Below are 57,671 nucleotides of genomic sequence, written 5' to 3'. Positions count from 1 at the left end.
GGGTGGGCAGCTTTCTTCTGGCTGTCCTGCTGTGCTGTACACCAGCGCGCACTGCATGGTGCGAGGAGCGCAGCTCGTCGCCTGCCATGGAGGCGGAGGCGGCGCTCGAGTCTGCGTGGGAGCTGAGCCCGACGTTCGACATGGCGTACAACCTCGGGAACACGAAGTACCAGATGAAGAAGCATCGGGAAGCAGCGCAGCACCTGTCGTATGCGCTGAGGAACTGGCCGCTGATCAAGGCGGCAGCGAGGCTGAAGCCGATAGCGGAGCAGCGGCTCGCGGAGCAGCGGCTCGCGGAGTCGCGGCCGCTGGTGGGGGCGGTGACCGTAGCGGTCAGCGCGGCGGGAGCCGAGGTGCTGGTGGACGGCAAGGCCATGGGCAAGGCGTCGCTGGAGGGGGAGGTGTTTGTCGAGCCGGGCGAGCATCAGGTAGAGGCGCGGCTGCAAGGGCACGCGCCGGCGAGCCAGACGGTGCGGGTGGAGAAGGCAGGGACGGCGAAGGTGGAGCTGGCGATGGCGCTGCTGCAGAGCGAGGCGACGGAGGCAGCGCGGGGAGCGAGCGCGGAGGCGGGGGACGGCGCGCCGGGGGCGCGGGCCGGCGCGCTTGCGGCGGAGCAGCCGCCAGCGGGGCCGGTGCAGCCGGCAGCGCTGCCGGAGGAGAGGAGCTGGATGCCGGTGATCGCGCTGGGCGCGGCGAGCGTGGTGGGGCTCGGCGTGGGGATCGGGATGACGGTCGCGGGGAGCAATGTGCTCGACGACGTCCATGCGCAGAGGCAGGCGATCAGGAACTCTGGAGGGCAGTGCACGAAGCCGTCGGCAGCATTCGTCGACGACTGTGCAGAGCTGAGCGGTACCGGAGAGCGAGTGGATATGCTCGGTCATGTGGCTGGCGCCGCGTACGTTGCATCGGGCGTGCTTGCCGCCGCGGCGCTGACCTATGCGTTGTGGCCGCGTGATGAAGCCGGTGCTGCGGGACAGCCGCGCGTGGTTGCCACCGCGCATCCCTTGGGCGCTGGCGTTGTCGTGGTCGGTACGTGGTGAAGGGCTCGGGAGAGGACGCGATGAAGACGAGAGGAAGACGCTGGATCGCGGCGAATGCCGTGCTTGTCCTGGCCGCGAGCAGCTGTGACGTCGTCTGGAACGATGTGTCAGGGGATTGTGAGCTGATGCTCACGTGCGGGCACTTCTTGCCGACGACCACGGGCGGCGGTGGAACGCCGAGCCCCACGTGCGAGGCGGATCCGACCGAGGACGCAAGCACGGTGAGTAATGAGTGCGCGGTGTTCGCGAGCGCGAGCGCGAAGCCGGGGGGAGACGGGACGAAGGACAAGCCGTACGCGTCGCTCGGGGAAGCGATCGCGAACGCGAACGGCAAGCGGGTGCTGGCGTGCGCGAGCGGGGCGTTCACGGAGAGCGTGACGATCGGGGCTGGGCTGGAGGTGATCGGGGGCTTCGACTGCGACGCCGAGTGGACGTGGAGCGAGGAGGCGCGGAGCGCGATCGAGGGACCGGCGGGCGTGGTCGCGCTGACGCTCGCGGATGGCGCGAGCGGGGCGAAGGTGCGGAGCTTCTCGGTCCGTGCGGCGAGCGCGACGGAGCCGGGGGGATCGTCGATCGGCGTGGCGGTGGCGGACGTCGAGGCGGAGCTGGAGCAGGTCGATGTGACCGCGGGCGATGGTATGGATGGCACGAACGGCGAGACGCCGACGGAGGCGCCGCAGACAGGAGCGGCCGCAGGAGCCGCATCGAATGCGTGCGAGGTGGCCGTCTACGGCGGCGAGCCCGGCGTGACGATGTGCCAAGACGGCGAGACAGGGGGCGGCGTTGGAGGGCTAGGCGGGAGCCCAGGGCAAGACGACGGCAACGGGCAGAGCGGGGCGGATGGCGTGCCGTTGCTGGACCCGAATCCCGACGAGTACGGCCTCGGCGGCGTGGGTCAAACGAATGCGGCAGGCAACTGCCGGCAGGGAGAGCCCGGCGCCCCCGGCGCCTCCGGCGGAGCGGGCGCCGCCGGAAGCGGTGCCACGCTGACGCTGACCGGCATCGTCGGCGGCGACGGCGGCAGCGGCACAACCGGGAAGCGAGGTCAAGGGGGTGGTGGCGGCGGGGGCGCGAAAGCAGGGCTGTTCTGCGGGCCCGTAGCGAACCCGATCGACGGTCCCGGCGCGAGCGGGGGCGGGGGCGGCGCCGGCGGTTGCGGAGGCAAGGGAGGCGGCGGCGGGAAGGCCGGCGGGTCGAGCATCGGGATCGTGAGCCTGGGGACGAAGCTTGTACTGACGGAGGTGACCATCGCGGTGGGTAAGGCGGGCAAGGGGGGAGATGGCGCAGGCGGGCGAGGCGGCGGTCTTGGAGGTAGCGGCGGGACCGGTGGCACACCTTCACCCCTGGGTGGCTCGGCTGGTTGCGATGGCGGTCGAGGCGGCCAAGGCGGAATGGGCGGTCCCGGCGGCGGCGGCCGAGGCGGCCACGCGGTGGGGATCGCCTACGCGGTGACGCCGAGCGCGGCGGTCGCGTTGAAGGACTTCACCGAGGGGGCAGCGGGAGATGGCGGCCGCACGGCTCCAGGCGGGAACGCGGGCACATCGGGGGCGACTGGAGAATGCTGGGACTTCACGGCCAATGCGAGCTGCGGGCAGTGAGGTGAGAAAACGATGCTGTTGCGTGGCAATTCGGCAGCGCTCAGCGGAATGCAATAGGCAGGAAGACGAGCGTTGCGCGCCGTGAGCCGCTGAGCTGAAGGAGCCGACAAGAAATGAGTGGACGCACCCCGAGCTGGGGTGGTAGGGACCGTTTTGTCGCGGAGACGCGGCACGGTGGGCTGCCCGGCGCTTGCAACCTCGCCACCCAAGAGTGGAATGCCCAAGGCGCGGGCGGACGGACCGGAGATCTGCTGAACCCTTCCGCATCGGGCCGCGAGAGCGGATGTTATCCGACGGTCGCAGAAGGCAGCCCGGCAGCAGATCGCTTTTGCTCTTCGCGAGAGTTGCCCGTCGTGGCTGTGGCAGGTCAGGCGCGCCGCGGCGCTGCGTCGAGAGCCGTGGGCGGCGACGGGACCCCTCCCGTCCCGCGCGAAGCGCGGGGCGTGGGAGGGGCGGACCGCGCGCAGGCCCGAAGGGCCGAGCACGGGCCGGGGGTGGGCAGCTTTCTTCTGGCTGTCTTGCTGTGCTGTACGCCAGCGCGCACTGCATGGTGCGAGGAGCGCGGCCCATCGCCCGCCATGGAGGCGGGGGCGGCGCTCGAGTCTGCGTGGGAGCTGAGCCCGACGTTCGATGTGGCGTACAACCTCGGGAACACGAAATAGGAACACGAAGTATTCGCTGAAGACGCACCCCGGGAGTTTCCGTGAGCCACCGCCGAGGTCCCGGAGCGCCGTCGAGAGGGACGTGCCGCTGCCGCAAAAGGCGGTGTCGGCGATCACAAGAGGCGCGATCGGAGGGCAGAGGGTTCCCCGAGGCGGACGTGCACCGCGGCGAGCGGCGTCTGGTAGAACCTCGTCCCCGATGAGCGCTGCGGAAAGTGAGGGTGACACACGATTCTGTGGCAATTCGGCAGCGCTGATCGTAAGGGAGCGAAAGTTATAGGTATTCAGGAAGAAGACCCTTGGCGAGCCTCTCCGGTACTGGCAGAATCGGCGCCGTTCGGTCCCGAGGAGTCCCCCTGCCGATGCGTCGCAAGTCCCGCCGAGACGAGAGTCCTCCCTCCGGTGTGCGCTCCAACCTGAGCGGGCTGGGAGAGTGGGAGCGGAGGATGGTACGGAAGCTCGGCCTCGAGGACATCGACTGGGATCCGGAGCAGTACTGCAAGCACTGCATCGCGAAGCGAGCGGCTCGCGGAGAGGCGGTGGCGGAGGTCGCGCCGTCATCGGACAGCCGTCCGAAGCTGCGGGTGAGCCTCGGCTGGGCGAAGACCCCGGCTGTGGCGCGGAGTCCAAAAGGGTGGAGCAAGCGTCGCGGCAAGCTGACGCTGGTGAAGCTCGTGAGGGCGGCGCGTCGCGAGCGCCAAGATTCCTGAGCGCAACGCTCCGCCTCGGGGGCGCCGGTTCGAGCGAGGCTGCGTTGACGACCTGCGCGCGCTGACGAGGGGCGCGCATCGCTGCGACGTGCGGCATCGCGCGATAGAGAGGATCCGGCGCATCGCGGGCATGGTGCGCCCTGGCTCGGCTCGTCCTTGCGGCGGGCGCGCGAGGTGGATGATGGGATGTCCAGCGCTCGCCATCGAGGCTGGGGCGGATGCCTCCGTGTGTCGGGCGCGGCAGGTACAATGAAGAGCGCCCTGGTGCGTTGCCTTGCCTGGGACTCTTCCTGATCGCCGGTGACCTCGGCGGAGAGGTCATCTTCTGGTTTGCCATCGAGAGGGTGCATGTGATGTCAAGCTCGATATCGAGGGCGATGCTCGTGCCGGTGCGGTGATGGCACCGCGATTGCCGGGATGAAGCGCGGCTGATCCTGTGCCCGCGTCGATCGAGGAGCAGCTTGTCCGAGGGCGGTCTACGGCGACGATCGGCATGGCATCGAGATCCGGGTGAACGACGCCGCGCCGGGGACGACGGCAACACCGCTGGGACCGGAGGCGCAGCCTCGCGCGACCTGCGCGCCTCCCCCTCATCATTGCTCCCGCCCGAGCGCCCGGCTGCCGTGCCGTGCCATCCCGGCCGCGGCGCCACGCCAGCCGCGGCGCCATCCCGGCCGCGGCGCCACGCCGGCCGCGGTGCCACGCCGGCCGCGGTGCCATCCCGGCCGCGGCGCCATGCCGGCCGCGGCGCCACGCCGGCCGCGGCGCCACCGAGGCGTACCATGGCCTACCCGCACACGCCTCGGGCCTGCTACCCTCCGCCCCCGTGGCGATTACGACCGATTTCCTCGTCATCGGCAGTGGTGTTGCTGGCCTCACGTTCGCACTCGAGGCGGCCGAGCACGGCGAGGTGGTGATCATCACCAAGCGGTCGCGCGACGAGTCCAACACGAAGTACGCGCAGGGAGGCATCGCCGCGGTCTTCGCCCCGGACGACTCGTTCGAGGCGCACGTCGCCGACACGCTCGAGGCCGGGGCAGGCCTCTGCCACGACGTGGTCGTCGAGATCTGCGCCCGGGAGGGGCCCGAGCGGGTGCGCGAGCTCATCGCGCGCGGCGCCCAGTTCGATCACGACAACGGCCGGGTGAGCCTCGGGCGTGAGGGCGGGCACTCCGCGCGGCGCATCGTCCACGCCGCCGACGCCACGGGCATGGAGATCGAGCGCGCCCTCCTCGAGCAAGCCCGGAAGAGCCCGAACATCCGCTTCGCCGAGCACCACACCGCCATCGACCTCATCATGCTCTCGCGCTTCGGCGGGCCGGACGTCTGCGCCGGCGCCTACGTGCTCGACGAGACCGGCGCCGCGCTCGACCCCGGCGCGCCGCGCCCGCCCGCGCCCCGCGACCCGGAGCGGCCCGCGACCCGGCACCGCCCGGCGTCGAGGCCGCACATCGTCGAGACCTACCTCGCCCGGGCGACCGTGCTCGCGACCGGCGGCGCGGGCAAGGTCTACCTCTACACGACGAACCCCGACGTCGCGACCGGCGACGGCGTCGCCATGGCCTACCGGGCCGGCGCCGAGATCGCGAACATGGAGTTTTACCAGTTCCACCCGACCTGCCTGTTCCACCCGGAGGCGAAGAGCTTCCTCGTGAGCGAGGCGCTGCGCGGCGAGGGGGCCATCCTGCGGCTGCCCGACGGCACCGCCTTCATGGCCAGCCACGATCCGCGCAAGGACCTCGCGCCGCGCGACATCGTGGCGCGGGCCATCGACTTCGAGATGAAGCGGACCGGCTCGGACTACGTGCTGCTCGACATCACCCACCGGCCGGCGAGCTTCGTCCGCGAGCACTTCCCGACCATCCACGCCCAGTGCCTCCGCTACGGCATCGACATCACCTCGCAGCCGATCCCCGTCGTGCCGGCCGCCCACTACATGTGCGGCGGCATCACCACCGACCTGTACGGCAGGACCACGATCCCCGGGCTCTGGGCGATCGGCGAGTGCACGTGCACCGGCCTCCACGGCGCCAACCGGCTCGCCTCGAACTCCCTGCTCGAGGGGCTCGTCTTCGGCCACCGCGCCGCCGCGCGCCTCTCCGCGCAGATCGGCGACCTGCGGAAGAGCCCGTTCCCCGCCGTGCCCGAGTGGCAGGTCGGCAATGCGGTCGCGAGCGACGAGGAGGTCGTCGTCGCGCACAACTGGGACGAGCTGCGCCGGACCATGTGGAACTACGTCGGCATCGTCCGGTCCGACGCCCGCCTCCGGCGCGCCGCCCGGCGCATCGCCCTCCTCCAGGAGGAGATCCGCGACTACTACTGGAAGCACCTCGTGACGCGGGATCTGCTCGAGCTGCGCAACATCGCCACCGTGGCCGAGCTCATCGTCGGCTGCGCCTCCGCGCGGCACGAGAGCCGGGGGCTGCACTCGACCATCGACTACCCGGAGACGAGCGACCGCTACGGTTCAGATACGGTCGTGAAGCGGGGCGTCCTGCCCTATCTGCGAGGTCGATGAGCGATCCGTCTCGCGGCGCCTCCGAGCGTCCGCCCAGCGATGGAGGGCCCCTCTTCCGGGGAGGGGACGAAGGGGGAGGGCGCGCGGCGCGCCCCATGTCGATCCCGGCGGCCGGCGGCTGGACGGCGGCGGTCTCGTTCCTGTTCCTGTGGCTGCTCGGCGTGACCGCCTCCGCCCGAGCCCACGGGGAGCTCGACACGATCAGCGCCTTCGCGTGCCAGGCGGCGGCGTACCTGCTCGGGCTCTTCGGCGTGCTCCAGGTCCACGCCCCGCGCGCGTCGATCCGCGATCTGCTCGGGGTGCGGAGGACGCACGCGGCGTTCTACCCGCTGGCGATCGCGCTCGGCTTCGCGCTCGAGGGGCCCATCACCGCCCTGTACGGGGCGATCGAGCGGCGCTGGCCGTCCGGGGGCAGCGACGCCGATCTCGTCCGGCTCTTCACCGAGGCGAGCGCGCCCGAGCGGGTCGCGCTCGGCCTGATCTTCATCGCGCTCGGCCCGGCGCTGGAGGAGGTCTTCTTCCGCGGGGCGCTCGCCCGGCCGCTGCTCCGGAGGCACGGCGCCCCGCTCGTGATCGCGGTCACGTCGGTGCTCTTCGCCGTGGCCCACCTCGAGTGGCAGAAGTTCTTGCCGATCGGGCTCTTCGGCGCGGCGCTCGGCGTGCTCCGCGTCGCGAGCGGGTCGCTCGTGCCGCCCATCCTGCTGCACGCGACCTACAACGCCATCCAGTGCTTCTCGCTCATCTCCGCGGCGCGCTCCGGGCCGGAGACCGCGGCGCCCGTCGAGGCAGACGCGGCGCTCTCCGCGGCCGCCCCGACGCCGGCGTGGCTCGTGGCGGTCGGCTCCGGTTGCGCGCTCGGGTTGATCGCGCTCGCCTGCGTCCTCGGCCACCGCGCCGAGGGGGCGGTCCGCGCGAGGGAAAAGGACACTCCATGATGCCGGCTGTCGAGGGCCAGGGCGGCGGCGAGCGCCGATCCGCGCAGATTGCAGCAGGGGACCCCGAGGTTCGATCCATGCACGACGCAGCAGGGGACGGCGAGGGCCGCCCCCCCCACGACGCCGGGGCGAACGGCGAGGGACGCGCCCCCCAGGACGGGCCGGGGCGGGCCCGCGTCAGCCTCTGCCTGCCCGGGGGCGGCCTGACGGGCGCGCTCTACCAGATCGGCGCGCTCGCGGCGCTCGAGGACGGGGTCGACGGGATCGACAACCAGAGCTTCTCGCTCTACCTCGGGCACGGCAGCGGCGCCGCGGTGGCCGCGGCCCTCGCCGGCGGCATCCCCATCGAGCGGCTCTACCGCGCCCTGCTCGACCCGGTCGACAACTTCTTCCCGCTGGAGCGCGGCCACCTGCTCTGCATCGACGTCGGCGAGTGGCGGCGCGCGCTCACCACGAGCGTGGTCGCGCTCCGCCATGCGATCGTCCGGCTCACGACCCGGGGCGACGCGGCCCCGAACGCCCCGACGCAGCAATACGTGCTCGAGCAGCTCGATCGCTTCAACGACTCGCTCCCCGCGGGCCTGTTCAAGCTCGACCGCTACGAGCGGTTCCTCGCCGAGTTCTTCCTGCGGCGCGGCATCCCGAACTCGTTCCGAGCGATGCCGCGGACGCTGCGCATCCCGACGCACGATCTCGACTCGGGCGAGCGCGTGGTGTTCGGCGCCGAGGGGTTCGACGACGTCCCCGTGTCGCTCGCCTGCGCGGCGTCGCTCGCGCTCCCGCTGTTCTTCTCGCCGGTCCGCGTCGACCACCGCCACTACCTCGACGGCGGCCTCGGGCACGTGGCGCACCTCGATCTCGCGCAGGCCGCCGGGGCGGAGCTCACGATCGTCGTGAGCCCGCTCGTGCCGGTCTCCACCGCGCACCGCCCGGTCCCGACCGGGCACGGTGTGCGCGAGAGCGTGCGCGACAAGGGGATGCTCTGGATCTTCAACCAGGCGATGCGGATCGGCGCGCACGCGCGGCTCCACCAGGACGTGGGGCGGACGCTCGCCGAGGGGAAGATGCAGGTCCTCGTGCTCGAGCCCGCGCCGAACGACGCGCTGCTGTTCCTGCACAACCCCGCCAACCTGCGGGCGCGGCGGGCCATCCTGGAGTACGCGTACCGCACGACGCGCGAGCGCATCGCGGTGTGGATGGAGAAGAACCGCGCCGTGGTCGAGGCGATGGGGTGGCACGAGGCCCGCGCCTCGGGCGCGCCGGCCGGGTGAGGGCGCGGCCGGGTGGTGGCCTCGTTTGGGGGGCTCACCGGAGGGGCTGGAGTGCAGGCGAGCCACAAAATAGGCCCGCCGGAACGCAAGCCCCGGAGGTGAGCCCCCCAAACGAGGCCACCACCCGGCCGCGGGGGGGCAGCGCCCGCGGTCAGCCGAGGAGCGACGAGAAGCGGGCGATCGTCAGGTCCTCGGGCGGGACGCCGATGCGGGCCCGGGGGAGCGCGATGCCGTGGAGATAGCGCCAGCCCTCGCCGTCGTGGAGGAAGTCGGAGAGCTCGACGAACGAGCGATCCGCGCCGGCCTCGAAGAGCCGGGCGAGGAACAGGACCGACGCGGTGCCGCCGTTCTCGACGCTGTCGAGGATCTTCAGGCCCCGGTACCGGTGGCGGCGGATCGTCGCCTTGAGCTCGCGGAGGAGCTCGTCCCTGTCGCGCCCCCGGTCCGCGTGGCCCATGTGCAGCGTCCGGAAGAGGTACGCGGCGTCACCGACCGCGAACGCGGCGTACCTGGATCGCATCAACGAGACGGCGTCGGGCGCCTCGCGGTGTCCCAGGTGGCAGGGGGCGCAGCACGCGCGGTACGAGCGCCCCGAGCCGCACGGACAGAGGCGGGCGAGGCTGCCCCTGCCAGGGTGAACGTCTCGGGCCATGGCCGTGGTGTACACGGGTTCGCGCCGCCGCGCAGCGCCCGCGCGGCGGCCCGCGCCGGGGGTGGGGCCCGTGGGGTGCGCCCCTCCGTGGCTTGCGTTCCGGCGAGCCCCTTCGGTGGCTCGCCTGCCCTCCAGCCCCTCCGGGGCGCACCCCACGGGCTTCACCCCCCGGCGCGGGCCGCGGTGTCCAAGCGCCCGGGCGCGAAGCCTCTTGCAGGACGCAGGAGGGGACGGTAAGGCGGGCGGACAGGTATGCCCGCAGCGCGCAAATACGCGGCGGTCCTCCTCCTGGCCCTTGCCCTGGTTCTGGGGGGCTGCAAGCGACGGTACGCCATCGGGGACCAGGTCCTCGTGAGCTGGGAGGGGAACGTCTACCCCGCCGAGGTCATCGAGGTCGCAGGTCCGACGAAGTACAAGGTCCACTACCAGGGGTACGACGACATCTGGGATGAAGTCGTCTCCCGGGAACGGATCCGCGGCTTCGTGGAGGGCAACGTCGTCCACCCGGAGCCGCCGGCGAAGGTTCGGAGCAAGGGGCTGAAGGCGTCGCAGACCAACGTCCACAAGATCGGCGACCGGGTGCGCGTCGAGTGGCACGGGCACATCTACCCGGCGGTCATCACCGGCATCGTCGGGCAGGAGCGCTACCGCATCCACTACGACGGCTACGGACCGGAGTGGGACGAGACGGTCGGGCTGTCCAGGATTCAGGCCAAGTAGTTGAAATTCTCACGAACCGTCATTTTACCCCTGGCGCTGGGCCGGGCATCGAATTAAGAGCCGCGCCGAATTTGTGACCGGGAGAGCGCAAGAGCGCGCCCGCCCGGCGTTGACGCGTGCCGCACGCCCTCCACGGGCACGCCCTCACGGGTACGCGGCGGGGAGCCTTCTGTGATCAGCGATCTGTCCAAGCTGCGCAACATCGGGATCAGCGCCCACATCGATTCGGGCAAGACAACGCTGACCGAGCGCATCCTCTTCTACACCAAGCGAATTCACGCCATCCACGACGTCAAGGGCAAGGACGGCGTCGGCGCGACGATGGACTCGATGGACCTCGAGCGCGAGCGCGGGATCACCATCCAGTCCGCCGCGACGCACTGCTTCTGGAACGGGCACCAGATCAACGTGATCGACACGCCCGGGCACGTCGACTTCACGATCGAGGTCGAGCGCGCGATGCGCGTGCTCGACGGGGCGATCCTGGTCCTGTGCTCGGTCGCGGGCGTGCAGAGCCAGTCGCTCACCGTCGACCGCCAGATGCGCCGCTACGGCGTGCCGCGCATCGCGTTCGTGAACAAGTGCGATCGCGCCGGCGCGAACCCGCTGCGCGTCCGCGCGCAGCTCCGCGAGAAGCTCAACCTGAACCCGGTGCTCCTGCAGCTCCCGATCGGGCTGGAGGACAAGTTCGAGGGGGTCGTCGACCTCGTCACGCTCAAGTCGTTCCGGTTCGAGGGGGCGAACGGCGAGAAGATCATCGTCGGCGAGATCCCGGCCGGGATGGAGGACGAGGTGAAGGTCGCGCGCGAGGAGATGCTCGACGCGCTCTCGATGCACTCCGACGAGCTCACCGAGGCGATCCTCGAGGAGCGCGTCACCGAGGAGCTGCTGTACAGCACGATCCGCGCGGCGACCGTGAAGCTCCAGATCGTCCCCGTGATGATGGGCTCGGCCTACAAGAACAAGGGCGTGCAGCTCCTGCTCGACGCGGTGACCCGCTTCCTCCCGACGCCGGCCGACATCGCGAACAAGGCCGTCGATCTCGAGAAGGACGAGGCCGAGGTCGTCCTGTCGAGCGACCCGGAGGCGCCGCTCGTGATGCTCGCGTTCAAGCTCGAGGACGGCCGCTTCGGTCAGCTCACGTACATCCGCATCTACCAGGGCACCCTGACGCGCGGGAAGGAGATCACGAACACCCGCACGGGCAAGCGGCACAAGGTCGGCCGGCTCGTCCGCATGCACGCGGACGAGATGGAGGACATCGAGGGCGCGAGCGCGGGCGACATCGTCGCGCTCTTCGGCATCGACTGCAACTCGGGCGACACGTTCACGGACGGCGGCCTGAGCGTCGCGATGACGTCGATGCACGTGCCCGAGCCGGTCATCTCGCTGACGGTGACGCCCAAGGACAACAAGTCCCAGGCGAACATGTCGAAGGCGCTGCGCCGCTTCACCAAGGAGGACCCGACCTTCCGCGTCGGGGCGGATCCGGAGAGCGGCGAGACGGTCATCCAGGGGATGGGTGAGCTCCACCTGGACGTCTACATCGAGCGCATGAAGCGCGAGTACTCGGCGGAGGTCATCACGAGCCCGCCGCGGGTCGCGTACCGCGAGACCATCACGCGCCGCGTCGACTTCAACTACACGCACAAGAAGCAGACCGGCGGCTCCGGCCAGTACGGCAAGGTCGGCGGCTTCATCGAGCCGTGGTCGGAGGCGCCGTACCGGTTCGACGATCAGGTCGTCGGCGGGGCCGTCCCGCGCGAGTTCATCCCGGCCGTCGACAAGGGGTTCCAGTCGATGCTCGCCAAGGGGCAGCTCATCGGCGCGCCCGTCACCGGCGTCTCGGTCACCCTGAACGACGGCGCGGCACACTCGGTCGACTCCTCCGACATCGCCTTCCAGGAGGCCGCGCGCGGCGCCTGGCGCGAGGCGTACCCCAAGGCCGGCCCGCAGATCCTGGAGCCGCTGATGAAGGTCGCCGTCGAGGGGCCGAGCGAGTTCCAGGGCGGCGTCGTCGGCATCCTCATGCAGCGGCGCGGCATCATCATCGGTTCAACCGAGGCGGACGGGTTCTGCCGCGTCGAGGCCGAGGTGCCCCTCTCGGAGATGTTCGGCTTCTCGACCGTCCTGCGCTCCGCGACCCAGGGCAAAGCCGAGTTCACCATGGAGTTCTCGCGCTATGCTCCGCTTCCGGCAGCCCTCGGCGAGGAGCTCATCAAGAAGTACCGGGAAGAGCAGGCCAAGAAGGCCAAGTGAGGGGTTCGGCATGTACCGCAAAGAGGTGAACGAGCGGAGCCCGATGCGGGTCTTCGAGGGGTCGATGCATGGCGGGCTGGGCCGCGGCAACGTCGGCGTCGTCGTGGCGCGGCCCGGGGTGGGCAAGACGGCGTTGCTCGTGCAGATCGCGCTCGACGATCTGCTGCGGGATCGCAAGGTCCTGCACATCTCGCACGAGAACGCGGTCGATCACGTCCGCGCGTACTACGACGAGATCTTCCACGACCTCGCGCAGGCGATGCGGCTGGAGGAGCCGGAGGCCGTCCGGCTCGAGGTCGAGCGGCACCGTCAGATCTACTCGCACCTCGGGCACGTGAAGGCGTCGCCCGACGCGCCCGAGAAGGCGGCGCGGCTGTGGGTCGAGAAGATGCTCGAGACCGTGGCGTTCGCGCGGAACGTCGCGCACTTCGAGCCCGACGTGATCATCGTCGACGGCTTCGACGTGGCGCTCGCGTCGGAGGAGGCGATGGAGGCGCTCGGGCGCCTCGCGAAGGAGCGCTCCGCCGAGGTCTGGGTCGCGGCCCAGGTGGACGAGGCGGTCGCTCCGGGCAAGCTGCCGGCGGCGCTGGAGAAGATCGAGCGCCACCTCGGCGTGGTCGTCTACCTGCAGCCGGAGCGCGACGTGGTGCGCCTGCGGCTCCTGAAGGACCACGACAACAAGGATCTCGCCGACCTGCACCTGCGCCTCGATCCTCACTCGATGCGGGTCATCGACGAGGACGTGCGTCCCCCTTCGGAGCGGCCGAAGGACCCGCGGCGCTTCCGCCTGCACTCGGGCGGCGCCAAGGGGGCCGAGGCCGAGTTCGGCGCGTGCGCCGAGCGGTGGGGGCTGCAGGAGATGAACTACAGCTTCGAGGGGCACCGGCTCCTCGAGCGCCAGCGGGGTGTCGTCGTGCTCGGGGACGACGAGCTGCGCAAGGGCGATTTCAGCCTCGTCTACGTGTCGCGCCGCCTCGGCCGCGTGCTGAGCGAGATCCCGCTCGTGCGCAACATCCTCCAGACGATCTGGCACCAGATCAACGCGTCCAGCCAGGTGTTCGTGGTGGGGACGCTCCAGGAGGACGGCACCGTGCGCGGCGGCACCGGCTGGGGCGCCGAGCTCGCGCGCCTCTGGAAGAAGCCGCTGTTCGTCTTCGATCAGGAGAAGCGCGGCTGGTTCCGCTGGAGCGGCTCGGCCTGGGAGATCGCCCGGATGCCGTGCATCACCAGCGAGAACTTCGCCGGCATCGGCACGCAGGACCTCAACGACAGCGGCCGCGAGGCGATCCGCGATCTCTTCGCGCGGAGCTTCGGCGAGCCCGGCTGAGCGAGCCCCGCGGCGCGCTCCCCCTCCTTCCCGGGCTGTCTCCCCCCTTTCCCAGGCTGTCTTTCCTGAGCGCGAGGCGCCTCCGCTGCGGGGCGCCACGGCGCGCTGCTGCGCGTCCGCGTGCTGCTGCCGAGCGCTGCTCCGCCCCTGAGCGCAGCAGCGCCCGCGCCGCGCGCGGGCGCGCCGTGGCGGGCGGCTCAGGACGCGTGCTTCTGGATGAGCTGAGCGAGGCGGGGGACGGCGTCCTCGACGTTCTTCTTCGCCGAGCCGCGCAGCTTCTCGTAGGTGCCGCGCACCACGCCGCTCGACGACGCCTTCGCCTTCTCGTCGGTCACGCTGAGGAGCGCATCGGCGACCTGCGAGCGGTTCGAGATCAGGTGAGCGCTCGGGTTCCCGCTCCTGGTCGCCTCGCTCCAGATCGGGTCGAGTTTCTGGGCGAACTCGGGCAACAACTTCTCGACCACCTGGGCGATGAAGCCGGGCTTGATCCCCTTGACGGCCGCGTAGCCCGCCTTGACGGCGAGGCCGGAGAGCCCGCTCTTCGACGCCACCTCCTCGTCGACCAGCTTGCAACAGTCGGCGACGACCTGGGGCTTCTTGCTCGCATCGTTCAGCGCTTCGCTGAGACCCATTCTCGATTCCTCCGGGCGCATCGGGGACCGGAGACGGCTCCCCAACCCATGTCAGCGTGACCCCCGAGAGGGAGCCCCGACCACCTCGGGCGGACCAGCGGCCCGCTCCGACCACATCGAAGCGCGGCTCTTACCACAGCGGTCCATGGGCAGGCATCGCAAGCGCCCGCCGAGAATTCTTCGGTCCTGGACGGCGTTCCCGCCCCCTCGGTCCTCCAGGATGGCAATGCGGTGCTGTCGTTTGCTCAGATTTCATCGGAGCGCCCTCGCCGCGACCCGGTGCGCGGCCATCTCAGGCACGCCATACTCAAGTGTAAGACGTGTCACATTTGCCGGGTGACGGGCTCTCGTCGCAGCGCGTGGCGGGGCCTGTGGGGGGGATCATGGACGTTTACTGCGAAGGCTGCGGGATCGTCTCCACAGTTTCAGGTGATGCGTGCGGCGGGGGCGCGGTCGCGCGCTGCGCTTGCGGCGCTGCGCTGCGCGTGCAGGCGACGGGCGCTGCCGCGCCGCCGGCGCGCGTCGAGGAGCGGGCGAGTCGACCACCCCCTCCGCCGCCGGCGCGCGTCGAGGAGCGGGCGAGTCGACCACCCCCTCCGCCGCTCCGGCGATCGAGCCCGCCGCCGGTGCTGCGGGACGACGATGATCCCACGATCATGGATCTCCGGTCGCTGGCGCTGAAGTCGTTCCTCGCGACGCTTCCCGCCGCGAAGACCGCGGGCGTCACGCCGGCGGCCGATCCGGCGGCGCTGGCCGCCGATCCGGCGGTGCTGGTGGCCGATCCGGCGGCGCTGGCCGCCGATCCGGCGGTGCTGGTGGCCGATCCGGCGGTGCTGGTGGCCGATCCGGTGGCGACGGCTCCGCTGCTCGCGATCCAGGCGCCACCGAGCGCGAGCGACGTGCCGCTCGCCCACGACACGCTCGCGCCTGTCGCGACGCCGCGTCGTGGGCGGCCGCGCGCCCGCCTGCGTGCGATCGCCGCCGCCTCCGTGGCCGGCACCGCCGCGATCGCGGTCACGCTCGCGCTGGTCGCCGTCCAGAGGTCGCGCGCGCCCGAGGCCGCCCTGCAGCACGCCGCGCGGCGCGGCGTTTCCCGGGCCGGGGAGGTCGCGCGCGCCGTGAGCGCATCGCGCGAGGGCGCGGCGCCGCGCGAGGCCACCCCGCGCAGGGGCGCAGCGCCGCGCGCGTCCGGGACGTCGGCCAGAGCGGCCGCCGAGAGCCAGGCCCGACCTCGCGAGACCGGCGCGGCGCCGCGTCCGCGTGCTGCGACAGCAGGCGGACGCGCGCTCTCCGCGGGCGGAGAGCGCTCGCGGCCCGCGCGTCCACCGATCCCACCGCCCGAGCAAGCGCAGGCGCCGCGACCCGCGCCGCCGATGTCGCTCGCCGAAGCGATGGCCGCCGCGGTGGCCGACACACCGCCCCCCGACAAGGGCGCGCGGCCGCGGCCGCGAGGCGGCAAGGAGGAGTGACGCGCGAGGCGGCGCGCCTCGACGCCGTGGCTCGCCCGTGCCGCTACTCGACGCAGCAGAGCGTCGACTGGCCCGTCGGATCGAGCGAGCCGCTCAGCGTCGTGCGCGTGGTGCACCTCGAGGGGGTCGGCTCGCCGACGAGGTAAGCCGGCGGCGAGTACGCGTACCCGCAGTACCGCGAGCCCTGGCCGATCGAGGCGTGCCTCGAGCAGGAATAGTCGTTGCCGAGCTGGACCCGCACGTTGTTGCAGTCGCCTCCGCTCGCGGTGCAGGAGCAGGACGAGCACGTGCGGGTGTCGCGGTAGCCCTGGAACCAGTCGCTCTCGCGCCGCGCGTACCCGCTGCACGTGGCGCTGCCCGACACGAGCGCGCACTGCGTGGCCGGCGCCTGCCTCGGCACGCAGGCCTCGCCGGCGCCGCAGCCCTCGCCCACGCTGGTGGCGCGGCAGAACTTCCTGGACTCGGCCCACTCCGCCGGCCCGGGGATCGCCGTGCCGGTCACAGTGCAGGTCTGGATGACGTCGAAGAGGCCCGCGCGCGCGCCGCCCCACTCGACGGCCCCGTTGTTGATCGGCGTCCCGTCGCACTCGAACCCGATCGGCGCCGCGCGCGTGCCGAGCGCCAGGGCGTCGTCGCCCTCGCACTGCGACTGGCTGGCGTAGAGGTAGAGGTCGACCGCGCAGCCGGTGGGGTTCGGCGTACAGCCGCAGCCCTCGCACCCGCTGCCGGAGAGCCCGCGGAAGAGGAGCGTCTCGTCCGCGGTGAAGCCGTCAGGGCACGGCTCGGCCTCCCCCACCACGACGCCGAGCTCGAAGTTCACCGGGGCCCGCACGCAGACAGCGCCTTCCGCACAGTCCGGATCCGCGCAGTCCGTGAAGCCGTCGCAGTCGTCATCGACGCCGTCGAAGCAGCCCTCGACCGGCGCGCAACCGCCGGTCGCGCTCGTGCTGGTGCTGGTGCTGGTGCCCGTGCCCGTGGTGCTGGATGCGTCGGTCGTCGTCCCGCCGTCGGTGCCGCCCGAGCCGCCCGCGCCGCCCGCGCCCTGGAAGTCACGCTCCTGGACGCTGCACGCCGAGAGGCACACGAGCGCCGCGATCGTAAGTCCACGAAAGCCCATCATGCCGGCAGGATAGCCGCTTCTCCGGGGGAGGACGGCGGCATCGAGCCGCATGGCGTGCGAGCAAGAATGCGCCCGGGCAGGGCCTGGGCGCCCCCGGGCGCGGTGGCCTCCGCAGGATCGGCGCCGCCGCCGCCCGCCGGAGCCGTCCGCGCCGGCGTCGCCGCGCGGCGATCCGCTGCCCCCGCCGCGCCGGAGGCGCCGGGCGCGAGCTCCGCGGCCGACGAGGGAGCGCCCGCGGCGACCCCGGCCCGGGAGGCGCGCGGCGGGGCAGATCGTTGGTGCTCCAACCGGTTGCGAGCCCGGATCGCGCGGATCCTCGACGGTACTTTACAGGAATGCTCGGCGGGAGGGCGCGCGGGCTCGCAGGAGGCCGCTCAAAATGCTGCAACGGGCTCCCCGGCGTGGTAACGGCATGCCCATGACAAAACAGCCCGCGTTGATCCTCGTGGTGTCGGCGTCGCTCGTGGCCCTCGCGGCCGGATGCGGCTCCGATCCGCAGCCGCCGGCGCAGACCGCCGGCGACGTGACGCCCCCTCCGGTGGCGCAGCCCGCTGCGCCCGCGCCGAAGCAGGACACCGCGAAGCCGACGAGCGGATCCATCCGCATCGACGACAAGATCCTGAAGGCGTGCGGCGATCTGCCGACGGCCCGGTTCGCGTTCGACTCGACGGCCATCGAGGGCGAGGCGGCGAGCGCGCTCGACGCGCTCGCGCGCTGCTTCGTCTCGGGTCCGCTCAAGGGCAAGGGGCTGAAGCTCATCGGCCACGCCGATCCGCGGGGCGAGACGGAGTACAACCTGGGCCTCGGGCAGAAGCGCGCCGGTAGCGTCGCGGAGTACCTCGCCACGAAGGGCCTCGAGCAGGGGCGCATCGCGACCTCGTCGAAGGGCGAGTTCGAGGCGACCGGCACGGACGAAGAGGGCTGGGCGCGCGACCGGAAGGTGGACATCCTGCTGGCCGAGTGAGCGGCGCGCGGCGTCGCTCGGCGATGTGAAGAGACGGCCACGGCCAGCGCCTCCAGGAAAGGGTGGGGCCGCGGTCGTGAACCGCACTGAAGGGGGCCCGCGCGCGCGGGCCCCTGACCGAAGAGATCGATATGGCCTTCCTGCAGAGCGCCCCCGAGGCGGCGACGGCGGTCCCGATCAAGCTCGATCCCGTCTCCCTGGTCCTCCACGCTTCCGGTCCTGTCTTCGTGGTCGTCTGGTCGCTGGTCTTCGCGGCGGTCCTCGTGTGGGTGATCGCCGTGCTCAAGGTCCTCCAGCTGGCGCGGCTCTCCTCCATGCAGGCGAGGTTCGAGCAGGAGTCGGCGCACGCCCACTCCTCGGATCAGCTGTTCGCGCTCGCCCAGCGGCACGCGGACGCGCCGGGCGCCCGCGTCGTGCTGGAGCTCAGCCGGCGGGTCGGGACCAGCAAGCTCCTCGACTCCATCGCGAAGCGGGCGATCGTGACCGAGACGCAGCGGGCGAGCTCGCTCATGCCGACCCTCTCGTCGATCGCGTCGGCGTCGCCGTTCATCGGCCTGTTCGGCACCGTCTACGGGATCATGGACGCGTTCCTCCGCATCGGTCAGCAGAAGAGCGCGTCGCTGCCCGTCGTCGCCCCGGCGATCGGCGAGGCGCTCATCGCGACCGCGATCGGGCTGTTCGCCGCGATCCCCGCCGTCATCGCCTACAACGCGCTCAACAAGCGCATCGACGACCTGCTCGCGGCGCTCGAGGCCGCGAGCGAGGGCTGGGTGGAGATCGCGTCGCTCTCCTCCCGCGGCATGCAGGAGACGATCCCGCTGGCGCTCCACCAGCGGACCAGCGACCGGCCCACGCCGGTGATGCCGGGCGGCTGAGGGGGCGGGCCGGTCATGGGCATGTCGGTCGGCGGAGGGCGCAGGCGGCGCGGCGGCGGGTTCAGCGACATCAACGTCACCCCGCTCGTGGACGTGATGCTCGTGCTCCTCGTGGTGTTCATGGTCACCGCCCCGCTGCTCACGGCGGGGCTGCGGGTCGAGCTGCCCAACGTCGCCGCGGAGGAGGCGCCGACGAAGGACACGAAGCTCGTCGTGACCGTCACGAAGGAGGAGAAGATCCTCTTCGGTGAGGACGACGCGACGGCCGACATCGAGGGCGTGCTCGCGTCGAACGCGCGCGTGCAGAAGGAGAAGGAGCTCTACATCCGGGCCGACAAGGAGGCCCGCTACGGCGCCGTGGCGCGCGTGGTCGCCGCCGCGCGGGCCGCCGGGGTGGAGGGGCTGAACCTCCTCGTCCAGCCGGAGCTCGAGCAGGAGGGCGAGGCGAAGGGGGCGGAGCCGCCGCGGCCCGGCGGGAAGGCGCCTTGAGCACGGCCGCGGCGCGCGCGCCCGGACCGAGGCAGCCGTCGGCCCAGCGCCGGCCGAGGAGCGACTTCCGCCCCCGGGACATCGCGATCGCCGTGGCGGTGGCGGTCGGCGTGCAGGCGGGCGCCGCCGTCGCCGTGAGCCTGGCGGATCTCTCCGTCCCCGCGGCCGCGCCCGAGATCGACAAGGGGCCGAGCGTCCCGGTGAAGGTCGTCCCGGTGCTCGACATGGAGACGCCGCTGCTCAAGCTGGGCGGCAAGCGGGACAAGATGAAGCTGCCCGACCGGTGGGTGCGCCAGACGCCCAAGCCGCGCGTCGAGCAGAAGGCGTTCGTGTCGCCGAAGGCGAGCAAGACCGTGGAGGACATCCCGCCCCCGGAGGTCAAGGTCGCCGACGCGGGCACCGAGCCGCCGCCGCCCGACGCCGAGATCGCGAAGCAGGTCGACACCGAGCTCGAGCCGACCGTCGACGCGGGTCCGGTCGCCAACGTCGACCAGGAGGGCCACCAGGACGGCGTGGCCGAGGGGACCGAGGCCGATCCCCTCAAGGCGCGCGCGGTGGACCTCTACCTCGCCCGCATCGCGGGCTGGTTCTCGAGCAGGTTCCGCGTGAGCGGCTCGGGGCTCCCGCCCGAGGAGCTCACGAAGCACAAGCCGCGCGCGGTGATCGTGCTGTCCGAAGGGCAGATGGTGAGCTACACGCTGACGCCCAGCGGGAACCCCGTCTTCGACGCCGCCGCGCGCGCGACGCTCGAGAGCGCGAAGGGGCAGTCGCTGCCGCCGCCGCCCGAGAACTATCCCGATCTGGGTCAGAAGCAGGTCAGCGTCACGTTCGTCTGTAGGGAGAACACATGCGACTAGCTCAATCAGCCCTCGGCGCGCTGGCGCTCCTCGCCGCCGCGCTCGCCGCCCCCTCCGCTCCCGCCCAGGCGCCGGCCTCCACGGCGCCGCCCAACCCCGACGAGCTGCTCGGCCACATCACGGTCGTCGCCGGCGCGTCGCGCCCGCTCCCGAAGATCGGCGTCTTGCCGTCGCTCGTGTCCGACTTCGAGGACGTGACGATCCACAGCGTGGTCCGGCGCGATCTCGAGCTCTGCGGCGAGTTCGAGGTGCTGCCCGACAGCGCCGCGCCCGAGGGCCTGTACCTCTCCGACAGCCCGGTGGACGTGAAGGCGTGGTCCGCCAAGGGGGTCGAGGCCGTCGTGAGCGTGCGCGGCAAGAAGATCGGCCCCGACAAGGCCGAGCTCGTCGGCCAGGCGTTCCTGGTGAACCGCGGCCAGGCCCCGGTGTTCGACAAGAAGTTCATCGTGCCCCTGCGCGACGTGCGCTTCGAGTCGCACCGGGTGGCCGATCAGCTCATCGGCGCCCTCACCGGCCAGAACGGCGGTTTCGCCAGCCACATGACGTTCGCCTCGGGCTCGGGCTCGCTGCGCCGCGTCTTCACCATCGACGCGGACGGCCACGACGCGAAGGCCGTCTCTCCGCCCGAGCAGACCGCCATCGCCCCCGCCTTTGGCAAGAACGAGCAGCTCTATTACGCGGCGAGCGTGAAGGGCGACGAGTACAAGATCTTCACGCCGACGGGCGGTCCGCTCTCGCTCCCGGTGAAGGGGTCGGTCTACGGGATCGCGTTCTCGAAGGATCGCTCCCAGGTGGCGCTCAGCATCGGGGTGGGGTCCACGATCAAGCTGTTCTCCGGCCCCGATTTCCAGAGCGTCAAGCCGGCGTCCGACGTGGGGATGGCGCTGCATCCGGTGTTCACGCCGACCGGCAAGCTCGCCTTCTCCGGCGAGGGCCGGTACGGGCAGCGCATCTACGTGGGCGGCAAGCCGATCTCCCCGGAAGGGCTCTTCGCGTCGGCGCCGACCTTCTGCAACCACCCCGACGGCGTGAAGGCGGTCTATGCCGTCGGCGTCGGCAAGAACACCGACCTGGTCGTTTCAGGGGAGACGGGCGGCGGCCTCGCGCGGCTGACCCAGAACCAGGGCAGGAACGGGTACCCCGCCTGCAGCCCGGATGGACGGCTCGTGGCGTTCTTCTCCACGCGCACCTCCGGGGAGGGGCCGGGGCTCTACATCATGCGCGTCGACGGCCAGCGCCCGAAGCGCATCTCCAACCTGCTCGGCGACTCGCTGCGCTGGGATCCTCTGCCGCCCGGCAAGGCCGTCGAGTCGAAGAACTGACGCGAGCGAGGGCGTGTCCAGGCGCCCCCCGGACACGCGGCGCGCCGCGTCGAGCCGGCCGTTCGCGCTGCGGCCGGTCGAGGGATGCCCTCTCGCCGGCAACTTCTTCTGTCCTGGCACGTCCAAGGTGGGCACTTCCTGCGCGCCCCCGTGGGTCGACACGGAGCGCGGAGGTCGCGGGGGGCGCGTGCGCGCGGTTCCCGCTTGTTTGGCCCGTCACCTGGGTCGCGGTTAGCCTCCGGACTGCTCAGGCCTGGGCTGGCGGGCCATTTGCAGCGGGCGGCCCTGACCCGCCAGAGAACCCGAAATATGGAGAGGAGCATGATGTCGAGCCGCGTCTGGACCGCATTCGCGATCGCGGGGGCCCTGTGCGCCGGAGGATGCAGCTCGGCAGCGGCGATCCAGGAGGCGAGGATCAGCGAGCAGGGCGGCTTCCGGAACCCGGAGCACCGGCTCGCCGCGGCGGAGGACGCGGGCTACTGCAGCGCCGAGGTGCTGCGGTGGCACTACGACGAGCCCGCGGCGACGCTCCGGCTCGCGGACGCCCGCCTGATGCTCGACTGCTGCGGGAAGCGCGCGATCCATGTCGAGAGGATCGACAGCCTCTACGAGATCACCGAGCGGGACGAGCCGGACAGCGCCGGGGGGCGCTGCCTCGAGCAGTGCGCCTTCGACCTCTCGGTCGGGGTGCACGACGTCCCCCGGGGCGAGGTCTACGTGAAGCTGCTTCGGGACGTGGTCGATCAGCAGGGCAGCCCGTCCGTGGTCTGGAGCGGCACCCTCGATCTCGGCGAGACCGCGGGCGCGATCGTCCTCGACAGCACACCCGCCGATGCCGGTTGCCAGGCACGAAGCTCGTCACGTCGTCGCAACACGACCGTCGCCGCCAGGTGAGCAGAGAACGACGGGGGCCGGCCGTGCTCCGGATGGCGGCGCCAGGTGGACGGGAGAGGACGGCTGTCCTGGTCTGAGTCCCGGCGCGACGCGGGAGGACGCGGGGAGGCTCCGGGAGGAAGGGCAGGGGAGCAGATGGGCCGACCACGACGTGCAAGGTCGGATAACGGAGCGAATTCTGCCACGATACACCTGGACAGCCAGGAATGGAGAACCTATATCCTCCATGTGCGTGCAGCTGCGCCAGGGTGCGGCGTGCACGTGGCCCATGCTCCAGCGTGGAGTCACCTCGGAGAGTCAACGCTGCGGAGATGTGTCGGGTGCCCCTGTTGAAGCCCCAGTTCACCGTCTTACGCGGACCTTCAGCAGCCGGGCGGCACAGCGAGAAAGAATCAAGGGCCATGAAGTACGTGGGGGTTTGTACGGCGCTTGCAGCCGTGGGGTCGCTGCTCCTGCTGGGGGGTTGCCTGGAGACCGAGCCGGCGCACGCGGGGATCGTGAGCGAGGCTGGCGGATTCGTGGATCCGGAGCGACGGCTCGCCTCCGAGAGGGATGAGAGCTACTGCTCCGCCGAGGTGCTGCGCTGGCGCTACGACGCGTCGAGCAGCGCCCTGACGCTGGCGGACAGCCGGCTCCTGCTCAACTGTTGCGGGCAGCGTGCGATGCACGTGGAGCGGATCGACAGCGTCTACGAGATCACCGAGAGGGACGAGCCCGAGGCGGCCAACCGGAGGTGCGACTCGGTCTGCGCGTTCGATTTCGCGGTGTCGATCCCCGAGGTCTCCCCGGGCAAGGTCTACGTGCGCCTGCTGCGCGACGTGGTCGACGCGCAGGGCAGCGCGAAGCTCGTCTGGCAGGGGGAGATCGACGTGCGGAAGTCGGCCGGCGAGGTGGTGCTGGATCGCGCCCCTGCCCCGGGCGAGGCCTGCGGCGGATCGCCCCAGTAGACGCTGCGGCCGGCGAGGCGCAGAAGCGCGCTGCGGCCGGCCAGGCGCGGGGACATGCCGTGGCCGCCCGTCGCGCGCGCTGCGGCCGGCATGCCCGCGGCTACGTGATGGGCCCGCGGCGTGCTGGGCCACGCGACATGATGGGCCTGCGGTTGCGTGATGGGCCCGCGGCGTGATGGGCCCGCAGACCGCGCAGCGCGCAGCCTTCAATCGATCAGCGTGCGCGCGGGGCGGCCGGGCTCGCACTTCACGAGCGTGGCGGTCAGCTCGAGGGTCTCGGGCAGCGTGCTCTGGACCTGCGCGACGACCTGCTCGACCACGTGCTGCGCCTCGTCCAGGTTCGGCCCCACGATGGAGACGACGAACGTGAGCGGGCCGGTGCGCCCGGCCGCTGCCGGCGTCAGGCTCAGCAGCAGCGTCTGGGTCAGGTCGACGACCTGGAGCGCGGCCTTGCGCAGCGCGAGCATCTCGAGGATCGTCGGCCGCAGGCTCACGAGGCCGTTCTGGCCGCGCAGCTCGAAGCGCGCGATCTGCATCGGCACCTCCGCCCACTCGGCGAAGAAGCCGTCCTCGTCGATGGCCTTCATCAGGTGCTCGCGCACGAGCAGTCCCGTGAGGCCGTCGCGCCGCGCGAGGTAGCGCCTCGCCTTGTCGTGGTGCGGGGAGTCCGGGCCGAACGTCACCGCCATGAGGCGGCACTCGCCGAGCTGCACCTCGCCGCCGTGGAACAGCGAGACCTGGGCCTTGCGCTCGAAGGGGAAATCCGCGTACGTGCCGTTCGTGCTGTTCAGGTCCTCGATGAGCCACGAGCCCGTCTGCCACCGGAGCAGCGCGTGCGAGCCGGAGACGGTCGCCTCGGCCAGGACGAGATCCTGATCGCTGCGGCGCCCGATCGAGAGCACCGGCTTCAGCAAGGGGAACAGGGTGGCGACGCTCTCGGGCGCGTTCGTGGCGTAGGTGATGAGCAGCGACTGCGCGCCGGGGGTGAACTGCGTCTTGATCGCCCGGCCGGGCGCCGGGCCGGGATCGATGCGCTCGCGCGGCAGCTGGATCGGCGCGGTCGTGGTCTGCGTCGGGTTGAAGAACCGCATGTGCCGCGCCTGCGGGCGCATCTGCGGGTCCGGGTTCAGCGCGCGGAAGATCTGCCGGATCTCGTCGTTGGTGAGCGCGGCAGGCACGTCGAAGGTGATCTGCTGCTTCATCGTCTTGAGCCGCGGCTTGTAGCCGGGCTCGGGGACGCGGCAGGTCCACATCTCCCAGAGCGTCAGCGCCGCGGCGTAGACGTCGTCCTCCGGGCTCGCGCCGCCGTTGCGCAGCCGCTCCGGCGACATGTAATGGGGGGTGCCCCCGTCAGGCGGCGCGCCCGGCTTGCGCACGGCCGCGCGCGCGCGCTCCTTCGCGAAGCCGAAGTCGAGGATGACGGCGCGATCCTCGGCGACCATCACGTTGCCGGGCTTCAGGTCGCCGTGCACGAGCCCCTGCTGGTGGATGGCGGCGAGCCCCGCGCAGATGTCGGTCGAGATCTTGCGGAACTCGTCGGCCGTGAACCCGCAGGACGCCTTGCGCTTGTTGCGGATGTGGTTGTGGAGCGTCTGCCCGGGGATGTACTCCATCACGAGGATGGGCCCCCACGGGCTCGGCGCGAGGTCGTGCACGCGGCAGACGTTCGGGTGGCGCGCCTTCTGGGCCAGGATCACCTCCTGCCGCAGCGCCTCGTCATCGCCGGGCATCGCGGAGGCCTCGGGCACCACCTTGAGCGCCACCTGCTGCTGGGTCAGGCGATCGAAGGCCAAGAACACCTCGCCCATGCCGCCTTTGCCGATGCTCTTCAGGACCTCGTACCGGTCGCTGATGACCGTTCCGACGTCGATGGGAGGGAGGGGTTCTTTGGTCACGGCCACGGGCGCACGAAGGGTGAGGAAGAGCTCCGGGCCGGCGCGGCGCTGACGCGCCGACACGCGGCATGGACTGCGCGCAGGGTCGTCCATTCGAGCCCCGGGCGCAACGAGTCGTTGCACGGGGCGCCCGGGCCGGCGCCTCTCGCGCCGGGGGACCGCGGCCCGGCCGGCGGCGCGCGCCGCGCCGGACGCGGCGATCCGCGCGGCGCGTCGCCCCGCCGCCCGCCGTTCAGGGGAACGGCCGCGCCGTGTGGGCGTGGTTGAGCGGGCCGTGGCCGTGGCCCAGCCCGGGCGCGGCGCGCATGGCCTCGCGGAGGTAGCGGCGCGCGCGCGCGATGGCGGGGGTGAGGGCGAGGCCCTGGGCGAGGCCGGCCGCGATCGCCGAGGCCAGCGTGCAGCCTGTGCCGTGGGTGGCGCGCGTCTCGATGCGCGCGTCCTCGAACAGCCGCTCGCCCCCTTGCGCCCCGGGCTCGGGGGCCACGCAGAGGACGTCGACGACGGTCGCGCCGGGGAGGTGGCCTCCCTTCAGCAGCACGGCGCGCGGGCCCATGGAGAGCAGCCGCGCGGCGGCGCGGCGCATGGCGTCCACGCTGTCGATGACCGCGCCGGTCAGCGCCTCGGCCTCGGGGATGTTCGGCGTGAGCAGCGCGGCGCGGGGCAGGAGCCGGTCGCGCAGGGCGCCCTCGGCGTCGGGCTGGAGGAGCCGCGCGCCGCCCTTGGCGACCATCACGGGATCGACCACGAGCGGCGCGCCGCGGCCGAGCCGATCGTAGACGCGCGCGACCTCCTCGATGACCTCGGCCGAGTGCAGCATGCCGGTCTTGATCGCGTCCGCGCCGATGTCGTCCAGCACGAGCTCCATCTGGCGGCGGATGAAGTCGGGCGGCACCGGGAGCACGGCGGCCACGCCGCGCGTGTTCTGGGCCGTGAGCGCGGTGATCGCCGTCGCGCCGTACGCGTCGAGCGCGGTGACCGCCTTGAGGTCCGCCTGGATGCCGGCGCCGCCGCCGGAGTCGGACCCGGCGACGATGAGGACGCGGCCGTTCATGGCGCGCTCCGGCGGCGGGCCGCGGTGAGCGGCCGGCCGTCGCGCGGCGCGGCCGCCGGGGGAGGGATGGGCGAGCTGCGAGGGGGGCACATGGCGAGGGCGCAGGGTGTCCTGAAACGCGACGGATCGCGAGGGGTCGTCGAGCGGGGCGCGAGGCCGCTCATCGACCGGCGGAGGACGCTGGCCGGGCTCGCCTGCTCGCGCGCCGACGCATCCGGGGATGGGCGCGAGATCGCGTCGGCGCCTCGCTTCAGTAATGCTTGTCGAGGATCGCGGGATCCGTCGTGGCCGCGAACACCGTGTCGCAGCGCCGACACCTGTATTTTACCTTCGTCGGCCGGGCCGAGATCCCGAACGCAAGCTGGATGTAGCCCAGGAGGCGGTACTCCGCTTCGGCGCTCACCATGTAGTGATCGCGGCCGTGTCCGCAGGGGCACTGGGGCAGCCCGGATGTGGTGTGGTTGCGATAGGGCATCGAAGGCGCGCTCGTCTGGGCGGTCACGTGGCCAGTGTAGAATGGTCCTGACGCGCGTCGAGGGGGGTGGGGGCGCAAAGCAGCCCGGACTGGGGGCGGGCGGACGGCGCGAGCGCGATGTCCATGACCCATGCGCCGGCGGGCGCTGCGCCAGGCGCCACGCCGCGGAGGCCCAGCTCGCCGCGGAGGCCGGTGGGCCGTCTCGGGGAGCCCGGCCGGGGGCGCCAAGACGCGGCCCTCGGGGGCACCGGGTCGGCGCTTTGCGCCCCGCCGCGGACCGAATAGGACGGACGCCATGGGCCCCGCACTCCTCGCCGAGCGCCTGGTGAAGCACTACGGCGATCTCACGGCCGTGGACGGGCTCGATCTCGCCGTGCGCCCGGGGGAGATCGTCGGCCTGCTCGGGCCGAACGGGGCGGGCAAGACGACGACGCTGCGGATGCTCGCCGGCATCCTGTCGCCGACCGCGGGGCGCGTCCTGGTCGGCGGCGTCGACCTCGCCGCGCGGCCGCTCGAGGCGAAGCAGCGCATCGGCTTCCTCTCCGGCGACACCCAGCTCTACCAGCGGCTCACGCCCCGCGAGGTGCTCCGCTACTTCGGCCGGCTGTACGGCATCGGCGAGGCAGCGCTCTCGCGCCGCATCGACGCCCTCGTGACCGATCTCGAGATGGAGGCGTTCGCCTCGCGGCCGTGCAGCACGCTCTCCGCCGGGCAGAAGCAGCGCGCCAACATCGCGCGCGCGTTCCTCCACGAGCCCGAGGTGCTCATCCTCGACGAGCCCACGACCGCGCTCGACGTCATCAGCGGCCGCTTCATCGTCGCGTCGATCCGGCGCGAGCGCGCCGCGGGCAGGGCCATCCTCTTCTCGACGCACATCATGGGTGAGGCCGAGTACCTCTGCGATCGCATCGCCCTCCTGCACGAGGGCCGCATCGTGGACGCCGGCGCGCTCCCGGAGCTCCTCGAGCGCGCGGGCGCCGCGAACCTGACGGACGCCTTCCTCCACCACGTCGAGCGGGGCCGCCCGCCCACGGCGTCCGAGGGCGCCGGCGCGCCGGCGCGCCGGCGCGAGGCGCCGTGAGGCTCGCCATCGTCTGGACCATCCTCCGCAAGGAGCTCGTCGAGTCGCTCCGGGATCGGCGCACGCTCGTGCGCCTCCTGCTCGTCCCGATCCTCCTCTATCCGCTCTTCGCGCTCGGCGTCAGCCAGCTCGTCGGCTCCGAGGTCGCGGCGCGCGAGGCGCGCTCGTCCAAGATCGCGGTGTGGGGCGAGCTCGCCGAGGGCCTGCGCCGGAGGATCGAGGCGGCGGACAAGATCGAGCTCGCGCCCTGGGTCGGCGCGCCCCCCGACGTGCGGGAGGGCCTCGCCTCGGGGGCGATCGAGCCGCCGGAGGGCCCGGCCACCACGCCGGACGCGGGCGAGGCGCCGCCGCGCGACGGGGGCGCCGACGACCCGCGGCCGCGCTGGACCGAGCCGGACAACCCCGTGCTCGCCGCGGCGCGCGCCGCGGTGAGCGACCGGGGGGTCGATGCGGTCCTCGTCCCGTGGCCCGCGCTGGACGCCACGCTGGAGCGCGGCGGGAAGGGGGCCGTCGCGATCTACTACGACTCGGTCCGCGCCGACTCGGCCCTGGCAGAGGCGCGCCTCGAGAGGGCCCTCGGGCGCGCCCGCGCGGCGATCGTCGCGGAGCGCGAGGCGGAGCGCGGCCTGCCCGAGGGGTTCTCGATCGCGTACGACATCGTGCCGCGCGACGTCGCGGCCGACAGCCGCAAGGTCGGCCAGATCCTCGGCTCGATGATGCCGATGATGCTCATCCTGATGTCGCTCCTCGGCAGCTTCCTGCCCGCGATCGATCTCACGGCGGGCGAGAAGGAGCGCGGCACGATGCAGACGCTCCTCTGCGCGCCCGTGCGATCCATCGAGATCATCTCGGGCAAGTTCCTGGCCGTGTGGATCATCTCCCTGCTCACGGCGCTCGGCAACGTGGTGAGCCTGTCGCTGACGGTGCGCCGGTTGCTGCCCGACGTCGTGGTCGTGGACACGTCCATCTTCGCGCTCACGTTCGTGCTGCTCGTGCCGGTCACCTCCCTGTTCTCGGCGCTGTTCCTCGCGCTCGCCGTCTTCGCGAAGGACTTCAAGGACGGCCAGAACGCGCTCATGCCGGCGTACCTGCCGCTCTCGCTGCTCGCCGGCATCACCGCCCTGCCGATGATCGAGCTCAACCCGTGGACGGCCTACGCCCCGGTCCTCAACATCGCGGTGCTGATCAAGGCCCTCTTCCTCGGGGAGGCGCCGCTCGATCTGCTCTTCGCGGCGATCTTCTCGTCGGCGCTCTACGCCGGCCTCGCGCTCCTCTTCGCCGCGCGCGTGTTCGAGCGCGAGAGCGTGCTGCTCGGGGGCCAGGAGCCGGCGGGCGCGGTGCTGGGCCTCGGGCGCCGGGCCGGCGGGGCGCCGTCCGCCGCCTTCTCGATCGCGGCGTTCGCGGGCGTCCAGGTGCTCTTCTTCTACGGCAGCTTGCTCATCGCCCGCGCCAGCGTGGCGGTCCAGCTCGCGGTCACGCAGCTCGGCTTCTTCCTCCTCCCCACCGTCGCGCTCGTGCTCGGCTTCGGCTACTCGCCGCGGGAGACGCTCGGCCTCCGGCCGGCCTCGGCCCGCGGCCTCGCCGGGGCGCTGCTCCTCGGGGGGTCGGCGTGGGCCGCGATCGGGGGCACCGTCCTCCGGTGGTTCCCGGCGCCGGAGGCGCTCGCGCGAGAGCTGCGCGATCTCGTGCTGCTCGACGGGCAGCCGTACCCGGTGATCTTGCTGCTCATCGCCGTGACGCCGGCCGTCTGCGAGGAGCTCCTGTTCCGCGGCCTCGTCTACGCCGGGCTGCGCCGCGCCGGGCCCGCGGCGGCGATCGTCGCCTCGGCGCTCCTCTTCGGGCTCGCCCACGGGTCGGTGTACCGCCTGCTGCCGACGTTCTGTCTCGGGCTCGCGCTCGGCTACGCGCGCCACCGCACCGGGTCCGTGCTGCCCGGGATGCTCGTTCACGTCCTGAACAACGGGCTCGCGGCGTCGCTGCTCTACTTCAATCCGCCATCCCTGCAGGGCGCCGTCGAGGGGGCGCTGCCGTGGAGCGTGACGGTCGCCGGCGGCCTCGTGTCCCTGGCCGGGCTGCTGCTGCTCCGCCGATCGCCGGCGCCTGAAGGGGGCCACGGCAGCGAGGTGGCCGGCGGCGCCGCCGCGCGCGCGGGAGGCGCCCGAGGCTGAGCCAGAGGCTGGCGTGGTCGTGCAGCCTGTGAGGTGGCGCGCCGAGATGGCCGGTTCGCGCGTCGTGCGCGCGCCCCCGCCCGCCCTCGCCGGGCCTCCGCGCGGTCAGCGCTGGCTTCCCCGGAGCTCGAGCACCCGCACGTCGTACGGCGCGAGCTCCACGGCGTCGACGGGCCTGGCGCCGCCGAGCTCCGTCAGGCGGCCCGAGGCGGCCACGGGCTTCACCGAGAGCGGTTGATCCGCCTGGCTGACCAGGAACACGAAGCGGCGGCCGTCGCGGTGGCGCAGGGTGTCGGCCGCGACCCGCGGATCGGCCACGGTCACCGGGCGCCGCGCGCCGGCGAGCTCGGCGAGCGCCTCGTAGAGCCGGCAGGTGGGCTCCGGGTTGACGCGCGGGGTCTCGGCGGCGAAGTGCTCGACTGGGTAGGTGCAGAGCACGATGCTGCCCTGTCCGACCTCGCGCCGCAGCACCGCCGGCCGGCCGTGCTGGTCGACCGCCACGACCTCCGCCCCCCGCGGCCGCACCGGCAGGTACGCGCGGCTGTGCTCGGTGCCGGCGGCCGCGAACGTCAGCGTGGCGCCCTCCTCGATCGCGCCGAACCGCCGGCGGAACGTGAGCGTCACCTCGTCGTCCTCGATCGGATCGACCAGCCCATAACGCAACTGGTGCTCGACGCCGAACATCTCGTTGAGATGCGCGTACCACGGGCCGCGCTGCGACCCGTGCGTGCCGTGGCAGTACGACGCGTAGACGACCGCGCCCGCGGAGGCCAGCCGCTCCAGCAGGTGCCAGGTCGGCGCGGTGAGCTGCTTGGTCGACGGGAGGAGGTAAAGCCGGCAGTCCTCGGCGATCCCGTCCCGCTCCCGGCTCAGCCCGACGGGCAGGTCCGCCTCCCTGGCCGCGACGTAGGCCTGCCGCAGCACGTTGAACAGGGTGTTGCGATCCGCGGCCTCGGTGAACGGAAACACGCCCTCCAGGTACGCCGGGACGATCAGCGCCGCGTCGGCGGGCTCGCGCTCGCAGCCGAGGACGTCGATGTCGGCGAGCACCCTGGCGAAGCGGGCCATCTCCTCGAGCTGCGGCTTGGGGCGGCCGTCCGTGGTCGTCAGGCCGAAATGGAGCTCGAACGGATGGTGCCGGTACGGGTCCTGATGGATGAGGTCGAAGTCGGTGTTGTTCCAGCCGATCCAGCCCGTGGCGCCGGCCAGCAGCGTGTTGTGCAGGACCTGTCGATAGTAGTGCGCGGCGTTCTCGTCGGACGCGAAGGCCGAGGACACCCCGAACTCCTCCAGCACCACCGGCTTGCCCAGAAAGCCCGTGAGCTCGCAGATGAACGCCGCGCCGTAATGCTGGCGGACCACGTCGTTCTCCATCCGGTAGACGTGCGGGCCGAGGAAATCCACGAGGGCGCCGAGGTCGCGGACCGAGAACCCGTTGTCGTGGCCGGTGACCTCGATGCCCCAGGCGCCGTCGCCGATCGAGATCGGCTGGCTGGCCCCGCCGGCCCGGAGCGCCTGCACGAGCAGGCTCGCCCAGCTCGTGACGCTCTCGCGGAGGGACCGCTCGCGCTCGCCGTAAATCGGCATCTCGTTGGAGATGAGCCAGCCGGTCACCGCCGGGTGACCGGCGAAGCGCCGCGCCATCTGCTCGGCGAACCACGCCTGCCGGGCGACCATCCACACGTCGCCGTACAGGTCGCGCCCGCGCCGCCACGCCGGGTCCCAGTTCTCGCCCGACATGTGGCCGACGAGGAGGGTCGGAATCGTGGTCAGGCCCGCCTCGCTGTGGGCCTCGAGGAAATCCGCGTAATGCGCGGCGCAGCGCTCGTCGATCCGGTCCGGCTCGGGCATGAAGTGAGGCCAGTAGAAGAACGACCGGGTCATGGTGAGCCCGTGCTCCGCGAGCACCCGGAGCTCCTCGCGGACGACGGCCGGGTCGTAGCTCTGCCACATGAGCGGTCCGCCGCGCCTCGACCAGAAATTGGCCCCGAGCCACGCGACAGGGTGGTTGCGGACAGCGACCTTGGCGAAATGGCGTTGCATGCTCCTCCGACGTCCTCCGGCAGGCGTGCGAGGCACGCCCGTCGACCAGATCACTTAATCGGTTCAGCGTCAACGGGCGGCGCGGTGCTGCCCCGCGTCGCGAGCGTCGGCGCGCTGCACTCGGCGTCGGCGATCGGCTCGCCCGCGACGAGGCCGAGGAGCAGCGCGGCGGCGCGGGCGCCGTGCTCGGCGATGTTGCGGCGCACGGCGGTGAGGGCCGGGTGCACGAGCTCGCACAGCGCCGAGTCGTCCCAGGCCACGATCGAGAGGCGCTCGGGCACGGGGACGCGCATCTCCTGGGCGACGGCGAGCGCGGCGACGGCCATCACGTCGTTGTCGAAGACGATGGCGGTGGGCGGGGTCGGCCCGGACAAGAGCCGCCGCGTGGCCTGGGCCCCCGCCTCCCCCGTGTAGTCGGCGTGGATCGTAGGCGCCCGCGTGAGGCGCCGCCTCCGGGCCGCGGCGCTGAAGGCCTTGCTGCGGACCGCCGTGTGCAGGAACGCCGCGGGGCCGGCGACCCGGGCGATGGAGCGGTGGCCGAGCGCGGCGAGGTGATCGACGACCGCCCGCATGGCGCCCGCGTCGTCGCTCCACACGCCGGAGAGGCTCCCCTTGCCCGCCGGCCCGCCGACGACCACCGCGGGGAGCTTGAGCTCCTCGATCAGCTTCACGCGCGGATCTCCCTCGCAGAGGTCGACCAGGATCACGCCGTCGACCCGCCGCTCGGCCCACCACCTCCGGTACGTGTCCATCTCGGCGTCGCGGTCCTCGGTGACCTTGAGCAGCAGCGCCTCGGCGCTCTCGGCCAGCTCCGCCTCGATGCCCGAGATGAGCTGCATGAAGAACGGCTCGATGCCGAGCGTGCGCGCCGGCCGGTCGATCACCAGGCCGATCGCGCCGGCCCGGCCGTCGGAGAGCGCCCGCGCCGCGCTGCTCGGCTGCCAGCCCATCTCCGCCGCGATGGCGAGGATCCGCTCGCGCGTCGGCTCGGACACGCCGGGTCTGCCGTTCAGCGCATAGGACACCGCTCCCTTGGACACCCCCGCACGCCACGCGATGTCCGTGATGGTCGGACGCTTCAAGCAGCACCTCCGCTCCCGGCCGACGGCTCCAGGCTCACCGCGTGGGGGGCCCGCCGTCCGGCCCCGCCTGGATAGCACGCCGGGAGGGCGCCTCTCGCCGCTACGTCACCTCGAGGAGCTCGCGCTCGGTGATGCCGAGGAGGAAGAGGACGGCGTCGAGGCCGCTCGCGGAGAGCGACGTGTCCGCGGCTGCCCGGAGCTTGGGCTTCGCGCGGAACGCGACCCCGAGGCCCGCCCGCTGGAGCATCAAGAGGTCGTTGGCGCCGTCGCCGACGGCGATGGTCTGATCGAGCAACACCCCCTCCGCCTGCGCGATCGTCTCGAGCAGCTCCGCTTTGCGCTGCGCGTTGACGATGGGGCCTGTGACCCGGCCCGTCAGCTTCCCGCCCTCCACCTCCAGCGCGTTCGAGTAGGCGTAATCGATCCCGAGCCTCGCCTTCAGCGCCTCGGCCGCTATCGAGAATCCGCCCGAGATCACCGCGGTCCGGTAGCCGAGCCGCTTCAGCACCCGGATGAGCGTCTCTGCGCCCTCGGTGATGGGGAGCTCGGCGGCGATCTTCCGGAGCACGCCGACGTCGAGCCCGCGGAGCAGCGCGAGCCTCTGGCGGAGCGACTCGTCGTAGTCCATCTCTCCCTGCATCGCCCGCTCGGTGATCCTGGCGACCTGCTCCACGACGCCCTTCGCGCGCGCGAGCTCGTCGATGACCTCGATGCGGATGAGCGTCGAGTCCATGTCCATGACCACGAGCCGCTTGCTGCGGCGGAAGAGCCCCTCGCGCTGCAGCGCGAGGTCGAAGCTGTTCTGCATCGCGAGCGCCAGGAGCGCCCGCTTGAGCGCCTCGGCCCGCTCCTCGCGCTGGAGCAGCACCTGGATCTCGACCGAGGAGAGCCGCTCGACGGACAGGCGGGCGATCTTCTCGATGTTCGCGTCGTGGGCCGCCAGGGTGGAGGCGACGTCGTGCAGCTGCTTCGCGCAGAGCTCGCGGCCGATGGCCGTGACCACGTACCGGCTCCCGAGCCTCCGCGCGGGGGCGCCGCCGTCGAGCGGCGTGAAGTCGAGCGCCACCCCGAGCTCCTTCGCGGCGAACAGGAGCTCCTTGAGCCCGTTGCGCGTCTCCGGGAAGAGCGCGAGCAGCGCGAGGTTCAGGTTGCCGTGCACCACCACCTGCTCGATGTCGAGCAGCGTGGCGCCGATCTCGCTGAGGATCCCGGTGAGCCGAGCGGTGATCCCGGGGTGGTCCCTGCCGGTGACGGTGACGAGGATCGGATCGGAGGAGGCGGCCATCGCGGGCCCCTTATCAGGGCCGCGCCGCAGGGTCGACGCCGATCCGCGCGCGAACACGCCTGTTCGCCCCCCGAGCGAACACGCCAGTTCGCTCCCCGCGCGCTGCCGTCCCCCCCGCGGGCTCGCCGTCGCCGCGCTACCGGTACCGCCCGCGCCCCCGCGCCGCCGCCGCGCGCCCGCTGCCGCTCGCCCCGGCGGTCCCCGCGCGCCCGCCGTTCGCCTTGGCGCCCGCCCCCGCGCCCGCGCGCCCGCCGTTCGCCTTGACGCCCGCGCCGGCGCCGCGCCGGCTCGCCGTCCGCCCGGAGCGCGCCGGCTTCTCCTCCGCCGCCGAGCGCGCCGCGCCGGCGTCCCCGTCGCCCAGCTCGGCCTTGAGCTGGCGGAGCTGATCGCGCAGCCGCGCCGCCTTCTCGAACTCGAGGTTCTCCGCCGCCGCGAACATCTCCTGCCGGATCGCCTCGATCTGGTCGGCCAGATCGACCACGGCGGCCCGAGCCGCCTCGGCCCCGGGCTTCGCCGGGCCCTTCGGCACCGCGTAGTAGTCGCGCGCGCCCGACGTGGGGGACAGGTCGAGGATCGCCTTCTTCACGGTGGCCGGCGTGATGCCGTGCTCCTCGTTGTACGCCTGCTGGATCCCGCGCCGCCGGTTCGTCTCTTCCATCGCGCGCTTCATCGCGTCGGTGATGCGGTCGGCGTACATCACGACCTCGCCGTTCACGTTGCGGGCGGCGCGGCCGATCGTCTGGATCAGCGAGCGCGGGCTCCGGAGGAAACCCTCCTTGTCGGCGTCGAGGATCGCCACCAGCGACACCTCCGGCAGATCGAGCCCCTCGCGCAGCAGGTTGATGCCGACCAGCACGTCGAACTCGCCGCGCCGGAGGTCCCGGAGGATCTCGACGCGCTGGAGCGTGTCGACGTCCGAGTGGAGGTAGCGGACGCGGATGCCGAGCTCCGTGTAGTACTCGGTGAGGTCCTCGGCCATCCGCTTGGTCAGCGTCGTGACGAGCACGCGATCGCCGCGCTCGACCCGCTCCCGGATCCGCGCGAGCAGGTCGTCGACCTGCCCGGCGACCGGCCTGACCTGGATCTGCGGATCGATGAGCCCGGTGGGGCGGATGATCTGCTCGACGACCACGCCGCCCGACCTCTGCAGCTCGTAGTCGCCGGGGGTCGCGCTCACGAAGAGGACCTGGGCGTAGTGCTGCTCGAACTCCTCGAACTTGAGCGGCCGGTTGTCGAGCGCGCTCGGCAGCCGGAAGCCGTACTCGACCAGCGTCTCCTTCCGCGCCCGGTCGCCCCGGTACATCGCCCCGATCTGCGGGATGGTCTGGTGCGACTCGTCGATGATGAGCAGGAAGTCCTTCGGGAAGTAGTCGATGAGCGTGGGCGGGGGCTCGCCGGGCTTCCGCCCCGAGAGGTGGCGCGAGTAGTTCTCGATGCCGTTGCAGAACCCCATCTGCTCCAGCATCTCGAGGTCGTACATCGTGCGCTGCTCGATGCGCTGCTTCTCCAGGAAGCGCACGGCCCGGTCGTAGAAGTCGATGCGCTCGCGCAGCTCCTCGCGGATCGACTGGATCGCGAGCCGGAGCTGCTGCTGCTCGGTCACGTAGTGGGAGCCCGGAAAGACGGCGTAGCGGTCGAGCTGGCCCACGACCTTGCCGCGGACCGGGTCGACCTCCTTGATGGCCTCGATCTCGTCGCCGAAGAACTCGACCCGGATCGCGAGCGACTCCTCGTAGGCAGGGAAGATCTCGACCACGTCCCCGCGCACGCGGAAGGTGCCGCGGTGGAAGTCGACGTCGTTCCTCGTGTACTGGATGTCGACGAGCCGCCGGAGGAGCTCGTCCCGGCGGATCTCGGTGCCGCGCTCGAGCTTGATCAGGAGCCCGTGGTAGCTCTCGGCCGAGCCGATGCCGTAGATGCAGCTCACCGAGGCGACGATGATCACGTCCGGCCGCGACAGCAGCGCGTGCGTCGCCGCGTGGCGCATGCGGTCGATCGCGTCGTTGATGATCGCGTCCTTCTCGATGTACGTGTCGCTCGTCGGGACGTACGCCTCGGGCTGGTAATAATCGTAGTAGCTGACGAAATAGTGGACGGCGTTGTTGGGGAAGAGCTCCCTCATCTCGCCGTAGAGCTGGGCCGCCAGCGTCTTGTTGGGCGCCAGGATCAAGGTCGGCTTTTGCAGCTTCTCGATCACCTTCGCGGCGGTGAACGTCTTGCCGCTGCCCGTCACGCCGAGGAGGACCTGGAAGGTCTCGCCCTGCTCGAAGGCGGAGCAGATCTCCCGCAGCGCGCGAGGCTGGTCACCGCACGGCTTGAATTCGGAGACGAGCTCGAAGTGTGTGGGCATGGAGCAGAGGACCCTAATGCGGCGAGGCGCTCCTCGCAACCCCGCCTCCGCAGCGGCCGGAGGAGATGCGTGGTGGGGTAGGGGGGCAGGGGTGGGGGCGCGCTGGATCGAACCGGCACGCGGGCGCGCGGGTAACCTACCCTGGGGCGCGCGCGCGCGTCGCCGGCACGTGGTCGCCGGGCGCCGGAGGGCCAGGCGCCGGAGGGCGCGGCGCGTGCGTGACGTCGAGCCGCCGGCCAGCCACGGCGGCGCTTGACGGCGGCGAGGCGGTGGCGGATTCTAGGCGACGCCGCGTCGTGGTGACGCACGCCGAGCACGGAGGCCAGATCATGAGCGCGACCACACCGCACATCCATCTTGCCGCCGCCGCCGTCTCCGCCGCGGCTGGCTGAGCTCGTCTCCACGCCCTCGCTCCGGCGCTCCGGCGCGCGTGCCCTGAGCGGCGCGCGCCCGTGCTGCGTCGCCTGCACCGCGCGCGTCCCGCGGGGCTCATGCCCCGGCCGGGCGCGCCCTCCGGCGTGATGTCCTGAGCGGTCGACGAGCTCCGCGCCGCGGCGGCCCCGCGCGTCCTCTGGCCGGCGCGGGCGCGCCCTCGCGCGCCGTCGCGCCCCTGTCCGTCGATCGCCGCGCGCCCGCGCGCGGCCGAACGCCATGGAGCGCTCGTCCCGTCATGCAACCTGATCCTCGTTCTCCTCTTCATCCTCTCTCCCAGCACGAACCGCGGCTCGACCTGATCGGGCTCGGATGGACTCCCTTCTTCGCGGCCCAGCTCGCGCGCCTGGAGGACGCCGTGCAGCCCGCGCGCGTCGTCCTCGCCTCCGCGTCGCTGCACCACGTGCAGACCGCGGACGGCCCCCGCCTCGCGGTCGTCAGCGGCCGCCTCGCGCACGAGACCGCGGACCGCGCGGCGCTCCCCACCGTCGGGGACTGGGTGGGGCTCAGGCCCGGCGACGGCGCCGGGCCCGCGTACATCGTGCACACGTTCGCGCGGAGCACCTGCCTGCGCCGCAAGGCCGCGGGGCCCTCGGTGGAGGCCCAGGTGCTCGCGGCCAACGTCGATACGGTCTTCATCGTCACGTCGCTGAACGCCGACTTCAACGTGCGCCGCCTGGAGCGGTACCTCGAGGCGGTCATCGACAGCGGCGCTCGCCCCGTCCTCGCGCTCAACAAGGCCGATCTCTGCCCCGACCCGGGGCGGTTCATCGACGCGGCGCGGGAGGTCGCGCCCGCCGCGCCGGTCGTGCTGGTGAGCGCCCTGTCCGGCGACGGCCTCGACGCGCTCCGCGCCGAGATCGGGGCGGGGGAGACCGTGGCCCTGGTCGGCTCGTCCGGCGTCGGGAAATCCGCGCTCAGCAATCGCCTGCTCGGCGCGGAGATCCAGCTCGAGGGGGCGATCCGGGCGGCGGACGATCGCGGCCGCCACACGACCGCCCACCGGGAGCTCTTCCCCCTGCCGGGCGGCGGCCTCCTCATCGACACGCCCGGGGTGCGGGAGCTCGGCCTCTGGTCCGAGGACGGGGCGGGCCTCTCCGGCTTCGAGGACGTCGAGGCCCTCGCCGGGGCGTGCCGGTTCCGCGACTGCGCGCACGCGGGCGAGCCCGGGTGCGCGGTGCTCCGCGCCGTCGAGGGCGGCGACCTCGATCCGGCGCGCCTCGGCGCCTACCGCAAGCTCGGGGCGGAGCGCCGCCATATCGCGCTGCAGCACGACGCCCGCGCGCGGAGCGAGGAGAAGCGGCGCTGGAAGCAGATATCGAAGAGCCTGCGCAACAATCCAAAGCGCTAGCGCGCTCCGAGCAAACACCGCACGGCGGGCGCGCGCCGCCCGCGCGCCCGGCCGTCGATTGACGCTATTCGGCCGCATTGATATCGCCGATCCATGGCGCGGATAGCACCCGTCCCCAATATCCCTGCCATTCCCGGCATGAACCCCGGCGTGTTCGTCATGGCAACATCAATCAGGGCGGCGCGACGAACGCGACGGGCGGGGTCGCCGCGCCGAACCCAGGGCGGGGAAACAACCGGGGGCTGTGGGATGGACAGTCGATCTGGCGCAACCACCGGAACGAGAACACCTCGCGCGCGGAGAACGACCCGGCGAACGGGCTGATCGGGGCGACCGTCCCGTCGAGGACTCCCCCTTTCACCGGGACCTGAGCGCGTCGCTCACATGGCGGAGCTATCATGAACGGGACCGCTCGACGGATCGTGAAGGACGCGTTTCGCGCCGCGCTCGGGAGGGTCGCGGCCGCGCGCGGCGGAGATCCGGAGATCGGGGCGGCGGCCTGCGCCGTGCTGGAGCGTCTGGCCGGAAGGGCCACGGCCACGCTCGTCGCCCGGGAGGATACGGGGCGATGGGCGGTGCTCGACGGGGTCATCGAGGCGCTGTGCGCCCGCGGCGCGACCGTCGTGATCTGGCCGATCGGGCGGAGGTGGGGCACCGCCCTGCCGCTCGGCGGCCTCGAGGCGCTGGTCGCTGCGCTCGCGGTCGTGGAGCCGGCGTTCGAGAGCGAGCAAGCGCCGGGCACGAGCGAGGATCTCGCCCACGAGGCGCGGCTGCGGCTCTCGGGGGAGGCGCTCCGGGCGCGGGACATCGTCCTGATCGTGGATGCGGCGGAGGACGCGGTGGGGTTCTCGCCGCGCGCGATCCTGGAGGAGGCGGCCTCCGAGGAGGGGCCCCGCGTGCTGTGCAGCGGCCGCGAGGGCGCGGACGACGAGGACGCGGTGCTCTTGCAGCGCGAGGGAACAGGGGGGCAGCGCGGGGAGACAGGGGAGCGGGCGGCCGGAGGCGGGAGCTTGACGGGGGAGCAGGCGGCCGGAGGCGGGAGCCTGAAAGAGGAGCAGGTGGCCGGGGGCGAGGACCTGGCGGAGATCGTCCCGGCCGTTGCCCTCGCGCTGGCCCCGGCGCCCATCCCGGTGCTCGCGGCGGTGACACGGAGCGCTCCGGAGCGGATCGCCGCGCACCTCGCCGAGGTCGCGGGAGAGCGCGGGCCGCTCTGCATCGAGGTGGGGGGCGTCTCCTACGGCCAGAGCGGCTGGCGGGCCGCCGTGGAGGCAGCGCTTCCGCCTGCGGAGCGCGGGCGGGTGCACGCGGCGTTCGCGGACGCCGCGTCCCGCGCCGCGCGCGGCGCCCCGGGGAGCGAGGAGCGTGTGTACTGGGCCGCGTGCCGCGCGGGCCACCTGGAGCTCTCGGGCGCGCCGTGGACGGCCTTCGTCGATCTCGTCGATCCGGCGTGGGAGGCGCTCTGCGCGGGGGCGCAGGCGCCGTCGCGGGGTCGCATCGAGGACGCCCGCTCGGCACGGCGCGCGGCGCAGCGTGCGGCCGCCGGCGCGCTCGAGCGGCGCGAGGCGCCGGCGGGGGCCTCCGCGACGGGGCGCGCGCAGGTGGACGCGGTCGAGCGGGCGCGCGCTTCGGCCTTCGCGGTCCGCGCGGCGCTCGTGGAGTCGTCGCTGCGGGCGCGGCTCTGGGTCACCGAGGGGCCGCTCGCGGACAGCGCGGCGGCAGCGCAGCTCCTCGCGAGCTGGGCGGAGCTCGCCCCTGCGGGGGCGCGCGAGCGCCTGGCGGCGCTGTCGCGGGAGGTCGCGCGGCGGGAGCCCCGCGCTGCCCAGGCGATGCTCGCCGCGGCGGCGGTGAGCCCGAGCCGTGAGCGAGCGGCGCTCGTGGACGAGGCGCTGCGGTGCCTGCCTGACGAGCCCGCCGAGCGGCTGGAGGCGCTGGCCGCCGCGGCGGGGATGCTCGCCGGCGAGGCCCCGGGGGCGGCGGGGGAGGGCACGTCCGCGGGGGGCTCACCCGCGGAGGGCACGTCCGCGGAGGGGGCGCTCGACGAGGCGCTCGGGCAGGTGCTCTCGCTCGTCTCGGCGGCGCTCCTCGGCGCCTTCCAGCGAGCCATCGCGCGCTGGCCGGCGTCTCTCTGCGCCCGCGCCGCGGACCGGGTGGGTACGGAGCACCCGTTGCGGCGTTCGATCCTCGCGCTGCTCGCGCCCAGGCTGGGGGAGCCGGCCCGCTCGGCGTGGGCGGCTCGTGTCGCGCGCGACGCTCTCGCGGCGCTCTCGTCCGGCCGATCGTGGGATGCGGCGGTCTATGAAGATCTGCGTCGTGTGGCGCCGTTTCTCTCCCTCGATGTCGCGCTCGAGGTGAACGCGCAGCGGGAGCGCATGGATGCGCCGGGGGCGCGGCGGGTGAGCCCGGCGCTGATCGAGCGGCTCCGGTCGCTCGGGGCGCCGGTGGAGGAGGCGGCGACGAGCGGCGCCCGGCGCGGAGCGCAGGGCAAGAGAAAGGGCGCCGGGGCCGCGGCCCCGGCGCGCGCGCCCCTGGGTCGCGGCGAGGCCGCCGAGGGCGCGACGGGCGCCGGAGCGACCGGGGAGCTGGAGGAGGCCGAGGCGCGGGCGGCCGAGGCGCTCGCCATCCACGGACCGGACCGGATGGCGGCCCTCGCCCAGGCGGCGCTCGCGCTGCCGCCGGAGCGGGCAGCGGCGCTCGCGGAGCTCGCGGTCTGCGCGGCGGAGGAGGAGCCGCCCGCGGACGGGTGGGGCTATTTCCTGCTCGCGCAGCTCGGCGGCGCGCTCTCGCCCGGGCGAGCGGCGCAGGTGCTCGGCTGGCTGCTGGACTCCCTGACGGGCGCGCCGTTGCGGGCCGACATGCTCTGGACGGGGGACGGGAACGACCTGCGGCGCATCGGCCCGCTGCTCCTGCGGATCGGGGGGGAAGGGCTGCTCGTCGAAGCGGGGGAGAGCATGGTGGAGATCACGGCCCGCCACGCGTGAGCGGCCCGAGCCCCTGTTCGCGTCTTGGAGAGAGCCAGGGGGAGGGGAGGCCGCGCGCGGGGGCGGAGGGGGAAGGGCCCCACGAACCCGAGCGCCGGCCTGCGGCGAAGCGACGCTCTCCTGATCTCGGCGCATCCGTTCATGGGGCCATGGCCACCACAAGGCGCGAGTTCGTGGGAAGGGCCCCCCTCCGCCCCCGCGCGCGGCCTCCCCTCCCCCTGGCTCCGTCGCGTCCGGAACAGTCTCCCTCCTCCTGTCCGCCCCCGGTTCTCCCGGAAGACCCGCCCCTCAAATACCGAATTGCCGCAGCTTCTTGTGGAGCCCCTCGCGCGTGATCCCGAGCGACTTGGCCGCGTTGGTCTTGTTGTTGTTGTGCTCGCGCAGCGCCTCCAGGAGGAAGAACTTCTCGACCGCGTCCATCATCTCCTTGAGCGACCCCTTCGGCGTCCCCGCGCGCGTCACGAGCCCCTCGACCTGCCGGATCCGCGGCGACAGGAGCTCCGGCGTCGCGAACGCCCCCGGATCGAGCTGGATCACGAGCCGCTGCACCTCGTTCTGGAGCTCCCGCACGTTGCCCGGCCAGTCGTACGCGACCATCAGCTCCATCGCCTGCTGGCTGAACCCGCCGCACGGCTTGCCGATCTCGTCCGCGTAGCGCTCCAGGAAATGCGCCGCGAGCAGCGGGATGTCGTCGCGCCGCTCCCGCAGCGGCGGCAGGCGGATCGGGAAGACCTTCAGCCGGTAGTACAGATCCTCGCGGAACCGCCCCTTCGCGACCTCGTCCTCCAGGTTCCGGTTCGTCGCCGCGACGATGCGCACGTTCACGTGCTTCGGGCTCGTCGCGCCCACCGGCCGGATCTCGCCCTCCTGGAGCGCGCGGAGGAGCTTCGACTGGAGCGACAGCGGGGTCTCGGTGATCTCGTCGAGGAAGAGCGTCCCGCCGTCGGCGATCTCGAACAGGCCCTTCTTCTCCTCCGTGGCGCCCGTGAACGACCCCTTCTTGTGCCCGAACAGCTCGCTCTCCAGCAGGCTCTCGGCCAGCGCCGCGCAGTTCTGCGCGACGAAGAGCTTGTCGCGGCGGCGGGAGCGGTAGTGCACCGCCGCGGCGATGAGCTCCTTGCCCGTGCCCGTCTCCCCCTCGATCAGCACCGTGACCCGCGTGTCGACCACCTTGTCGAGCTGGCCGATGACCTTGCCCATCGCCTCGCTCCTGCCGATGATCTCGACCGCGCTCCGACCCCCGCCCCGGCGCTTCTCCTCGCGCCCCTTGAGGAAGCTGTTCTCCTTCTGGAGCCGCTCCTCCGCCAGCACCAGCCGCTTGATGAGCCGCGCGTTCGCCACCGCGAGCGACGCGTTCGCCGCCAGCACGAGCAGCGTCTCCAGATCGCCGCCGTTCAGCATCCCGGGCGCGCTCCGGTTGTCGGCCTGGAGCACCCCGATGATCTCCTCGCCCTTCCAGAGCGGCACCGCGAGCGTGCTGCGGATCGACGCGCCCATCAGCGACTCGGTCTGCCCCACCTCGATCGGCGCGTCCGAGGCCAGCACCGCCGCGCGCTCCTTGATCACCTTCCGGTACACGCTGCGCGTGATCGGGACCGGCCCCGCCGGCGGCGCCCCGCCGCCCGACGCGGAGCGGACCCGCGTCAGCACCGGGACGAACGCCGCCGGCGCGGCGCCCGGCTCCTGATCGTCGTCGCGGAGCACCACCGTCACGTGCGTCGCGCTCGGCACCAGCGCGAGCACCGCGTCGGCGATCTCGGCGAGCACCTGGTCGAGATCGTTCGCGGCGCCGATGCGCTTCTGCGCCGCGTACATCGCCGACAGCGCGCTCGGGTCGCGCTCGATCTTCGCCTCCGCGGGCTCGATCTCGTCGAGGCGCCGGATCGATACGACCCGCGCGTCGTCGGCCTCCTCCGGGATCGTCACGACCATCCGGGTGACCGCGTCGCCCGAGCCGAGCTCGATGACGTCCCCGGTCTGGAGGGCGACCGCGCTGCGCTCGGCCCCGAGCTCGAGCCGCTCGCCCCGCCGCGTCACGCTCGTCCCGTTCGTCGAGCGCAGGTCCTCGAGCACCACCGCGTCCGCGGTGCTCACGATGCGCGCGTGCGCCCCGGAGACGTGGCGATCGTCGAGGACGACCCGGTTGTCCGGCGCGCGTCCGATCGTGATCAGCTCGCCCTGGAGCTCGATGGTGCGCCCGGCGGCCAGACCCTGGGTTACCTCGAGCAGGATCATGGTGTGGTCAGTCTGCCCCAGGATGACCCGTGGGGAGGGCCCGGAGTAAACCGTCAACATCGAGGAGACGCCAGGAAAAACCGGGCCGCCAGCCGCTCCGGCCGAGCCTCCCGCCCGGGTGGCGAGGATTCAGCGGATCCTGCACGATGGTGAGCTGGGGCCTGTTGACGCCGCCGTGCTGGCGGCCGGGGAAGGGGCGCGCGGCGCGGCGCTCACTGCGCGCGGGCGTTCAGGCGGTAGATGACGGTCTTGAAGGGCGCGTTGGCGGAGATCTTCGCGGCGTCCTTCGAGGCCTCGCCGTCGTCGACGATCTTCTGGAGCTTGGTCGCGACCTCGGCGTCGCCCTTGGGCGAGAGGGCGTCGATGACCGACACCGAGACGAAGCGCACGGCCGCGTTCGAGATCTTCGGCATGGCGTCGATGATGCTCTGCCGGACGTCGGGGGTGCCGAGGACGCCCGTCATGTAGGCCGCCTTGATCCCCTGGAACTGCGTGTCCTTCGCCTGCGACGCCGGCTCGCCGAGCTTGCCGACGTAGCACTCGACCTTGTCGCCGCAGTCCTTGAGCAGCCCCTTCGCGAGCTTGATCTCCTTCTCGAACGCCTTGCCGACCGTGCCGGAGCTCGAGCGGGTGTTCGCGAGCCGGTCGACCTCGGCGATCTGGTCCGCCTTCACCAGCTTGAGCGCCGTGAGCAGCGAGACGTCGCGGATCTGCGCCACGTCGTCCTCTTCGCCCCGGGCCGAGAGCGCCGTCTTCACGAGCCACGGCACGAGGCCCGCGTCGAAGAAGTTGCCCGCTGCCTCCGCGAGCATGGCCCGCCCGTTGACGCCGGCCGGGGGGACCTGGAGCGACGCCGGCGTCTTCTCGTAGGCCGCCTGGAAGGCCGCCAGGGTCTCCGGCGTCTTCGGCACCTTCGTGAGCTCGCGCGCGATGATCGCGCGGGGCACGTCCTCCGCCTTCTCGAGCGCCGCGAGCAGCGGCTGCACCGACTCCTGCCGGCCGATCGTCGCGAGGACGAGCGCCGCCGCCGCCACGTGGGCCGCCTCCGCGGCCTTCTTCTGCTCCGCGTTCGGCTTGTCGCCGGCCCTCTTCAGGTTCTCGACCTGCGAGTACTCGACGAGCTCCTTGTGCTCGCCCTTGAGCAGCGCGATGGTCGGCTCGATCGCCGGCTTGCCGATCTTCGTGAGGGCCAGGATGGCCGTCGCGGCGGCGTCCGCCTTGAGCGGCGACAGCACCACCTTGAGCAGCGGGACGACCGCCTTCTCGCTGCGCTGCCAGCCGAGCAGCTCCGCCGCGGTGATCTGCCAGAAGAGCTCGTTCCGGAGCGTGGCCACGTCCTTGGGATCGTTGATCGGGCGCCCGAGCATCGTGATGAGCTGCCCCTCCCACGACGGGTCGTTGATCTCGATCATCGCGTCGTGCACGTCGCGCGAGATCGTGGATCCCTTCGGCTTCGCGTGCTGCAGCTTCGTGAAGACGTCGAGGAGCGGGCCGGCGGCGTCCTTCGGCTTCGTCGCCGCGAGGCCGCGCACCGCCCAGCGGACGTCCTCCTCGGTGCTGTCGGCCTTGTAGTCCTTGAGCGCCTTGATGAGGCAGGCGCTGCCGCGCGGATCCCTCGTGTCGGAGAGGAACTTGATGAGCTTCGAGTTCGTGCGCTCATCCAGGTCGCCGGCCACGCACTTCTGCGTCATCGGCTCGACGATCTGGTCGAGGAGCGGCTTCACCGTCGGGCCGCTCCGGTCCTTGTTGTCACGCGTCATCGCGTCCTCGAAGAACTGGACGAGACGGTTGACCGCCTGAGGGAGCGTCGCCGGGTCGTCGAGCCGCTTGACGTGCGTCTCGGGATCGTTCTCGTCGGCGCACCCGGCGACGATCCCTGCGGACAGCGCCATCGACGAGGCGGTGGCGGCCCCCAGGAGGAGCGAGCGAAGGAGCGGCAGGATGCTGCGTGCTGAGCGGGACATGGTGTTTCCTCCGGGACCTCGGTGATGCCGCCGACCTGGCCTCGCTCCCCCCGAGGGGCTGCGAGCGCGAACGAGGCGACGCGGCCAGCGGCTAGCCTTCGTTAGCCTGAGGGGACGAAAGTGGACAAAAACAGCGCGCGGCAGGGGGCGCGGCCCCCCTTCGGCCACGTGGTGGCGCCGCTCCGTCATGGAATCGGCGGAGCCGAAAGTATTCGCCGTGGGAGATGGTGTCAACGCGAGCGGGGCGCCGGGACGAACCGGCGGATCCCCGTCGCGAACAGCCGGTCGGGGATGACACGGCGCAGCGCGACGAGCGCCCGTGCGTCCCGGCCGATGAGCGTGCGGAACGGCGGAGAGGCGCCCTCGATGAGGCGGACGATGGCCGCCGCGACCGGGGTGGGCGGCGGCGCCTTCGCGGCGTCCGCGAGGACGAGCCGCTCGAGCGCCTCGGTCATCGCGGCGTAGGGCCCCTCGCGCGAGATGTGCGCGCCGCGCCGCTGGTTCTCGAAGAAGATCTCGGTCTTGAAGGTGCCCGGCTCGACGAGGCAGACGTCGACGCCGAACGGGGCGACCTCCCAGCGCAGCGCCTCGCTGAACCCCTCGACGGCGTGCTTCGTGGCGGCGTAGGCGCTCACGCCGGGGAGGCCGACGAGCCCGGAGATGCTCGAGACGTTGATGATCCGGCCGCGCCCCGCGGCGCGCATCGCCGGGAGCACCGCGCGCGTCACGGCCATGAGCCCGAAGACGTTGGTCTCGAACTGCGCGCGGACGTCGTCGTCCGCCTGCTCCTCGAAGGCGCCGCCGACCGCGATGCCCGCGTTGTTGACGAGCGCGTGGACGGGGCCGTGCTTGAGCAGGAGCTCCTTGACCTTGGCGCACGCGCCCGGGGCGGCGACGTCGAGCTGCTCGATCTCGAGCGAGGCGCCCCGCGCCCTCACCGCGGCGAGGAGCGCGTCGGCCTTCTCGAGGCGGCGCATCGTGGCGATGACCCGGTGGCCCGCCGCCGCGCACGCGACGGCGGTCGCGAAGCCGATGCCGCTCGAGGATCCGGTGACGAGGACGAGGTGACCCATCGGAAGGGCCGCGAGTATAGACGAACCGCGGCTCAGCCGATGATCATCGCCTCGCTGAGGAGCCGGCCCTCCTTGAAGCGGCGCAGGTTCCAGCGCTCGAACAGGGGGAGGGTGACGCCCTCGGCGATGTGCTGCGCGATGAGCTTGCCCATGACGGGCGCGATCATGAAGCCGTGCCCCATGAACCCCGAGGCCTGGTAGAAGTGCTCCACCTCGTCGACCGCCCCGACGATGGGGTTCTGATCCGGCGTGAGGTCGTAGCAGCCGGCCCACTGCCGCAGCACCTTCACGCTGCCGAGGACGGGGCACGCCCGGACGAGCGCCCGCGCGTACAGCGCGAGGAACCTGTGGCTCGACCCCATGTCGAGGCCCTCGGGCACGTCGTCGTTGGAGATGCCGCCCACGATCTCGCCGCGCATCGACTGCGAGAAATAGAGGCCGTTCGACAGGTCCGCGACGAGGGGGCCGAGCCAGGGCTTGAGCGGCTCGGTCGAGCAGATCTCGTGACGGTGCGGGTGGTTGGGCAGCGCCACGCCGAGCATGCGCGCGATCTCCGGGCTCCACGCGCCGGCGGCGTTCACCACCCGGTGCGTCCGGATCTCGCCCCGGTCGGTGACCACGGCGTCGATCCGCGCGCCGCGCGTGCGGAAGCCGACGACGTCCGTGAAGGTGGCGATGTCGACGCCGAGCCGCCGGGCCTGCTCGGCGTAGCCCCAGACGAACGGCCAGGGGAACACCACGCCGTCGTCGGGGTTGTAGCTCGCGGCGACGACGCCCTCGGTCGAGAGCTCCGGCACGATCGCGCGCGCCTCGTTCGCGGTGAGCATCCGCGTGCCGAGGCCGCACGCGTTCTGCACGGCGACGCTCTTCTCGAGCGTCCGCCGGCCGGACTCGCTGCGCACGAGGAACAGGTAGCCGCCCTGCCGGAACCAGACGTTGATCCTCATCTCGCGCGCGAAATCCCGGCAGATGCGGATGCTCTCCTGCATCAGCCGGATGTTGCCCTCGCTCGAGAACTGCGCCCGCACGCCGCCGCCGTTGCGGCCGCTCGCGCCGCTGCAGAGGTAGCCCCGGTCGACGACCACGATGTCCGTGATCCCGTGGTGCCGCGCCAGGTTGTAGGCGATCGCGAGGCCCATGATCCCCGCGCCGACGATGACGATCTCCGCCTCGGATCGCATCGCGCCTCAGCCGAGCTCCGACCTCGCCGCGGCGATGGCCGCGCCTTGGAGGGCGCCGTTCGAGGCGATGATGCCGCGGGCGAGCTTGAGCCCGGGGCCCGCGTAGTCGATGGCCGCGCCGGAGAGGTCGGTGAACTGGCCGCCGGCCGCGCGGAGCACGGCCTCGGGCGCGCAGCCGTCCCAGAGCTTGGCGCCGCCGCCGCCGTGCACGTAGAGGTCGGCCTCGCCCGTCGCGATCCGCGCGATCTTCACGCCGACCGAGCCGCACGGGACGACCCTGGAGATGCCGAGCCGGGCGAGGAGCGGCTCGACGAACGCCGGCCGGTGCGACCGCGAGACGATGAGCGTCGCGTCGGCCGGCGGGCGCACGGGCGAGACCCGGAGCGGGCGGCGGCTCCCGTCCTTCGCCTCGACGAAGGCGAGGCCCGCGTCGACGCGGCCGGCCAGCGCCTCGCCGGACGTGGGCATGAGCACGACCCCGAGCGACGCGCGGCCGCGCTCCGCGAGCCCGATCATCACGGCGAACTCGCCGTTCCTGTCCGCGAACTCGCGCGTGCCGTCGAGCGGGTCCACGAAGAACACCCGCTCCCGCTGGAGGCGCGCGGCGAGCTCCTCGCCGGCCGGGACGCTCTCCTCGGCGAGGATCGCCTCGCCCGGGAACGCGGCCTCGAGCGCGCGGCAGATGAGCGCGTTCGCCTCGCGATCGGCGCGGGTCACCGGGTCGCCCGGGCCCTTCATCTCCACGGTGAACGGCGTCGCGTACACCTCCATCACCACCGACGCCGCCGCGCGCGCGATGCGGACGATCTCGTCGAGCTCCCGGTCGCTGTTCTGGTTCATCGTGCTCACGTCGTGATCCCGGCGCTCCTCAGGCGCGCGGAGAGCTCCGTGAGCGCCGTGTCGCCGAGGTAAGGGGGCATGCCGGCCTCGCGGACGAGCTGGTCGAGCTGCGCGACCGAGCGGGGGCCGAGCACGGCGGACGAGACGAGCTGGTTCGCGAGGACGAACCGGAGCGCCGCCGCCCGGAGCGAGACCACCGGGCCGGTGACGAGCGGCCTGAGCACGTCGAGCTGGCGGATCCGGAGCCTGAACTCCTCTCGCGTCCACCGCTCGGCGCGGTGATCGAAGGAGAAGAACTCGCGGTCGGCGCTCCACTGCCCGGCGAGCAGCCCGTGCGCGAGCACCGACCGGGCGAGCACGGCCGCGCCGCTCTCGGAGACGTCGCCGGCGACCTCGTGGAGATCGCCGGGGAGGAAGGCGTTGTAGGCGATCTCGATGACGTCGACCTCGTCGCGCAGCGCGGAGCGGGCGACGTCCGCGGAGCCGGCGCTCACGCCGAAGGCGCGGATCTTCCCGGCCTGCTTGAGGTCCCTCAGGAGCGCGAGCGACTCCTTCGAGCGCATCGCGGCCATGGTGGGGTTGTGGAGCAGGACGACGTCGACCACGTCGCGGGCAAGCCGCTCCTGGGACCGCTCGAACGCGGCGCGGAGGTGGGCCGGGTCGAAGCGCTTGCGCGGCGGGAGGCCCTCGAGATCGGTGCCGATCTTGGTGACCACGAACGTCGGGCCGGCGCCCTGGAGCCGCTTGCCGAGCCGGCGCTCCATCTCGCCGCGGCCGTAGACGTCGGCGGTGTCGAAGAGGTCGATGCCGACCGCGAGCGCGCGGTCGATGACGCGGTCGATCTCGGCCTCGACCATCGGGCCGTAGCCATCGCCGGAGAGGCCCCAGGTGCCTAGGGCGAGCTCCGAGACCTGCAGGGTCGTCTTGCCGAGGGGGCGCTTCCTCACGCGCGGCGATCTACACCAGCGGTGCACGAGCGCCACGAAATAGGGCGGGGAGCCGATCGGGAGCCCCTCGCGGGCCGGGAGGCGTCGCTCGGGGCGGTCCGCGCTCCTGCCGGAGGGCCAGGGCCCGGCGCCGCGCCCCGGGAGGGGCGGGACCCGGGCCGGAGGGCCAGGGTCCCCGGCGCCGCGCCCCGGAGGGCCAGGGTCCCCGGCGCCGCGGGCTGGACGAGATCGGCGGGGCGCCACGTCCTTGCGCGCTTGGCCGCGGAACGCTCCGTGCCAGAGGGACGCTGGGGAAGGGAAGTGTTGCGGAGGAGCGCCGGGCGGCGCGGCCGGGGGCAGGTCTCCAGGTGACGTGCTGGGTCGAACTTGCCAGTGGTCGATGAGGGGGGCTGTAGAACATGGCGAAAGGGCCCAATGAAGCATCGAAGGCCGAACCCGTAAGCGAACGGAAGGCGCGCCCGCCCGCGACGAGCGCCTCCTCCTCGCGGCGCGCGCTGGAGCTCGTGGCCGTCCGAGGCAAGGACGTGATCGGTGTCCGACACCTGCTCGCCGAAGGGCGGGCGTACATCGGCGACACGCCCGGATCGATCGCGCGGGTGCCTTCGGGAGAGCTGGATAGAGCGGCGCCCGTCATCGCGGAGGTGACCGGCGCTCGCTACGTGCTGCACGTGCCGCGGCGGACCCGGGCCCGACTGCACGGGGCCGACGGGCTCGGTCGCCTGCTCACCGGCCCGGTTGACATCGAGCTGCGCGAGGGAGACCGCGCCGTGCTCGTGATCGGGCCGGTCCAGGTCCGCGCGCAGATCGTGCCCATCGAGATCATCTCACGCCTGGGTTCGTCCGGGCTGAGGTGGATTGGCCTCCTCGGCGCCCTCTACATCACGGCGCTCGCGATCTGCGCCGCGCTCGCGCCGCGCGACAGGGCCCGCCTCGACGAGGGGTCGATCCGGCGCGCGGTCGGCGCGGCCGCGGCGCAGCTCTGGCCGGAGCGCGCCCCGGCGCGGTAGCGCGCGGGCGTCCTCGGCAGCGGCCGCCTCGCGCCGAGGCGCTCTCGACGGGCGAGGGCTGCTATCGTCCGTCTGTCATGCCCTTCAACACGCTCCCGCTCCTTCCGCCTCTTCACCCACTCCGTTCGTCCCTTCGATGGTGCCTCCCGCTGAGCCTGCTCGCCGTGGTCGGCTGCGGCGGCCCGGACGCCGGGGACGAAAGCCCGAGCAGCGGCACGCCGGCGGGCATCCTCAGCCTCCCGGCCGGCTGGAACACCATCTCACCGGGCGGCGAGACCACGTGCTCGCGCGGCGATCCGTTCCGGTACTTCGTGCGACCCGGCACCGTCAATCGCCTCGTCGTCGAGTTCCGCGGCGGCGGCGCGTGCTGGAACGCCACGACCTGCGCCTTCGCGGGCTCCGTCTTCCAGGAGACGGTCACGGAAGATCCCGCGATCGTGAACGAGCAGGGCGCGACCGGGATCTACGATCATGAGAACCCGGACAACCCGTTCAGGGACTGGCACCATGTCTATATCCCCTACTGCACCGGGGACATCCACTGGGGCGACAACGTGGCCACGTACGGTGAGGGGAGCGGCGCCGTCACCATCCGGCACAAGGGGGCGGTCAACGTCCGCGCGGCGCTCGGCTGGATCTACGAGAACGTCCCGGCGCCGGAGAAGGTCTTCGTGACGGGGTGCAGCGCGGGCGCGTATGGCTCGATCCTGTGGTCCGCGCACCTGCGGGAGCACTACGCGGACGCGCCCGTCTACCAGTTCGCCGACAGCGGCGCCGGGATCATCACCGACACGTTCTTCGAGGACAGCTTCCCTTCCTGGAGGCCCCAGGGCGCCTATCCCACGTGGATAAGCGGCCTCGACCCCGCCGGGCTCACGCGGCTCCCCGCGCTCTACACGGCGATCGGCAATCATTACCCCGACATGCGGCTGTCGCAGTACAACACCGCGTACGACGAGGACCAGATCCGCTTCTTCAGGCTCATGGGCGGCGGCGACGCGGCGGCCTGGTCGGACGCCATGAGGGCGTCGGTCGACGACATCGAGGCGTCGACGCCCAACTTCAGCTCGTACCTCGCCCCCGGCAGCGATCATTGCATCCTCTGGCGGCCCGAGCTCTACACCGTGGCGTCGGGCGGAACACGGCTCGTGGCGTGGCTCGACGATCTCGTGAACGGGGACGCGCCGCCGAGCGTCGCCTGCGAGGGCGACGCCTGCGGGGCACCCGAGTAGCGGCCTCGCCCCCTCGCCGGGGCCGGCGCCCCCGGATCGGGGCCGGCGCCGCGCCGGCCCGCGTGCGGCCGCGCGGCGGCCCCGCAGGCGCTCCGGGGCGCTTTCGGGGGGCGCCTGCGCGGCTCCAGTTGACGCACAGCCAGGGCGCCAGATCATGGTCGTCGCGTCCGCGGGCGCGCAGACGCGCCCGCGGCAGCCCTGGACGCAGAACTCCGGGAGGAGACATAGACTACATGCGCACGCTTTGTATTGATATCGGCGGAACGGGGATCAAGGCCATCGTCCTCGATGAGCAAGGGACGCCGATCACGGACCGCATGCGCGAGCCGACGCCCCAGCCGGCCTCGCCGGACCCCATCCTGGATGTCATCGCCGAGCTCGCCCGCGCCCAGGGGGAGTTCGATCGCGTCTCGATCGGCTTCCCCGGCGTCGTGATGGACAACGTGACCAAGACGGCGCCGCACCTCGACAACGATAGGTGGAAGGGCTACCCGCTCGCCGAGGCCGTCGAGCGCCGCCTCGGCAAGCCGGTCCGCGTCGCCAACGACGCGGGCGTCCAGGGGCTCGCCGTCATCGAGGGCAAGGGGCTCGAGATGGTGCTCACCTTCGGCACGGGGCTCGGCTGCGCCCTGTACATCGACGGCCGTTACGTGCCGAACCTCGAGCTCGGGCACCACCCCTACGGCAAGAGGAACCTGAAGTACGAGGACCGCGTGTTCGACGCCGAGTGCAAGCGCATCGGCCCGAAGCGCTGGAACAAGCGCGTGCGCAAGATGATCGCGCAGCTCGAGCCGATCTTCAATTACCGCAAGCTCTACCTCGGCGGCGGCAACGCGCGCCTGCTCGACGTGAAGCGGCTGCCCGAGAACGTCGTCGTCGTGGACAACGTCGCCGGCCTGCTCGGCGGCATCAAGCTCTGGGCGTAGCGTCCGCGGCGGGGGCCCTGCCCCGGACCGTGGGCCTCGTCGCCTCGCCCGGCCGGAGCGCGGTGGGGGTGCGCTGGGCGCTCCCCGCAGGGGCTGAAGTGCAGGCGAGCCACAAAAGGGGCTCGCCGGAACGCAAGCCCCGGAGGGGAGCGCCCAGCGCACCCCCACCGCGCTCCGGCCGCCCCCAGGTTCCCAAGAGGGGCGCGACCAGCGTACGCTGGGTCGATGAACTCGCCCGACGCACCGAAGCCCGACGCGACGCCCGCGGCCAACCCGGCGGCGGACGCCGATCTCGACCCCTTTCGCATTCGCTCGCCGGAGACGCTCGCGAACCCGTACCCTGTCTACGCAAGGCTGCGCGAGGAGGCGCCGGTGTACTTCAGCGCGGCGTACAACGGCTGGCTCGTCACCCGCTACGACCACGTCGCGGCGGGGTTTCGCGACCCGCGCCTCTCGGCGAAGCGCTCCAGCGCCTTCGTGACGAAGCTGCCCGAGGAGGTGAAGCAGCGGCTGGAGCCGCTGCGCCGCAACCTCGCGTCGTGGGCGCTCTTGCTCGATCCGCCGGAGCACACGCGCATCCGGTCGCTCATCAACAAGGCGTTCGTGCCGCGGCTCGTGGAGGGGCTGCGCCCCCGGGTCGAGGCGCTCGTGACCGAGCTGCTCGACGCGGCGGCGCCGGCAGGGCAGATGGATGTCCTCCGCGATCTCGGCGATCTCCTCCCGCTGCTCGTGATCGGGGAGATGCTCGGCGTGCCGACGGAGGACCGGCACCGGCTGAAGGGCTGGTCCAACGCGATCGCGGGGTTCCTCGGCTCGGGCCGGCCCACGCTGGAGATCGCGACGACCACGCTGGGCGCCGTGGTCGAGATGGAGGACTACTTCCGCGGCGTGATCGCGGTCCGCCGGCAGAGCCCCGGGAACGACCTGCTCAGCCAGCTCCTGCTCGCGGAGGAGCAGGGCATGATCCTCGGCGAGCAGGAGCTGCTCTCGACGTGCTGCATGCTGCTCTTCGGCGGCCACGAGACGACGAAGAACCTCATCGGCAACGGCCTCCTGGCGCTCCTCCAGAACCCCCGAGAGCGCGAGGCGCTCCGCGCGTCGCCGGCGCTGCTCGGCCCGGCGGTCGAGGAGCTGCTGCGGTACGACACTCCGGTGCAGTGGATGAGCCGGGTCGCGCTGGACGACCTCGAGATCGAAGGCGTCCGCATCGCGAAGGGCGATCGCGTCTTCCTCGTGCTCGGCGCCGCGAACCGCGATCCCGCGCATTTCCCGGAGCCCGACCGGCTCGACTTCCGGCGCACCGACATCCGCCACATCTCCTTCGGTCTGGGCGTCCATTACTGCGCCGGCGCGGCGCTGGCCCGCGTGGAGGCCCAGTCCGCGATCTCCCTGTTCCTGCGGCGCTTCCCCGGGGCCGAGCTGTCGCCCGCGCCGGTCACCTTCCGGCAGAGCCCCGGCGTCCGCGGCCTCGTAGCGCTCCCTGTCGTGCTGGGGCCCGAGCGCGCCTCTTCCTAGCCGGCCGCCGCGCAGATCACGAGAGCCGCATCCCCGGGGCGAGCTGCCCCGGCAGCGCCACGCACGCCGCCTCCAGCCCCGCGACCGGATACGCGCAGTAGTCCGCCGCATAATACGCGCTCGGGCGGTGGTTCCCGCTGCAGCCGATCCCGCCGAACGGCGCGGCGCTCGATGCGCCCGTCAGCGGCTTGTTCCAGTTGACGATCCCCGCCCGCGCCTCGCGCCAGAGCTGCTCGTAGAGATCCTTGCGATCCGAGATCAGCCCGGCGGCCAGCCCGTACCGCGTGCGGTTGGCGAGCGCGATCGCCTCGTCGAAGCTCGTGTAGCGCTGCACCTGCGCGAGCGGGCCGAAGTGCTCCTCGTCCGGCAGATCCCGGATCGCGGAGACGTCGAGGATGCCGGGCGAGAGCAGCGCCGTCCCCTCCTCGAGCCGGCGCATCTCGAGGAGCACCTCGCCGCCGAGCGAGACGAGCCGCGCCTGCGCCGCGAGGAGCCGCTCCGCCGCGTCGAGCGAGATCACCGCGCCCATGAACGGCTGCTCCGCGTCGTCGTACCGACCCACCTTGAGGTGGCTCGCCGCGTCGACCAGGCGCGCGAGGAGCGCGTCGCCCTCCGGCGTCGCCGGCAAGAGCAGGCGGCGCGCGCAGGTGCACCGCTGGCCCGCCGAGATGAAACAGGACTGGAGGATGTGGTGAATCGCTCCATCGATGTTCGCGACGTCCTGGACGATCAGCGGATTGTTCCCCCCCATCTCGAGCGCCAGGATCTTCTCGGGCTGGCCCGAGAGCTGCCGGTGCAGGGCGTTGCCCGTGGCGGAGCTGCCCGTGAAGAACAGGCCGTCGATGCCGGCGTGACCGGCGAGCGCGACGCCGGTGCTCTTCCCCCCCTGAACCAGGTTGACGACCCCCGCGGGCAGGCCCGCCTCCTGCCAGAGCCGCACGACCTCCTCGGCGACCTTCGGCGTGAGCTCCGAGGGCTTGTGGACCACGCAGTTGCCGGCGATCAGGGCAGGGACGATGTGGCCGTTCGGCAGGTGGCCCGGGAAGTTGTACGGCCCGAACACCGCGACCACGCCGTGCGGCCGGTGCCGCACCACGGCGATGGCGTCGCCCGCCTCGCCCCGCTTCTCGCCGGTCCGCTCGCGGTAGGCCATGATCGACACGTCGACCTTGCCGATCATCGTCTGGACCTCGGTGAGCGCCTCCCAGCGCGGCTTGCCGGTCTCGAGGCCGATCACGTCGGCGAGGCGGGCCTTGTGCTCGGCGAGCAGGCCCGCGAACCGCTTCACCAGCGCGACCCTGCCGTCGAAGCCGAGATCGCGCCACGCCCTGAACGCGTCGCGCGCCGCCGCGACGGCCGCGTCCACCTGCTCGGCGGTCGCGGCGCGCCCCTCGAAGACGGTCTGCTGTGTCACCGGGTTCCGGCTCGCGAACGGCTCTCCTGCGCCGGCCGTCCAGCGGCCGCCGATGAAATGGGTCGACATGGTCACTCTCCCTGCGCGGAACGGCGGGCTCGGCAGTCCGTCCGGCCGCGCCGGGCCGGCGTCCGCTTTGCCCCGTCGGTCTGCATCGTACCAGACCCCGGCGCGCCGATCGCCCCGCCCCCGCGGCGACGCGCCCGCGATTTCGACGCGGATGGGATCGCCCGCCGGGCGCGCCGTCCTCGCGTGACCCCAACAGGGCGTGTGCTCGTCCGGTCGACCCCCAACGGATAGGGGCGCTCTCTCGGCCGCTCGTCCGCTGACGGTTCCTGAGCGCACATCCCAATGCGCTCTGCGGTCGGGCGCGCCGGACAGCGCATGTGGCGAGCTCGCGACATTCACAGGAATGCACGGTGGCGATCACGTTGTGCCGCGCGAGCGAGCGCCTCTTCCGATAACGCTCCGGGCGCATTCCCCCGGCGGACGACACCAAGTCTTGACTGTCCCGTGACTGGCGTGGAAGCGTCGCCATGTCAGTTTCCTCGCCGATGCATCACACGGTGGCTATCTCGGACATCCATCTATGTGAGCTCGAGCCGACGGCCGGCCTCTGGATGCGCTATCGACAGGCGCCGTACTCTCCGGACCGCGAGCTCGCGGCGATGCTCGACGCGCTCCGGGGAGACGTGCGGCGGGGGGCGGGCGGGGCGACGCGCGACGATCTCACGCTGGTCCTGAACGGCGATATCTTCGATCTCGACGCGCCGCGGGTGATCAACAACGAGAGCGTGGTCCACGACCTGCCTCGCACCGCCGAGCACGCGGTCCCCGCGATCGAGGCGATCCTGAGCGACCATCCCGTGTTCGTGGAGGCGCTCGGCCGGGTCGTGGCGGACGGACACACGGTGGTGTTCGTGGCGGGCAACCACGACATCCAGCTCACGCTCCCCGAGGTGCGCGCGGCGGTCCAGCGGCGCGTGGTCGACGCGGCGGCGCGGGAGGTCGCCGCCCGGGACAGCGCCCCTCCGGCGGCCGGCGCGGCGGAGCTCCGCCGCGCGCTCGCGGCGCGGGTGGTGTTCCGGGCCTGGTTTCATCGCACGCGTGACGGGGTGATCCTCGAGCACGGCAACCAGTACGACTCGTACTGCAGCTATCGCTATCCGATGGCACCGTTCGGCCGGAATCCGGGGGAGATCCAGCCCACGATGGGCTCGCTCGTGAGCCGTCTGCTCGTGTCGCGCATGGGGTACTTCAACCCGCACGTCGACTCGTCGTTCATGCTCTCGGGGCTCGGCTACCTCGCCCACTGGGCGCGGTATTACCTGTTCTCCGGTCGGTCCCTCGTGCTCGCGTTCGCGGTCGGCGCGGCGCGGACGATGATCGAGCTCGTGCGCCGGCGCGAGCCCGGCCGCCGCGCGCGCCGGCGAGCGGGGCTCGTCGCGGCGGCGCGCGAGACGGGGGCGCCGCTCGCCGCGGTGGCGAAGCACGCGCGGCTGTTCGCGCGGCCGGCCGAGGACTGCCTCGGCCGGGTCGCCCGCGAGCTCTGGCTCGATCGCTGCGGGCTCGCGCTGGTCGGGCTGCTCGCGGCGCTCGCGTGCCTCTGCTGGGTGCCCGAGGGGCTCGCGCCGGCGGCGCTGCTCGCCCCGACGCTCCTCATCGCCTACGAGTGCGCGGTGCCCAAGCCCACGCTCGATGCGGTCTGGCAGGGCGTGAACCGCGCCGCGCGGCTGGTGGCGCGGGCGCACGGCGCGAAGGCGGTGATCTTCGGGCACACCCACAACCCGGAGGGGAGCTGGGAAGGCGGGGTGTTCTTCGGGAACACCGGCTCGTGGTCCGCGGCGTTCGAGGACATCGCGTGCACGAGGCCCGTGTTCGAGGC

General features: G+C 72.5%; 44 protein-coding genes (1 of these 44 cut by a window edge). 26 read left to right on the top strand and 18 right to left on the bottom strand.

The window, feature by feature from the left end:
* Positions 1–2: 2 nt before the first annotated feature.
* The 6 genes from WMF31_RS32815 (at position 3) to WMF31_RS32790 (ending at position 8,734) form a co-directional block, all read left to right on the top strand.
* Positions 3–1,040, top strand: coding sequence for a PEGA domain-containing protein (locus WMF31_RS32815; protein ID WP_436605721.1), 1,038 nt, complete (start codon positions 3–5; stop codon positions 1,038–1,040).
* Positions 1,041–1,060: 20 nt separating this feature from the next.
* Positions 1,061–2,638, top strand: a complete 1,578-nt coding sequence (locus WMF31_RS32810; protein ID WP_436605720.1) for a hypothetical protein — start codon at positions 1,061–1,063, stop codon at positions 2,636–2,638.
* A 1,108-nt stretch (positions 2,639–3,746) separates the two neighbouring features.
* Positions 3,747–4,010, top strand: a complete 264-nt coding sequence (locus tag WMF31_RS32805; protein ID WP_436605719.1) for a hypothetical protein — start codon at positions 3,747–3,749, stop codon at positions 4,008–4,010.
* A gap of 826 nt (positions 4,011–4,836) precedes the next feature.
* Positions 4,837–6,528, top strand: coding sequence for an L-aspartate oxidase (locus WMF31_RS32800; protein ID WP_129345325.1), 1,692 nt, complete (start codon positions 4,837–4,839; stop codon positions 6,526–6,528).
* A gap of 95 nt (positions 6,529–6,623) precedes the next feature.
* On the top strand, positions 6,624–7,463 hold the full coding sequence (locus WMF31_RS32795) for a CPBP family intramembrane glutamic endopeptidase (protein ID WP_436605718.1): 840 nt from the start codon (positions 6,624–6,626) through the stop codon (positions 7,461–7,463).
* 77 nt (positions 7,464–7,540) lie between these two features.
* A complete protein-coding gene (locus WMF31_RS32790; protein ID WP_436605717.1) occupies positions 7,541–8,734 on the top strand; it encodes a patatin-like phospholipase family protein in 1,194 nt (397 codons plus the stop codon).
* A 151-nt stretch (positions 8,735–8,885) separates the two neighbouring features.
* Here WMF31_RS32790 and WMF31_RS32785 read toward each other — a convergent pair whose 3' ends face one another.
* Entirely contained in the window at positions 8,886–9,386 is a 501-nt protein-coding gene (locus WMF31_RS32785; RefSeq protein WP_436605716.1) for a YchJ family protein, read from the bottom strand.
* Positions 9,387–9,638: 252 nt separating this feature from the next.
* Here WMF31_RS32785 and WMF31_RS32780 point away from each other — a divergent pair, with 252 nt between their 5' ends.
* From WMF31_RS32780 to WMF31_RS32770, 3 genes are all read left to right on the top strand, one after another.
* Entirely contained in the window at positions 9,639–10,106 is a 468-nt protein-coding gene (locus WMF31_RS32780; RefSeq protein ID WP_436605715.1) for a Tudor-knot domain-containing protein, read from the top strand.
* A 171-nt stretch (positions 10,107–10,277) separates the two neighbouring features.
* On the top strand, positions 10,278–12,365 hold the full coding sequence (gene fusA / locus WMF31_RS32775) for an elongation factor G (RefSeq protein ID WP_436605714.1): 2,088 nt from the start codon (positions 10,278–10,280) through the stop codon (positions 12,363–12,365).
* 10 nt (positions 12,366–12,375) lie between these two features.
* Complete coding sequence (locus tag WMF31_RS32770) at positions 12,376–13,692, top strand: hypothetical protein (protein WP_436605713.1); 1,317 nt, start codon at positions 12,376–12,378, stop codon at positions 13,690–13,692.
* A 197-nt stretch (positions 13,693–13,889) separates the two neighbouring features.
* On the opposite strand, the gene WMF31_RS32765 is transcribed toward WMF31_RS32770, so the two are convergent.
* Entirely contained in the window at positions 13,890–14,324 is a 435-nt protein-coding gene (locus WMF31_RS32765; protein WP_436605712.1) for a DUF6918 family protein, read from the bottom strand.
* A gap of 383 nt (positions 14,325–14,707) precedes the next feature.
* Between WMF31_RS32765 and WMF31_RS32760 the strand changes: the two genes are divergently transcribed.
* Entirely contained in the window at positions 14,708–15,793 is a 1,086-nt protein-coding gene (locus WMF31_RS32760; protein WP_436605711.1) for a hypothetical protein, read from the top strand.
* Between the two features lie 43 nt (positions 15,794–15,836).
* On the opposite strand, the gene WMF31_RS32755 is transcribed toward WMF31_RS32760, so the two are convergent.
* Positions 15,837–16,913: a hypothetical protein gene (locus tag WMF31_RS32755; protein WP_436605710.1), complete on the bottom strand. Its 1,077-nt coding sequence runs from the start codon at positions 16,911–16,913 to the stop codon at positions 15,837–15,839.
* 418 nt (positions 16,914–17,331) lie between these two features.
* Between WMF31_RS32755 and WMF31_RS32750 the strand changes: the two genes are divergently transcribed.
* The 7 genes from WMF31_RS32750 (at position 17,332) to WMF31_RS32720 (ending at position 23,261) form a co-directional block, all read left to right on the top strand.
* The gene (locus WMF31_RS32750; protein WP_436605709.1) at positions 17,332–17,877 is read left to right on the top strand and encodes an OmpA family protein; all 546 of its coding nucleotides are present in this window, start codon (positions 17,332–17,334) and stop codon (positions 17,875–17,877) included.
* A gap of 131 nt (positions 17,878–18,008) precedes the next feature.
* Positions 18,009–18,752, top strand: a complete 744-nt coding sequence (locus WMF31_RS32745; protein WP_436605708.1) for a MotA/TolQ/ExbB proton channel family protein — start codon at positions 18,009–18,011, stop codon at positions 18,750–18,752.
* Positions 18,753–18,767: 15 nt separating this feature from the next.
* Complete coding sequence (locus WMF31_RS32740) at positions 18,768–19,241, top strand: biopolymer transporter ExbD (protein ID WP_436605707.1); 474 nt, start codon at positions 18,768–18,770, stop codon at positions 19,239–19,241.
* Complete coding sequence (locus WMF31_RS32735; RefSeq protein ID WP_129345349.1) at positions 19,238–20,098, top strand: energy transducer TonB; 861 nt, start codon at positions 19,238–19,240, stop codon at positions 20,096–20,098. Before WMF31_RS32740 ends, WMF31_RS32735 begins: the two co-directional genes overlap by 4 nt.
* Positions 20,089–21,420: a tolB protein gene (locus WMF31_RS32730; RefSeq protein WP_436605706.1), complete on the top strand. Its 1,332-nt coding sequence runs from the start codon at positions 20,089–20,091 to the stop codon at positions 21,418–21,420. The genes WMF31_RS32735 and WMF31_RS32730 overlap by 10 nt, the downstream gene beginning before the upstream one ends.
* A gap of 321 nt (positions 21,421–21,741) precedes the next feature.
* Positions 21,742–22,314, top strand: a complete 573-nt coding sequence (locus WMF31_RS32725; protein WP_436605705.1) for a hypothetical protein — start codon at positions 21,742–21,744, stop codon at positions 22,312–22,314.
* 401 nt (positions 22,315–22,715) lie between these two features.
* The gene (locus tag WMF31_RS32720; protein WP_436605704.1) at positions 22,716–23,261 is read left to right on the top strand and encodes a hypothetical protein; all 546 of its coding nucleotides are present in this window, start codon (positions 22,716–22,718) and stop codon (positions 23,259–23,261) included.
* Positions 23,262–23,467: 206 nt separating this feature from the next.
* Here WMF31_RS32720 and WMF31_RS32715 read toward each other — a convergent pair whose 3' ends face one another.
* From WMF31_RS32715 to WMF31_RS32705, 3 genes are all read right to left on the bottom strand, one after another.
* Positions 23,468–25,156: a protein kinase domain-containing protein gene (locus WMF31_RS32715; protein ID WP_436605703.1), complete on the bottom strand. Its 1,689-nt coding sequence runs from the start codon at positions 25,154–25,156 to the stop codon at positions 23,468–23,470.
* Positions 25,157–25,388: 232 nt separating this feature from the next.
* On the bottom strand, positions 25,389–26,207 hold the full coding sequence (gene thiD, locus WMF31_RS32710) for a bifunctional hydroxymethylpyrimidine kinase/phosphomethylpyrimidine kinase (protein WP_436605702.1): 819 nt from the start codon (positions 26,205–26,207) through the stop codon (positions 25,389–25,391).
* A 250-nt stretch (positions 26,208–26,457) separates the two neighbouring features.
* Positions 26,458–26,709: a hypothetical protein gene (locus WMF31_RS32705; RefSeq protein WP_436605701.1), complete on the bottom strand. Its 252-nt coding sequence runs from the start codon at positions 26,707–26,709 to the stop codon at positions 26,458–26,460.
* Positions 26,710–26,977: 268 nt separating this feature from the next.
* On the opposite strand from WMF31_RS32705, the gene WMF31_RS32700 reads away from it, so the two are divergent.
* Complete coding sequence (locus WMF31_RS32700; RefSeq protein WP_436605700.1) at positions 26,978–27,763, top strand: ABC transporter ATP-binding protein; 786 nt, start codon at positions 26,978–26,980, stop codon at positions 27,761–27,763.
* Positions 27,760–29,931, top strand: coding sequence for an ABC transporter permease subunit/CPBP intramembrane protease (locus WMF31_RS32695; protein ID WP_436605699.1), 2,172 nt, complete (start codon positions 27,760–27,762; stop codon positions 29,929–29,931). Before WMF31_RS32700 ends, WMF31_RS32695 begins: the two co-directional genes overlap by 4 nt.
* Positions 29,932–30,036: 105 nt before the next feature.
* On the opposite strand, the gene WMF31_RS32690 is transcribed toward WMF31_RS32695, so the two are convergent.
* From WMF31_RS32690 to uvrB, 4 genes are all read right to left on the bottom strand, one after another.
* A complete protein-coding gene (locus WMF31_RS32690) occupies positions 30,037–31,974 on the bottom strand; it encodes a glycoside hydrolase 5 family protein (RefSeq protein ID WP_436605698.1) in 1,938 nt (645 codons plus the stop codon).
* A gap of 50 nt (positions 31,975–32,024) precedes the next feature.
* On the bottom strand, positions 32,025–33,056 hold the full coding sequence (locus WMF31_RS32685; protein WP_436605697.1) for a LacI family DNA-binding transcriptional regulator: 1,032 nt from the start codon (positions 33,054–33,056) through the stop codon (positions 32,025–32,027).
* Between the two features lie 100 nt (positions 33,057–33,156).
* Positions 33,157–34,341, bottom strand: coding sequence for a phosphoserine phosphatase SerB (gene serB, locus WMF31_RS32680; RefSeq protein WP_436605696.1), 1,185 nt, complete (start codon positions 34,339–34,341; stop codon positions 33,157–33,159).
* A 136-nt stretch (positions 34,342–34,477) separates the two neighbouring features.
* The gene (uvrB, locus tag WMF31_RS32675) at positions 34,478–36,691 is read right to left on the bottom strand and encodes an excinuclease ABC subunit UvrB (RefSeq protein WP_436605695.1); all 2,214 of its coding nucleotides are present in this window, start codon (positions 36,689–36,691) and stop codon (positions 34,478–34,480) included.
* A 670-nt stretch (positions 36,692–37,361) separates the two neighbouring features.
* Here uvrB and rsgA point away from each other — a divergent pair.
* Entirely contained in the window at positions 37,362–38,474 is a 1,113-nt protein-coding gene (gene rsgA / locus WMF31_RS32670; RefSeq protein ID WP_436605694.1) for a ribosome small subunit-dependent GTPase A, read from the top strand.
* A gap of 172 nt (positions 38,475–38,646) precedes the next feature.
* On the opposite strand, the gene WMF31_RS32665 is transcribed toward rsgA, so the two are convergent.
* A complete protein-coding gene (locus tag WMF31_RS32665) occupies positions 38,647–38,835 on the bottom strand; it encodes a hypothetical protein (RefSeq protein WP_436605693.1) in 189 nt (62 codons plus the stop codon).
* Between the two features lie 37 nt (positions 38,836–38,872).
* Here WMF31_RS32665 and WMF31_RS32660 point away from each other — a divergent pair, with 37 nt between their 5' ends.
* Entirely contained in the window at positions 38,873–41,452 is a 2,580-nt protein-coding gene (locus tag WMF31_RS32660) for a hypothetical protein (protein ID WP_436605692.1), read from the top strand.
* A gap of 288 nt (positions 41,453–41,740) precedes the next feature.
* Here WMF31_RS32660 and WMF31_RS32655 read toward each other — a convergent pair whose 3' ends face one another.
* The 6 genes from WMF31_RS32655 to WMF31_RS32630 form a co-directional block, all read right to left on the bottom strand.
* On the bottom strand, positions 41,741–43,687 hold the full coding sequence (locus WMF31_RS32655) for a sigma 54-interacting transcriptional regulator (RefSeq protein WP_436605691.1): 1,947 nt from the start codon (positions 43,685–43,687) through the stop codon (positions 41,741–41,743).
* Positions 43,688–43,899: 212 nt separating this feature from the next.
* Complete coding sequence (locus WMF31_RS32650; RefSeq protein ID WP_436605690.1) at positions 43,900–45,651, bottom strand: hypothetical protein; 1,752 nt, start codon at positions 45,649–45,651, stop codon at positions 43,900–43,902.
* A gap of 230 nt (positions 45,652–45,881) precedes the next feature.
* Positions 45,882–46,724 (bottom strand): SDR family NAD(P)-dependent oxidoreductase, encoded by an 843-nt coding sequence (locus WMF31_RS32645; RefSeq protein WP_436605689.1) that lies wholly within the window; start codon positions 46,722–46,724, stop codon positions 45,882–45,884.
* Between the two features lie 32 nt (positions 46,725–46,756).
* The gene (locus tag WMF31_RS32640) at positions 46,757–47,905 is read right to left on the bottom strand and encodes an NAD(P)/FAD-dependent oxidoreductase (protein WP_436605688.1); all 1,149 of its coding nucleotides are present in this window, start codon (positions 47,903–47,905) and stop codon (positions 46,757–46,759) included.
* A gap of 6 nt (positions 47,906–47,911) precedes the next feature.
* The gene (locus tag WMF31_RS32635; RefSeq protein WP_436605687.1) at positions 47,912–48,745 is read right to left on the bottom strand and encodes a 3'(2'),5'-bisphosphate nucleotidase CysQ family protein; all 834 of its coding nucleotides are present in this window, start codon (positions 48,743–48,745) and stop codon (positions 47,912–47,914) included.
* Between the two features lie 5 nt (positions 48,746–48,750).
* A complete protein-coding gene (locus WMF31_RS32630; RefSeq protein ID WP_436605686.1) occupies positions 48,751–49,692 on the bottom strand; it encodes an aldo/keto reductase in 942 nt (313 codons plus the stop codon).
* Positions 49,693–50,216: 524 nt separating this feature from the next.
* Between WMF31_RS32630 and WMF31_RS32625 the strand changes: the two genes are divergently transcribed.
* The 4 genes from WMF31_RS32625 (at position 50,217) to WMF31_RS32610 (ending at position 54,372) form a co-directional block, all read left to right on the top strand.
* Positions 50,217–50,699 (top strand): hypothetical protein, encoded by a 483-nt coding sequence (locus WMF31_RS32625; RefSeq protein ID WP_436605685.1) that lies wholly within the window; start codon positions 50,217–50,219, stop codon positions 50,697–50,699.
* A 77-nt stretch (positions 50,700–50,776) separates the two neighbouring features.
* Positions 50,777–51,931 carry a pectin acetylesterase-family hydrolase gene (locus WMF31_RS32620; RefSeq protein WP_436605684.1) on the top strand — a complete coding sequence of 385 codons (1,155 nt, stop codon included), beginning with the start codon at positions 50,777–50,779 and terminating at the stop codon, positions 51,929–51,931.
* Between the two features lie 233 nt (positions 51,932–52,164).
* Positions 52,165–52,857, top strand: a complete 693-nt coding sequence (locus WMF31_RS32615; protein ID WP_436605683.1) for an ROK family protein — start codon at positions 52,165–52,167, stop codon at positions 52,855–52,857.
* Positions 52,858–53,082: 225 nt separating this feature from the next.
* Positions 53,083–54,372, top strand: a complete 1,290-nt coding sequence (locus tag WMF31_RS32610) for a cytochrome P450 (RefSeq protein ID WP_436605682.1) — start codon at positions 53,083–53,085, stop codon at positions 54,370–54,372.
* 16 nt (positions 54,373–54,388) lie between these two features.
* Here the strand turns inward: WMF31_RS32610 and astD are convergent, their stop codons facing one another.
* Entirely contained in the window at positions 54,389–55,855 is a 1,467-nt protein-coding gene (gene astD / locus WMF31_RS32605; RefSeq protein WP_436605681.1) for a succinylglutamate-semialdehyde dehydrogenase, read from the bottom strand.
* A gap of 467 nt (positions 55,856–56,322) precedes the next feature.
* Here astD and WMF31_RS32600 point away from each other — a divergent pair, with 467 nt between their 5' ends.
* Positions 56,323–57,671, top strand: partial view of a hypothetical protein gene (locus WMF31_RS32600; protein WP_436605680.1) — the 5' portion only. 199 nt of this gene lie beyond the right edge of the window; only the first 1,349 of its 1,548 coding nucleotides appear in the window; the start codon lies at positions 56,323–56,325; its stop codon lies beyond the right edge, outside the window.

Origin of the sequence: Sorangium sp. So ce1036 (assembly GCF_051369805.1) — a bacterium.
In the GTDB taxonomy this organism is placed as follows: domain Bacteria; phylum Myxococcota_A; class Polyangia; order Polyangiales; family Polyangiaceae; genus Sorangium; species Sorangium cellulosum_F.
This window is presented reverse-complemented; position numbering and strand designations above follow the sequence as displayed.

Bases quoted from the DNA above. Each gene is read 5' to 3' on its own strand.
- WMF31_RS32690 (WP_436605698.1), bottom strand. From the start codon at position 31,974: ATGCAACGCCATTTCGCCAAGGTCGCTGTCCGCAACCACCCTGTCGCG.
- WMF31_RS32745 (WP_436605708.1), top strand. From the start codon at position 18,009: ATGGCCTTCCTGCAGAGCGCCCCCGAGGCGGCGACGGCGGTCCCGATC.
- WMF31_RS32790 (WP_436605717.1), top strand. From the start codon at position 7,541: ATGCACGACGCAGCAGGGGACGGCGAGGGCCGCCCCCCCCACGACGCC.
- WMF31_RS32780 (WP_436605715.1), top strand. From the start codon at position 9,639: ATGCCCGCAGCGCGCAAATACGCGGCGGTCCTCCTCCTGGCCCTTGCC.
- WMF31_RS32810 (WP_436605720.1), top strand. From the start codon at position 1,061: ATGAAGACGAGAGGAAGACGCTGGATCGCGGCGAATGCCGTGCTTGTC.
- WMF31_RS32765 (WP_436605712.1), bottom strand. From the start codon at position 14,324: ATGGGTCTCAGCGAAGCGCTGAACGATGCGAGCAAGAAGCCCCAGGTC.
- WMF31_RS32720 (WP_436605704.1), top strand. From the start codon at position 22,716: ATGAAGTACGTGGGGGTTTGTACGGCGCTTGCAGCCGTGGGGTCGCTG.
- WMF31_RS32640 (WP_436605688.1), bottom strand. From the start codon at position 47,905: ATGCGATCCGAGGCGGAGATCGTCATCGTCGGCGCGGGGATCATGGGC.
- thiD (WP_436605702.1), bottom strand. From the start codon at position 26,207: ATGAACGGCCGCGTCCTCATCGTCGCCGGGTCCGACTCCGGCGGCGGC.
- astD (WP_436605681.1), bottom strand. From the start codon at position 55,855: ATGTCGACCCATTTCATCGGCGGCCGCTGGACGGCCGGCGCAGGAGAG.
- WMF31_RS32650 (WP_436605690.1), bottom strand. From the start codon at position 45,651: ATGTCCCGCTCAGCACGCAGCATCCTGCCGCTCCTTCGCTCGCTCCTC.
- WMF31_RS32805 (WP_436605719.1), top strand. From the start codon at position 3,747: ATGGTACGGAAGCTCGGCCTCGAGGACATCGACTGGGATCCGGAGCAG.
- serB (WP_436605696.1), bottom strand. From the start codon at position 34,341: ATGGCCGCCTCCTCCGATCCGATCCTCGTCACCGTCACCGGCAGGGAC.
- WMF31_RS32750 (WP_436605709.1), top strand. From the start codon at position 17,332: ATGACAAAACAGCCCGCGTTGATCCTCGTGGTGTCGGCGTCGCTCGTG.
- WMF31_RS32795 (WP_436605718.1), top strand. From the start codon at position 6,624: ATGTCGATCCCGGCGGCCGGCGGCTGGACGGCGGCGGTCTCGTTCCTG.
- WMF31_RS32760 (WP_436605711.1), top strand. From the start codon at position 14,708: ATGGACGTTTACTGCGAAGGCTGCGGGATCGTCTCCACAGTTTCAGGT.
- WMF31_RS32610 (WP_436605682.1), top strand. From the start codon at position 53,083: ATGAACTCGCCCGACGCACCGAAGCCCGACGCGACGCCCGCGGCCAAC.
- WMF31_RS32645 (WP_436605689.1), bottom strand. From the start codon at position 46,724: ATGGGTCACCTCGTCCTCGTCACCGGATCCTCGAGCGGCATCGGCTTC.
- rsgA (WP_436605694.1), top strand. From the start codon at position 37,362: ATGCAACCTGATCCTCGTTCTCCTCTTCATCCTCTCTCCCAGCACGAA.
- WMF31_RS32620 (WP_436605684.1), top strand. From the start codon at position 50,777: ATGCCCTTCAACACGCTCCCGCTCCTTCCGCCTCTTCACCCACTCCGT.
- WMF31_RS32655 (WP_436605691.1), bottom strand. From the start codon at position 43,687: ATGATCCTGCTCGAGGTAACCCAGGGTCTGGCCGCCGGGCGCACCATC.
- WMF31_RS32635 (WP_436605687.1), bottom strand. From the start codon at position 48,745: ATGAACCAGAACAGCGACCGGGAGCTCGACGAGATCGTCCGCATCGCG.
- WMF31_RS32700 (WP_436605700.1), top strand. From the start codon at position 26,978: ATGGGCCCCGCACTCCTCGCCGAGCGCCTGGTGAAGCACTACGGCGAT.
- WMF31_RS32730 (WP_436605706.1), top strand. From the start codon at position 20,089: ATGCGACTAGCTCAATCAGCCCTCGGCGCGCTGGCGCTCCTCGCCGCC.
- WMF31_RS32785 (WP_436605716.1), bottom strand. From the start codon at position 9,386: ATGGCCCGAGACGTTCACCCTGGCAGGGGCAGCCTCGCCCGCCTCTGT.
- WMF31_RS32725 (WP_436605705.1), top strand. From the start codon at position 21,742: ATGATGTCGAGCCGCGTCTGGACCGCATTCGCGATCGCGGGGGCCCTG.
- WMF31_RS32615 (WP_436605683.1), top strand. From the start codon at position 52,165: ATGCGCACGCTTTGTATTGATATCGGCGGAACGGGGATCAAGGCCATC.
- uvrB (WP_436605695.1), bottom strand. From the start codon at position 36,691: ATGCCCACACACTTCGAGCTCGTCTCCGAATTCAAGCCGTGCGGTGAC.
- WMF31_RS32755 (WP_436605710.1), bottom strand. From the start codon at position 16,913: ATGATGGGCTTTCGTGGACTTACGATCGCGGCGCTCGTGTGCCTCTCG.
- WMF31_RS32740 (WP_436605707.1), top strand. From the start codon at position 18,768: ATGGGCATGTCGGTCGGCGGAGGGCGCAGGCGGCGCGGCGGCGGGTTC.
- WMF31_RS32660 (WP_436605692.1), top strand. From the start codon at position 38,873: ATGAACGGGACCGCTCGACGGATCGTGAAGGACGCGTTTCGCGCCGCG.
- WMF31_RS32770 (WP_436605713.1), top strand. From the start codon at position 12,376: ATGTACCGCAAAGAGGTGAACGAGCGGAGCCCGATGCGGGTCTTCGAG.